This is a genomic window from Escherichia sp. MOD1-EC6300, assembly GCF_002965045.1.
Lineage (GTDB): Bacteria > Pseudomonadota > Gammaproteobacteria > Enterobacterales > Enterobacteriaceae > Escherichia > Escherichia coli_F.
In genome coordinates, this window is sequence record NZ_PTRH01000003.1 from 173,014 (window position 1) to 230,684 (window position 57,671).

A 57,671-nucleotide genomic window follows, 5' to 3' on the forward strand; every position below is an offset into this window, starting at 1 on the left:
GCTAACGGTGAAATCGCAACCCGTGCTATCTCGATGCTGGCGATTCTGACCGGTAACGTTGGTATTAACGGGGGCAACAGCGGCGCGCGTGAAGGTTCATACAGCTTACCTTTTGTCCGTATGCCGACCCTCGAAAACCCGATCCAGACCAGCATTTCGATGTTTATGTGGACCGATGCCATTGAACGTGGCCCGGAAATGACAGCGCTGCGTGATGGTGTGCGCGGGAAAGATAAGCTGGATGTGCCGATCAAAATGATCTGGAACTATGCCGGTAACTGCCTGATTAACCAGCATTCTGAAATCAACCGTACCCATGAAATCCTTCAGGATGATAAGAAGTGCGAGCTGATTGTGGTTATCGACTGCCACATGACTTCATCGGCGAAATATGCTGACATCCTGCTGCCTGACTGCACCGCTTCCGAACAGATGGACTTTGCACTGGATGCATCCTGCGGGAATATGTCTTACGTGATTTTCAACGATCAGGTGATTAAACCGCGCTTTGAATGTAAGACCATCTATGAAATGACCAGCGAACTGGCAAAACGTCTTGGCGTTGAGCAACAGTTTACTGAAGGCCGTACACAGGAAGAGTGGATGCGGCATCTGTATGCCCAGTCGCGGGAAGCGATTCCTGAACTGCCAACGTTTGAAGAGTTCCGCAAGCAGGGGATCTTTAAAAAGCGCGACCCACAAGGGCATCACGTTGCTTATAAAGCTTTCCGTTAAGATCCGCAGGCAAATCCGCTGACCACGCCATCGGGTAAAATTGAGATTTATTCGCAGGCGCTGGCTGACATTGCCGCGACCTGGGAATTGCCAGAAGGCGACGTGATCGATCCACTGCCGATCTACACGCCGGGCTTTGAAAGTTATCAGGATCCGCTGAACAAACAATATCCGCTGCAGCTTACGGGTTTCCACTACAAATCTCGCGTTCACTCAACTTACGGCAACGTTGATGTGCTGAAAGCAGCTTGCCGTCAGGAAATGTGGATCAACCCGTTTGATGCACAAAAACGCGGTATCAACAACGGCGATAAGGTCAGGATCTTTAACGACCGTGGTGAGGTTCATATTGAGGCGAAAGTGACGCCACGAATGATGCCGGGTGTGGTCGCACTGGGTGAAGGTGCCTGGTATGACCCGGATGCAAAACGTGTCGATAAGGGCGGTTGTATCAACGTACTGACCACTCAACGTCCGTCTCCTCTCGCTAAGGGGAATCCGTCACATACAAACCTTGTTCAGGTTGAAAAGGTGTAAGGAGTAACCGATGACAACCCAGTATGGATTTTTTATTGATTCCAGCCGTTGCACCGGTTGCAAAACCTGCGAGCTGGCTTGTAAAGACTACAAAGATTTGACGCCAGAAGTCAGTTTCCGCCGCATTTATGAATATGCTGGCGGCGACTGGCAGGAAGATAACGGTGTCTGGCACCAGAACGTGTTTGCCTACTATCTGTCGATTTCATGTAACCACTGCGAAGATCCGGCTTGTACTAAAGTCTGCCCGAGCGGTGCGATGCATAAACGTGAAGATGGTTTTGTTGTGGTCGATGAAGATGTATGCATTGGCTGCCGTTACTGCCATATGGCTTGCCCGTACGGCGCACCGCAATATAACGAAACGAAAGGCCATATGACCAAATGCGATGGTTGTTATGACCGTGTTGCGGAGGGGAAAAAACCGATCTGCGTAGAATCCTGCCCGCTGCGGGCGCTGGATTTCGGCCCTATCGACGAGCTGCGTAAAAAACATGGCGATTTGGCGGCTGTTGCGCCGTTGCCGCGAGCTCACTTTACCAAACCGAATATTGTGATCAAACCCAATGCCAACAGCCGCCCGACCGGGGATACCACTGGCTACCTGGCAAACCCGAAGGAGGTGTGAGATGGGAAGTGGATGGCATGAATGGCCGCTGATGATCTTCACGGTCTTCGGGCAATGTGTAGCGGGTGGTTTTATCGTTCTGGCTTTGGCGCTGCTCAAAGGCGACCTGCGAGCAGAAGCCCAGCAGCGTGTTATTGCCTGCATGTTTGGCTTATGGGTGCTGATGGGTATTGGCTTTATCGCCTCTATGCTTCATCTTGGTTCACCGATGCGCGCCTTTAACTCGCTCAACCGGGTAGGGGCTTCAGCACTCAGTAACGAAATCGCCAGCGGTTCGATCTTTTTTGCTGTTGGTGGCATCGGCTGGTTACTGGCAATGCTGAAAAAGCTGTCACCGGCATTGCGTACGCTGTGGCTGGTGGTGACGATGGTTCTTGGCGTAGTCTTTGTCTGGATGATGGTGCGTGTCTATAACAGCATCGATACCGTACCCACCTGGTACAGCATCTGGACACCGATGGGCTTCTTCCTGACGATGTTCATGGGCGGCCCGTTACTGGGTTACCTGTTGCTGAGTCTGGCTGGCGTCGATGGCTGGGCGATGCGTCTGCTGCCAGCTATTTCTGTACTGGCCCTGGTAGTGAGTGGCGTGGTGTCAGTGATGCAGGGCGCAGAGCTGGCGACTATTCATAGCTCTGTGCAGCAGGCCGCAGCGCTGGTGCCGGACTATGGTGCGCTGATGTCCTGGCGGATCGTGCTTTTGGCTGTTGCCCTGTGCTTGTGGATTGCACCACAGCTAAAAGGTTATCAGCCTGCGGTTCCGCTACTTTCCGTATCATTCATTCTGCTTCTGGCAGGGGAATTAATCGGTCGTGGCGTATTCTATGGTTTGCATATGACCGTGGGGATGGCCGTCGCAAGCTAATCATAACAACCGGGGTTTCGGCCCCGGTTCTCTTTTATTTCTGCTTCGTTAACGTGTCATAACTGGTCATCAAATTACGATAATCAGGAATATGGTTAGAGAACAACGTCGCCAGTCCTTCAATATCATTACGCCAGTCGCGATGCAGCTCGCACGCCACGCCGAACCATGTCATCAATTGCGCACCAGCTTGCGACATGCGATCCCATGCCGAATGCCGGGTAATTTCATTAAAGGTCCCTGACGCGTCAGTCACGACAAAGACGTCAAACCCTTCTTCAATGGCTGAAAGCGCCGGGAATGCCACGCAAACTTCGGTTACCACACCGGCAATAATTAACTGTTTTTTACCTGTCGCTTTGACAGCTTTTACAAAATCTTCGTTATCCCAGGCGTTAATATTTCCCGGGCGAGCAATGTAAGGTGCATCGGGAAACTGTGCTTTCAGTTCTGGAACTAATGGGCCGTTAGGACCGGTTTCAAAACTGGTGGTAAGAATAGTAGGTAAGTTGAAATACTTAGCTAGGTCGCCCAGCGCCAGCACGTTATTTTTAAACTTATCGGGTTCGATATCCCGTACAAGGGAAAGTAAACCAGCCTGGTGATCAACAAGCAAAACGGCAGCATCATTTTTATCAAGACGAACATACGGTTTGGTCATCCTCTTCTCCTTTCGAGAGTCAGCGGTACGTCTGAAATCGGTCAGACGCGATGCATTGCTCTGAAAGCATAGACGGGAAATATGAGTTTGCTGTGACCATGAAATTTTTCGACTGAACGAAGCGTATGAAATTTGTGTTAGATCAATAAAAACAATCAGATGAGATTAATCGTCTCTCCAGCATTAGCGTTATGAATGAGTAATATAAATCGATAATACCTCAGCTGCGATATGCGCGTATTTTCACCCATTGACAATGTTTTTGGCGGTGGCATGATGCGCATGAAATTTGAACTTCCTCACGGTTTTAATTCATGTCCACGTATACCCGGCCTGTCATGCTTTTGCTGTCTGGCCTGCTTTTGTTGACTTTGGCGATCGCAGTGTTAAATACACTCGTGCCGCTTTGGCTCGCCCAGGAACATATGTCCACATGGCAGGTAGGCGTTGTCAGCTCATCCTATTTTACCGGCAACCTGGTCGGTACATTGCTGACAGGGTATGTCATTAAGCGCATTGGCTTTAACCGCAGCTATTATCTGGCCTCCTTCATTTTTGCCGCTGGCTGTGCCGGCCTTGGCCTGATGATTGGATTCTGGAGCTGGTTGGCTTGGCGTTTTGTCGCCGGCGTCGGCTGTGCCATGATTTGGGTGGTTGTTGAGAGCGCGCTGATGTGCAGTGGGACGTCACGTAACCGTGGGCGTTTGCTTGCTGCGTATATGATGGTTTATTACGTGGGAACGTTTTTAGGCCAGTTACTGGTCAGCAAAGTTTCAACCGAGCTGATGTCCGTATTGCCGTGGGTTACAGGTTTGACGTTGGCAGGGATCTTACCGCTGTTGTTTACGCGTGTGCTGAATCAGCAGGCTGAAAACCATGATTCGACGTTAATTACGTCCATGCTAAAACTCCGTCAGGCGCGGCTTGGCGTGAATGGCTGCATTATCTCAGGAATCGTTCTGGGATCTCTATATGGCCTGATGCCGCTGTACCTCAATCACAAAGGGGTGAGCAATGCCAGCATTGGTTTCTGGATGGCGGTACTGGTCAGTGCGGGTATCCTTGGACAATGGCCGATTGGACGTCTGGCGGATAAGTTTGGTCGACTGCTGGTGTTGCGTGTTCAGGTCTTTGTCGTCATTCTCGGCAGTATCGCGATGCTTAGCCAGGCGGCGATGGCCCCAGCGTTATTCATCCTCGGTGCCGCTGGCTTTACGCTATATCCGGTGGCGATGGCATGGGCTTGCGAGAAAGTTGAACATCATCAACTGGTGGCGATGAACCAGGCCTTACTGTTGAGCTATACCGTAGGAAGTCTGCTTGGCCCGTCATTTACCGCTATGCTAATGCAGAATTTCTCCGATAATTTATTGTTTATCATGATCGCCAGCGTATCGTTTATCTATTTGCTGATGCTGCTTCGCAACGCCGGTCATACGCCGAAACCCGTTGCTCACGTGTAAATGAATTAACGCAGAGTGTGAACTTACTGTTTCACACTCTGCTTTTTTGTTTCTTCTCTCTGACTTGCTTTTTTCAAAATTTTATTCGTTTCAAAATAAAATGTGCAGCAGGTTATAATTTTGCATTTCGCTATTTCCGCACTTCTTATTTGCCGCGCATAATCCCTCGTTTTACAGATGCCCCTTTAATTTTGGCGAAGGATTTGTCTATGGCTGGGAATGTTCAGGAAAAACAGCTGCGATGGTACAACATTGCGCTGATGTCTTTTATCACTGTCTGGGGTTTTGGCAACGTTGTTAATAACTACGCCAACCAGGGGCTGGTGGTTGTTTTTTCATGGGTGTTTATATTTGCGCTCTATTTCACACCTTATGCGCTAATTGTTGGTCAGTTAGGCTCGACCTTCAAAGATGGGAAGGGCGGGGTCAGTACCTGGATTAAACACACGATGGGACCCGGACTGGCTTACCTCGCCGCGTGGACCTACTGGGTAGTGCATATTCCCTATCTGGCACAAAAACCCCAGGCAATACTGATTGCGCTCGGTTGGGCGATGAAAGGCGACGGTTCGTTAATCAAAGAATATTCCGTCGTAGCGTTACAGGGGTTAACGCTGGTGCTGTTTGTCTTCTTTATGTGGGTTGCTTCACGCGGTATGAAATCGCTGAAAATCGTCGGTTCTGTGGCAGGGATTGCGATGTTTGTTATGTCGCTCCTGTATGTGGCGATGGCGGTAACCGCGCCTGCGATTACTGAAGTGCATATTGCGACCACAAACATTACCTGGGAAACGTTCATTCCTCATATCGACTTTACCTACATTACCACTATTTCAATGCTGGTTTTCGCGGTTGGCGGAGCAGAGAAGATTTCTCCTTACGTTAATCAAACGCGCAACCCAGGAAAAGAATTTCCAAAAGGGATGTTATGCCTGGCGGTGATGGTTGCGGTTTGTGCCATTCTGGGCTCACTGGCGATGGGGATGATGTTTGACTCGCGTAATATCCCGGATGACTTAATGACTAACGGTCAGTATTACGCCTTTCAGAAGCTGGGCGAATATTACAACATGGGTAATACTTTAATGGTGATTTATGCCATTGCGAATACCCTAGGACAAGTAGCTGCGCTGGTATTCTCGATTGATGCGCCGCTTAAAGTGTTATTAGGCGATGCTGACAGCAAATATATTCCAGCCAGTTTATGTCGTACCAACGCTTCTGGTACGCCCGTTAATGGCTATTTTCTGACCCTGGTGCTGGTGGCGATCCTGATAATGCTGCCGACTCTCGGCATTGGTGATATGAACAATCTCTATAAATGGCTGTTGAATCTTAACTCGGTAGTGATGCCGCTGCGTTATTTATGGGTATTTGTTGCATTTATTGCAGTTGTTCGCCTGGCGCAGAAATATAAGCCGGAATATGTCTTTATTCGTAATAAGCCGCTGGCAATGACCGTCGGAATTTGGTGTTTTGCCTTTACCGCTTTTGCCTGCCTGACTGGTATTTTCCCGAAAATGGAAGCCTTCACCGCAGAGTGGACATTCCAGTTGGCGCTGAATGTTGCAACGCCGTTTGTGCTGGTGGGATTAGGGCTGATATTCCCGCTGCTGGCGCGTAAAGCGAATAGCAAATAATTATTGTGGTCGGTGACGCTGACTCTGGCAGATCTGACCCGTTTTTACATAATCGAGAAATGCGCGCAAGCCGCAGGACATATACTGGCGGTTTGGGTAATAGATCTGGAAGCCTGGACGCTCTGTGATCCAGTCTTCCAGTACACATTCTAAACGACCGGTATCAAGGTACTCCTTGATCTGTTCATAAAGCAGATACCCGATACCAGCACCCATCAAAACGGCATCCAGTTCAGCATCAACATCATCCAGAATGATATTTCCTGCGACAGCAATTTCCAGCTCTTTTGCAAATTGCCAGTGGAAAGGTTTGCCGCTGGGATAACGAAAAACAACACATTGATGATTAAGCAGATCATGAGGATGGCGGGGGTTGCCATATCTTGCAAAGTACTCTGGCGTTGCTGCTACACATAATTTCACTGGCGGGCCGATCGCCACGCTGATCATATCTTTTTCGACGATGCCACTAAGTCGAACGCCAGCGTCAAAGCCCTGCTGGACGATATCAACAAGAGAGTCGTCAGTTGTGAGCTCGACTTTAATATCAGGATATTCACGTGTGAAACCAACCAGTAAAGGTATTAAAAATATACGTGCAGCTACCCGGGCGGCATTGATTTTGAGCGTACCTGTCGGTGTCAGACGAAAATCATTCATCTCATCTAACATGATCTGAATTTCGTCGAAAGCTGGGCGCAATCGTTCATAGAGATTAGAACCCGCTTCCGTTAACGATACGCTTCGGGTTGTCCGATTGAATAAGCGAATTTTAAGACGTTGTTCCAGTGTTTTAATACTATGGCTAATGGCGGACGAAGATAAGCCTAACTCATCGCCTGCTGCACGAAAGCTTTGATTACGGGCCACGGCAAAGAAAGTGGCAAAGTCAGACATATTCATCCGCATTAGTGAAAATCCTTCATTAACTCATCCTGAATCATCACGTTTACAGGATGATGCCGCCTGCGTAAAGTGCGCTCCAGAACTTAACGTGGAGGTAAAATTATGCAGTCTGAACGTATTTATTTGGTATGGGCCCATCCTCGTCATGATTCATTGACCGCACATATTGCTGATGCGATCCATCAGCGGGCAATGGAGCGGAAAATACAGGTGACGGAACTCGATTTATATCGGCGTAATTTCAACCCGGTGATGACGCCGGAAGATGAACCAGACTGGAAGAATATGGATAAACGTTATTCTCCAGATGTTCATCAGCTTTATTCAGAGCTGCTTGAACATGACACGTTAGTGGTGGTTTTTCCTCTCTGGTGGTACAACTTCCCAGCAATGATAAAAGGATATATTGACAGAGTATGGAATAATGGGCTGGCTTATGGAGATGGGCACAAATTACCATTCAATAAAGTTCGTTGGGTGGCGCTGGTTGGAGGAGACAAAGAATCATTTGTCCAGATGGGCTGGGAAAAAAATATAAGCGATTATTTGATAAATATGTGCAGTTATCTTGGTATTGAAGATGCCGATGTCACTTTCTTGTGTAATACAGTGGTATTCGATGGAGAAGAACTTCACGCGAGCTATTATCAGTCGTTATTATCTCAGGTACGGGATATGGTAGATGCACTATAAGATGTGTTAAAAACGCTGTAGCAGAATGAAGCGCGGAATAACAAAGCGGCAACTCAATAAAGTTGCCGCTTTACGGGGAAATTAGAACATTACCTTATGACCGTACTGCTCAAGAATGCCTTTCACGCGTTCCATGGTCTCTTTCTTCGGTGGTTTAACACCATCAAGTTTGTATTCTTCACCCATCGCCACCCATTTGTGTTTGCCCAGCTCGTGGTAGGGGAGAAGCTCGATTTTCTCAACGTTGCCCATATCACGGGTAAATTCACCGAGGCGATGCGCTGAATCGTCATCGTCAGACCAGCCTGGGACAACAACGTAGCGGATCCACACCTTCACATTTTTATTCGCCAGATATTTAGCAAACTCCAGCGTGCGGTGGTTGGAAACTCCAACCAGATTTTGGTGGATCTCGTCGTTCATCTGTTTGAGATCGAGCATTACCAGGTCGGTTACTTCCAGCAGTTCATCAATCACCGGATCGTAACGACGAACAAAACCGTTGGTATCCAGACAGGTATGAATGCCTTCTTTTTTGCAGGCGCGGAACCAGTCACGAACAAACTCAGCTTGCAGGATTGCTTCACCGCCGGATGCGGTAACGCCGCCGCCGGAAGCGTTCATAAAGTGGCGATAGGTCACCACTTCCTTCATCAAATCTTCAACGGTAACTTCTTTACCGCCATGCGTGTCCCAGGTGTCGCGGTTATGACAATACAGGCAGCGCATCAGGCAGCCCTGGAAAAAGGTGATAAAGCGAATACCCGGGCCGTCTACGGTTCCACAGGATTCAAAGGAGTGAATGCGACCAATAACTGACATTGCGGTGTTTCTCCAGATGTGGCCCATCTGAGGCCGTGTTGGTGCGCAGCTCGAAGGCTACGTCGAGTCTGTTTTGGCAGTCACCTTAAAGTATAGATAGCTGACAAAAAAGGCTCTCGTGCTAAAAAAGGCCCCACTTTCGTGGAGCCTTTATTGTACGCTTTTTACTGTACGATTTCAGTCAAAACTAATTACATAGATTGAGTGAAGGTACGAGTAATAACGTCCTGCTGCTGTTCTTTAGTCAGCGAGTTGAAACGTACTGCGTAGCCAGATACACGGATGGTCAGCTGCGGATATTTTTCCGGGTTTTCCATCGCGTCGAGCAGCATTTCACGGTTCATCACGTTAACGTTCAGGTGCTGACCACCTTCGATGGATGCTTCGTGGTGGAAGTAACCATCCATCAGACCAGCCAGGTTGGTCTTACGAACTTCGTCGTCTTTACCCAGTGCGTTCGGAACGATAGAGAAGGTGTAGGAGATACCATCTTTAGCGTAAGCAAACGGCAGTTTAGCAACGGAAGTCAGAGATGCTACAGCACCTTTCTGGTCACGACCGTGCATCGGGTTAGCACCCGGTCCGAACGGCGCGCCAGCACGACGACCGTCTGGGGTGTTACCAGTTTTCTTACCATACACAACGTTAGAAGTGATGGTCAGAACAGACTGAGTCGGGATTGCGTCACGGTAGGTGTGCAGTTTCTGAATTTTCTTCATGAAACGTTCTACCAGGTCAACCGCCAGGTCATCTACACGCGGGTCGTTGTTACCAAACTGCGGGTATTCGCCTTCGATTTCGAAGTCGATAGCCAGACCGTCTTCGTCACGAATCGGTTTAACTTTCGCATATTTGATTGCAGACAGGGAGTCAGCAGCAACGGACAGACCAGCAATACCACATGCCATGGTGCGGATAACGTCACGGTCGTGCAGCGCCATCAGAGAGGCTTCGTAGCTGTACTTGTCGTGCATGTAGTGGATGATGTTCAGTGCGGTGATGTACTGTTTAGCCAGCCAGTCCATGAAGTGATCCATGCGCTCCATCACTTCATCGTAGTTCAGGACGTCGCCTTTGATCGGTTCAGATTTCGGACCAACCTGCATTTTCAGTTTTTCGTCAACGCCGCCGTTGATTGCGTACAGCATGGTTTTCGCCAGGTTTGCACGCGCACCGAAGAACTGCATTTGTTTACCAACGATCATCGGGCTTACGCAGCAAGCGATAGCGTAGTCATCGTTGTTGAAGTCCGGACGCATCAGGTCATCGTTCTCATACTGCAGAGAAGAGGTGTCAATGGACACTTTAGCGGCGAATTTCTTGAAGTTCAGCGGCAGTTTTTCAGACCACAGAATGGTCATGTTCGGTTCCGGAGACGGACCCATGGTGTACAGGGTGTTCAGGAAACGGAAGCTGTTTTTGGTAACCAGGGTACGACCGTCGAGGCCCATACCACCGATAGATTCGGTTGCCCAGATCGGGTCGCCAGAGAACAGTTCATCGTATTCCGGAGTACGCAGGAAGCGAACCATACGCAGTTTCATGACCAGGTGGTCAACCATTTCCTGCGCTTCTTGTTCGGTGATCTTGCCAGCTTTCAGGTCACGTTCGATGTACACATCCAGGAAGGTGGAGGTACGACCGAAGGACATTGCAGCACCGTTCTGAGACTTAACAGCAGCCAGGTAGCCGAAGTAAGTCCACTGGATAGCTTCCTGAGCGTTGGTAGCCGGACCAGAGATGTCGTAGCCGTATTTCGCAGCCATTTCTTTCATCTGACCCAGAGCGCGGTGCTGTTCAGCGATTTCTTCGCGCAGACGGATAGTCTGTTCCAGGTTTACGCCGTTTTCCAGATCAGCCTGCAGAGAGGTGAACTGAGCGTATTTGTCTTTCATCAGGTAGTCGATACCGTACAGCGCAACGCGACGGTAGTCACCGATGATACGACCACGGCCATAAGCATCTGGCAGACCGGTCAGAACACCGGATTTACGGCAACGCAGGATGTCCGGAGTGTAAACGTCGAACACGCCCTGGTTGTGAGTTTTACGGTATTCAGTGAAGATTTTTTTGATCATCGGGTCCAGTTCGCGGTTGTACGCTTTGCAGGAACCTTCGATCATTTTGATACCACCGAACGGGATAAGAGCACGTTTCAGCGGAGCTTCAGTCTGCAGACCAACAACTTTTTCCAACGCTTTGTTGATGTAGCCAGCGTCGTGAGAGGTGATGGTGGAAGCAACAGCGGTGTCAAAGTCAACTGGCGCGTGAGTGCGGTTTTCCAGTTTAACGCCTTCCATTACTTTGTCCCACAGGGTGGTGGTCGCTTCAGTAGCGCCAGCCAGGAAGGACTCGTCACCCTCGTACGGAGTGTAGTTTTTCTGAATGAAGTCACGGACGTTTACTTCATTCTGCCAGTCACCTTTGGTAAAACCTTCCCAGGCTGTGGCTAACTTTTCATTAAGCTCGGACATGTAACACCTACCTTCTTAAGTGGATTTTTTATTTACTGCGTACTTCGACAACCATTAATGGTGATCGTTTTCACGCAGGTAAATGACCCAGTATGTCAACCCAACCAACAAACCACCGCCGATAATATTACCGATCGTAACCGGAATCAGGTTATCAGTGATGAAGTTCATCACGGTCAGGTGAGAAAAATTTTCCGGTGCAGAACCGACAGCGGTCCAGAATTCCGGAGATGCGAAGTCGCGGATTACAATACCCATCGGGATCATAAACATGTTTGCGATACTGTGCTCAAAACCGCTGGCAACAAACATCGCGACCGGCAGCACCATAATGAACGCTTTATCCATCAGGCTGCGGCCAGAATAACTCATCCATACTGCCAGACATACCATCAGGTTTGCCAGGATACCAAGGCAGACGGCCTCAATAAAAGTATGGTGCACTTTGTGGTCGGCGGTTTGTAGGACGTTTAGTCCCCATTGACCATTCGCGGTCATATACTCGCCGGAAAGCCACATTAAAAGTACAAACAGCAGTGCGCCGACCAGGTTGCCAAAATAGACATTTAGCCAGTTTTTCGCCAACTGACCCCAGGTGATGCGCCCACTCGCCTTAGCAACAACAATCAACACTGTGGAAGTAAAGAGATCGGCTCCGCAGACAACACAAAGAATCAGCCCCAGAGAGAAGCAAATGCCGCCAACCAGTTTTGCCATGCCGAAGGGCATTGTTCCTGTGCCAGTGGTTGCTGTGATATAGAAGACGAATGCGATTGAGATGAAAACACCGGCGGTAATCGCCAGATAGAAAGTCTTAAGCGGATGTTTCGTTGCTTTATAGACACCTGCCTCTTCGGCCACTTTGGCCATTGCTGCAGGAAGTAAAAGATCAAAAGGGTTGTCAGCTTTCACACTAACTCTCTCTTTATTAAGTCGGCGACGAGATACTAACAAAGCATTATAGATGAGAAATTGATATAGATCATATCTCGCCTGGCTTATAGGCCCGTAACTCGCATGGTTTTTATGCAAATACGGAGTAAATATTTGATTATCCAAATAAAAATAAATTTTAAAAATTAACAAATGAGTTGAATTTTTTCCGCATCCTCCGCTAAAACAGTTAATTAAAAGGGAGCACCAAGCGAATAAAGTAACAATATCGATCGTATTTATTAAATACAAATTACCGATATTTAACTTTATAATTACAATTATTTTATTAATGCAAATATATGTAAAGCGGGGCATTAAAAAAACGCCCCGTAATATAACTCAGACGAATCATTAAGCCTACATTGCGTAGGCTATTTGATTTTATTTTGCCCAGAATGCTGCTTTGGCGCGCTGCAGCTTTTCGTAGGCCTTCAACAACGACTGATGTGCAGCAAACGCGTGCAGATCGCTATCTACGGGTTGCAAGCCATAAAACGCCGATTCACCGCTCATTGCCGCACTGGCGGCTTCTACGGCATCTGCGCCATACATACGAACGAAGGCATTCAGATATTGCAGTGGTTGGCGGTCTTCTTCCTGTGCCAGTAATAACAACGTTTGCAGACAGCGATAATAGTTGGCGCGTTCCGGACTGAACACTGATGAGTTAAATTCCATCGTCCATTCAGTCCAGACCAGAGCCTGTTCCAGATCGCCACCAGCCAGCGCCAACATAGCCTTTAATTCACCGATACGCAGAGTGTACCAGCCGTTATCCGGCCCGGTTGCCAGACCCAATAGCTCACGCACGCGGGTAAAGTCATCAAAACCTTCTTCATCCAGTTGCTCGATGAGGTTCAGGTAATCTTCTTTTTCCCACTCGCTGCCTGGGAGTGAAAGAATCGTTTCACGTAAATGGCTGCCCATGCTGTTATTCGCCAGCCACAGATCTTCTGCCGGATAAATATCGGACATGCCAGGCACGATAATGCGGCAAGCATAAACGCCCAGATGCTCGTAATCGGCAATATAAACTTCTTTATCTTCTTTGTTGAAGATAGCCATCAGCGTAGCAAACTCTTCTTCCGTGGTGCCTGAGAAGCTCCAGTCCACAAACGGATAATCAGCATCCTGCTTGAATAGGTCCCAGGAGATTAAACCGCTGGAATCGATAAAGTGCGTTTCGAGGTTAGTATGTTCAGCGACTTCTTCATCATCGAAGGTTGGCGGAGTAAACACATCCAAATCTTTCAGACCGCGGCCTTGCAGCAACTCGGTCACGGTACGTTCCAGTGCAACGCCAAAATCAGGATGTGCACCGAAGGATGCAAAGCAGGTACCGTTAGCTGGATTGAACAGTACCACGCAGATCACCGGATATTGACCGCCAAGCGAGGCATCATAAGCGAAGATCGGGAAACCTTCCGCTTCCAGTGTTTCGATCGCTTCAACCACCGCTGGATAACGCGCCAGCACGTCTGTCGGGATCTCTGGCAGGCTGATGCTTTCAGCAATAATGCGGTTTTTCACGTAGCGTTCGAAAACTTCAGATAATCCCTGAACGCGCGCTTCGTTGCGGGTATTGCCAGCGGACATACCGTTAGAAACGTACAGGTTACCAATGATATTCATCGGAATATAAACGATCTGATTGTCGGACTGGCGCGTAAACGGCAGACCGCAAATACCACGATCTTCGTTACCAGATTGTAGGTCAATCAGCATGCTGCCGGTCAGTTCATTCTCCGGATCGTAAAATGCGCGCAGACGGTCATCGAGCAGCCCTTCTGGTACATCGTCGTTTTCGGTCAGTGGGAACCATTTTTCGTTGGGATAATGCACGAATGGACCGTTGGCGATGGTTTCGCCCAGCCAGAAGTCAGCAAAAAAGTAGTTGGTAGACAGACGCTCGAAATATTCACCGAGTGCAGAAGCCAGCGCCGCTTTTTTGGTTGCGCCTTTACCGTTGGTAAAACACAGTGCGCACTCTTTGTCGCGAATATGCACAGACCAGACGTTAGGCACGGGATTCAGCCAGGAGGCCTCTTCAATCTGAAAACCGAGGTCTGAAAGTTTTTGTTGGAAGCGAGCGATGGAATCTTCCAGAGCGGCATCTTTGCCGGGGATAAATGTTTGCGTCATGAAAATCACTTTAGTCGTACGGAAAGCGCGCAATAATACGGGTTTTATCTCAAAGGCGCTATCACCGCCGCCAGGCAGATGAACTGTTGACTATGCTTTTAGCGGATAAACCACGATAAGAGCATAAAAATGAAGGCATTCGATCTCCACCGTATGGCATTTGATAAAGTGCCTTTTGATTTCCTTGGCGAAGTTGCACTACGTAGTCTTTATACCTTTGTACTGGTCTTTTTATTCCTCAAAATGACCGGCAGACGCGGTGTGCGGCAGATGTCGCTGTTTGAAGTGTTAATCATTCTGACGCTGGGGTCAGCGGCGGGGGATGTGGCGTTTTATGATGATGTGCCGATGGTTCCGGTGCTTATCGTCTTTATTACTCTGGCGTTGTTATACCGTCTGGTAATGTGGTTGATGGCGCACAGTGAAAAACTGGAGGATCTTCTGGAAGGCAAGCCGGTTGTCATTATTGAGGATGGTGAGCTGGCCTGGTCGAAACTTAATAACTCCAACATGACGGAATTTGAGTTCTTTATGGAGCTGCGACTGCGTGGAGTGGAGCAGTTGGGGCAGGTACGTCTGGCGATTCTCGAAACCAACGGGCAAATCAGTGTCTATTTCTTTGAAGATGACAAGGTGAAACCGGGATTACTTATTTTACCCAGTGACTGTACTCAGCGTTACAAAGTGGTGCCTGAGTCGGCGGACTATGCTTGCATCCGTTGCAGTGAGATCATTCATATGAACGCAGGGGAAAAACAATTATGTCCGCGCTGTGCAAATCCAGAATGGACGAAGGCAAGTCGGGCTAAACGGGTGACCTGACAGCAAAAAAATCGGTTTTTGGACAATAATCCGAGAGATTCTATTGTGTGACGCGTGCCGCATTTTTGCCCTCGACTGTTTTACCCATTGCGATGCGCGCCACTGAATGATAAAACCGATAGCCACAGGAATAATGTATTACCCGCGGTCGCAATCGATTGTCCGTGGGTTAATGGCAACGCAACGTGGTGAGGGGAAATGGCTCAAATCTTCAATTTTAGTTCTGGTCCGGCAATGCTACCGGCAGAGGTGCTTAAACAGGCTCAACAGGAACTGCGCGACTGGAACGGTCTTGGTACGTCGGTGATGGAAGTGAGCCACCGTGGTAAAGAGTTCATTCAGGTTGCAGAGGAAGCCGAGAAGGATTTTCGCGATCTTCTTAATATCCCCTCCAACTATAAAGTATTGTTCTGCCACGGCGGTGGTCGCGGTCAGTTTGCTGCTGTTCCGCTGAATATTCTTGGTGATAAAACCACTGCAGATTATGTTGATGCCGGTTACTGGGCGGCAAGTGCCATTAAAGAAGCGAAAAAATACTGCAAGCCAAATGTCTTTGACGCCAAAGTGACTGTTGATGGTCTTCGTGCGGTTAAGCCAATGCGTGAATGGCAGCTCTCTGATAATGCCGCTTATATGCATTACTGCCCAAATGAGACCATCGATGGTATCGCCATCGACGAAACGCCAGACTTTGGTAAAGAAGTGGTGGTTGCAGCCGACTTCTCTTCAACGATTCTTTCCCGTCCAATTGACGTCAGTCGTTACGGTGTGATTTATGCTGGCGCACAGAAAAATATCGGCCCGGCGGGCCTGACAATCGTCATCGTTCGTGAAGACTTACTGGGTAAAGCGAATATCGCTTGTCCGTCGATTCTGGATTATTCCATCCTTAACGATAACGACTCAATGTTTAACACGCCGCCGACATTTGCCTGGTATCTGTCTGGTCTGGTCTTTAAATGGCTGAAAGCGAACGGCGGTGTAGCTGCAATGGATAAAATCAATCAGCAAAAAGCAGAACTGCTGTATGGGGTGATTGATAACAGCGATTTCTACCGCAATGACGTGGCGAAAGCTAACCGTTCGCGGATGAACGTGCCGTTCCAGTTGGCGGACAGTGCGCTTGACAAATTGTTCCTTGAAGAGTCTTTTGCTGCGGGGCTGCATGCCCTGAAAGGGCATCGTGTGGTCGGCGGTATGCGTGCGTCAATTTATAACGCAATGCCTCTGGAAGGCGTTAAAGCGCTGACAGACTTCATGATTGAGTTCGAACGCCGTCACGGCTAATGCCGAAATTTTGCTTAATCCCCACAGCCAGCCTGTGGGGTTTTTATTTCTGTTGTAGAGAGTTGAGTTCATGGAATCCCTGACGTTACAACCCATCGCTCGTGTCGATGGCACCATTAATCTGCCCGGTTCCAAGAGCGTTTCTAACCGCGCTTTATTGCTGGCGGCATTAGCACACGGCAAAACAGTATTAACCAATCTGCTGGATAGCGATGACGTGCGCCATATGCTGAAAGCATTAACAGCGTTAGGGGTAAGCTATACGCTTTCAGCCGATCGTACGCGTTGCGAAATCATCGGTAACGGCGGTCCATTACACGCAAAAAGTGCCCTGGAGTTGTTCCTCGGTAACGCCGGAACGGCAATGCGTCCGCTGGCGGCAGCTCTTTGTCTGGGTAGCAATGATATTGTGCTGACCGGTGAACCGCGTATGAAAGAACGCCCCATTGGTCATCTGGTGGATGCGCTGCGCCTGGGCGGGGCGAAGATCACTTACCTGGAACAAGAAAATTATCCACCATTGCGTTTACAGGGCGGCTTTACTGGCGGCAACGTTGACGTTGATGGCTCCGTTTCCAGTCAGTTTCTCACCGCACTGTTAATGACTGCGCCTCTTGCGCCGGAAGATACGGTGATTCGTATTAAAGGTGATCTGGTTTCTAAACCTTACATTGACATCACACTCAATCTGATGAAGACGTTTGGTGTTGAAATTGAAAATCAGCACTATCAACAATTTGTCGTAAAAGGCGGGCAGTCTTATCAGTCTCCGGGTACTTATTTGGTCGAAGGCGATGCATCTTCGGCTTCTTACTTCCTGGCAGCAGCAGCAATCAAAGGCGGCACTGTAAAAGTGACCGGCATTGGACGCAACAGTATGCAGGGTGATATTCGCTTTGCTGATGTGCTGGAAAAAATGGGCGCGACCATTTGCTGGGGCGATGATTATATTTCCTGCACGCGGGGTGAACTGAACGCTATTGATATGGATATGAACCATATTCCTGATGCGGCGATGACCATTGCCACGTCGGCGTTATTTGCAAAAGGCACCACCACGCTGCGCAATATCTATAACTGGCGTGTTAAAGAGACCGATCGCCTGTTTGCGATGGCAACAGAACTGCGTAAAGTTGGTGCGGAAGTAGAAGAGGGGCACGATTACATTCGTATCACTCCACCGGAAAAACTGAACTTTGCCGAGATCGCAACATACAATGATCACCGGATGGCGATGTGTTTCTCGCTGGTGGCGTTGTCAGATACACCAGTGACGATTCTTGATCCCAAATGCACGGCCAAAACATTTCCGGATTATTTCGAGCAGCTGGCGCGGATTAGCCAGGCAGCCTGAATGAACAACGTGCAATAAATAGCCAAATCTTTCTTTATCAAAACGTCGGCACATTGCCGGCGTTTTTTTTCGGACCTTGTGAGTCATTTTGATTAATGGTAGCGTCGTTTGTCGATGTAAGTTATTGATACATAATATTTATATATGATTAATCAACGGATGATTCACATGAAGAATACTAAATTACTGCTGGCGATTGCGGCCTCTGCAGCTTTACTGACAGGGTGTCAGAATACCCACGGTATTGATACCAATATGGCTATCAGCTCAGGTTTAAATGCCTATAAAGCAGCAACGTTAAGCGATGCTGATGCAAAAGCGATTGCCAATCAGGGCTGTGCCGAAATGGACAGCGGCAATCAAGTCGCAAGTAAATCCAGCAAGTACGGTAAACGTCTGGCAAAAATCGCCAAAGCATTGGGTAACAATATTAATGGCACGCCGGTCAACTATAAGGTTTATATGACCAGCGACGTCAACGCATGGGCGATGGCGAACGGCTGTGTTCGTGTCTACAGTGGCCTGATGGACATGATGAACGACAACGAAATTGAAGGCGTTCTGGGTCATGAACTGGGCCACGTCGCGTTGGGTCACTCGCTGGCTGAAATGAAAGCTTCTTATGCGATCGTTGCCGCACGTGATGCGATTTCCGCTACCAGCGGTGTGGCTTCCCAGCTTTCTCGCTCACAATTAGGTGATATCGCAGAAGGCGCGATCAATGCTAAATACTCCCGCGATAAAGAGTCCGAAGCAGATGATTTCTCCTTTGATCTGTTGAAGAAACGTGGCATCAGCACCCAGGGGCTGGTTGGCAGCTTTGAAAAATTGGCCAGCCTGGATGGCGGCCGTACCCAGTCCATGTTTGACTCTCACCCACCATCAACAGAGCGTGCGCAACACATCCGTGATCGTATCGCCTCTGGTAAGTAAATCATTGTCATCTTTCGGGCTGGTCTTCTGCCAGCCCGCTATAATTGCGCAATAAATCCCCATCTGAATACAGACAAAACTGGTTTTTGCACACAACGTTAACGATTTGTGGCGTCGGCGCGTATAATGCGCGCGGTTATGTTAACGGTACGCCTGTTTTAAGGAGATAAAGATGACGGCAATTGCCCCGGTTATTACCATTGATGGCCCAAGCGGTGCAGGGAAAGGCACCTTGTGTAAGGCTATGGCGGAAGCGTTGCAATGGCATCTGCTGGACTCGGGTGCAATTTATCGCGTACTGGCACTGGCGGCATTACATCACCATGTTGATGTTGCATCGGAAGATGCGCTCGTGCCGCTGGCATCCCATCTGGATGTCCGTTTTGTGTCGACCAATGGCAATCTGGAAGTGATCCTCGAAGGGGAAGATGTCAGCGGCGAAATTCGTACTCAGGAAGTGGCGAATGCTGCTTCACAAGTCGCGGCATTCCCACGCGTTCGTGAAGCATTATTGCGTCGCCAACGCGCGTTTCGCGAATTACCAGGCTTGATTGCCGATGGCCGCGATATGGGAACGGTGGTATTCCCTGATGCGCCAGTGAAAATTTTCCTTGACGCCTCCTCGGAAGAACGTGCGCATCGCCGCATGCTACAGTTGCAGGAGAAGGGCTTTAGTGTTAACTTTGAGCGCCTTTTGGCCGAGATCAAAGAACGCGACGACCGCGATCGTAACCGAGCGGTAGCGCCACTGGTTCCGGCAGCCGATGCTTTAGTGTTGGATTCCACCACCTTAAGCATTGAGCAAGTGATTGAAAAAGCGCTACAATACGCGCGCCAGAAATTGGCTCTCGCATAAGCGACCGAATTTGCAGTACCCCCGTTGCAATGGAATGACAGCGGGTATGTTAAACAACCCCATCCGGCATGGAGCCAGGTGGACGTTAAATATAAACCTGAAGATTAAACATGACTGAATCTTTTGCTCAACTCTTTGAAGAGTCCTTAAAAGAAATCGAAACCCGCCCGGGTTCTATCGTTCGTGGCGTTGTTGTTGCTATCGACAAAGACGTAGTACTGGTTGACGCTGGTCTGAAATCTGAGTCCGCCATCCCGGCTGAGCAGTTCAAAAACGCCCAGGGCGAGCTGGAAATCCAGGTAGGTGACGAAGTTGACGTTGCTCTGGACGCAGTAGAAGACGGCTTCGGTGAAACTCTGCTGTCCCGTGAGAAAGCTAAACGTCACGAAGCCTGGATCACGCTGGAAAAAGCTTACGAAGATGCTGAAACTGTTACCGGTGTTATCAACGGCAAAGTTAAGGGCGGCTTCACTGTTGAGCTGAACGGTATTCGTGCGTTCCTGCCAGGTTCTCTGGTAGACGTTCGTCCGGTGCGTGACACTCTGCACCTGGAAGGCAAAGAGCTTGAATTCAAAGTAATCAAGCTGGATCAGAAGCGCAACAACGTTGTTGTTTCTCGTCGTGCCGTTATCGAATCCGAAAACAGCGCAGAGCGCGATCAGCTGCTGGAAAACCTGCAGGAAGGCATGGAAGTTAAAGGTATCGTTAAGAACCTCACTGACTACGGTGCATTCGTTGATCTGGGCGGCGTTGACGGCCTGCTGCACATCACTGATATGGCCTGGAAACGCGTTAAGCATCCAAGCGAAATCGTCAACGTGGGCGACGAAATCACTGTTAAAGTGCTGAAGTTCGACCGCGAACGTACCCGTGTATCCCTGGGCCTGAAACAGCTGGGCGAAGATCCGTGGGTAGCTATCGCTAAACGTTATCCGGAAGGTACCAAACTGACTGGTCGCGTGACCAACCTGACCGACTACGGCTGCTTCGTTGAAATCGAAGAAGGCGTTGAAGGCCTGGTACACGTTTCCGAAATGGATTGGACCAACAAAAACATCCACCCGTCCAAAGTTGTTAACGTTGGCGATGTAGTGGAAGTTATGGTTCTGGATATCGACGAAGAACGTCGTCGTATCTCCCTGGGTCTGAAACAGTGCAAAGCTAACCCGTGGCAGCAGTTCGCGGAAACCCACAACAAGGGTGACCGTGTTGAAGGTAAAATCAAGTCTATCACTGACTTCGGTATCTTCATCGGCCTGGACGGCGGCATCGACGGCCTGGTTCACCTGTCTGACATCTCCTGGAACGTTGCAGGCGAAGAAGCAGTTCGTGAATACAAAAAAGGCGACGAAATCGCTGCAGTTGTTCTGCAGGTTGACGCAGAACGTGAACGTATCTCCCTGGGCGTTAAACAGCTCGCAGAAGATCCGTTCAACAACTGGGTTGCTCTGAACAAGAAAGGCGCTATCGTAACCGGTAAAGTAACTGCAGTTGACGCTAAAGGCGCAACCGTAGAACTGGCTGACGGCGTTGAAGGTTACCTGCGTGCTTCTGAAGCATCCCGTGACCGCGTTGAAGACGCTACCCTGGTTCTGAGCGTTGGCGACGAAGTTGAAGCTAAATTCACCGGCGTTGATCGTAAAAACCGCGCAATCAGCCTGTCTGTTCGTGCGAAAGACGAAGCTGACGAGAAAGATGCAATCGCAACTGTTAACAAACAGGAAGATGCAAACTTCTCCAACAACGCAATGGCTGAAGCTTTCAAAGCAGCTAAAGGCGAGTAATTCTCTGACTCTTCGGGATTTTTATTCCGAAGTTTGTTGAGTTTACTTGACAGATTGCAGGTTTCGTCCTGTAATCAAGCACTAAGGGCGGCTACGGCCGCCCTTAATCAATGCAGCAACAGCAGCCGCTTAATTTGCCTTTAAGGAACCGGAGGAATCATGACCAAGTCAGAATTGATAGAAAGACTTGCCACCCAGCAATCGCACATTCCCGCCAAGACGGTTGAAGATGCAGTAAAAGAGATGCTGGAGCATATGGCCTCGACTCTTGCGCAGGGCGAGCGTATTGAAATCCGCGGTTTCGGCAGTTTCTCTTTGCACTACCGCGCACCACGTACCGGACGTAATCCGAAGACTGGCGATAAAGTAGAACTGGAAGGAAAATACGTTCCTCACTTTAAACCAGGTAAAGAACTGCGCGATCGCGCCAATATTTACGGTTAAGTTTTTACCCAAACTTGAACGCGAGAAAAGCACCTGTCGGGTGCTTTTTTCATTTCTCTAATCTGAAACTGGAAGCTGCCTCGCAGAGTTTTGAGCAGTTTTCACTTTCTCGTTAAATTCTTCTGAACGCACCTCGGGGAACATAAAACTACCACCAGACAGCCGTTCAAATAAGTTGCACACTTTCCATAAACAGGGAGAGGTGCATGAAAATAACGACAGTCGGCGTAAGCATAATTTGCGGAATTTTTCCGTTGTTGATTTTGCCCCAATTGCCTGGGACATTAACCCTTGCGTTTCTGACAGTCTTCGCCTGCGTACTGGCATTTATTCCTGTTAAAGCCGTCCGTTATATCGCGCTGACGCTGCTGTTTTTTCTTTGGGGCATATTAGCGGCAAAGCAAATTTTGTGGGCAGGAGAAACCTTAACTGGCGCGACGCAGGATGCAATAGTTGAGATCACTGCTACTGACGGCATGACCACTCATTACGGTCAAATTACTCATCTACAAGGTCGACGTATATTCCCTGCGCCAGGCCTCGTACTGTATGGCGAATATCTTCCGCAAGCGGTTTGTGCCGGACAAGTATGGTCAATGAAACTCAAAGTTCGTGCAGTTCATGGCCAACTTAATGATGGCGGCTTTGATAGCCAGCGTTATGCCATTGCCCAGCATCAACCGCTCACCGGCCGTTTTCTGCAGGCAAGTGTCATTGAACCGAATTGTAGCCTGCGTGCACAGTATCTGGCGTCACTACAAACAACGCTGCAACCCTATATGTGGAACGCGGTTATTCTTGGATTAGGTATGGGGGAACGGTTATCCGTCCCCAAAGAAATCAAAAATATCATGCGTGATACTGGAACGGCGCATTTAATGGCGATATCAGGATTGCACATCGCTTTTGCGGCGTTGCTGGCTGCAGGACTCATTCGCGGTGGGCAAGTTTTTCTGCCTGGGTGCTGGATCCACTGGCAAATGCCATTAATTGGTGGAATCTGCTGTGCTGCTTTTTACGCCTGGCTAACGGGAATGCAGCCTCCTGCATTGCGTACCGTGGTGGCGCTTGCCATTTGGGGAATGCTTAAGTTAAGTGGACGACAATGGAGTGGCTGGGATGTATGGATATGTTGTCTGGCGGCAATTTTGCTGATGGATCCTGTTGCCATTCTTTCGCAAAGTTTATGGCTCTCTGCCGCTGCGGTAGCGGCGCTGATTTTTTGGTATCAGTGGTTTCCCTGTCCGGAGTGGCAGCTGCCGCCAGCATTGCGCGCGGTTGTTTCCCTCATCCATCTGCAACTGGGAATCACCCTCCTGCTTATGCCCGTGCAAATTGTCATATTTCATGGCATTAGTCTGACCTCGTTTATTGCAAATCTTTTTGCAATTCCCCTGGTGACATTTATCACGGTTCCGTTGATTCTCGCCGCGATGGTTGTGCATTTAAGCGGGCCGTTTATTCTGGAACAAGGGTTATGGTTTCTTGCCGACCGGTCTTTGGCTTTACTTTTCTGGGGGTTAAAGAGTTTGCCGGAAGGGTGGATCAACATTGCTGAACGTTGGCAATGGCTAACATTTTCCCCATGGTTCTTACTGGTGGTATGGCGATTAAACGCCTGGCGAGCGTTGCCGGCAATGTGTGTGGCTGGAGGCTTGCTGATGTGCTGGCCGCTGTGGCAAAAACCTCGGCCTGACGCGTGGCAGGTGTACATGCTTGATGTCGGGCAAGGGCTGGCAATGGTGATAGCCAGAAACGGTAAAGCGATTCTCTATGACACCGGACTGGCCTGGCCGGAGGGGGATAGTGGGCAACAACTGATTATCCCCTGGCTACGCTGGCATAATCTTGAACCAGAAGGCGTCATTCTTAGTCATGAACATCTGGATCATCGGGGAGGGCTGGACTCGATATTACGAGCCTGGCCGACGTTATGGGTCAGAAGCCCTTTAAGCTGGGAACATCATCAGCCCTGTGTGCGTGGCGAAGCGTGGCAATGGCAAGGATTGCGTTTCAGCGTGCACTGGCCTTTACAAGGTAGCAACGATAAAGGAAATAACCATTCCTGTGTGGTTAAGGTTGATGACGGGACGAATAGCATTCTCCTAACCGGTGATATTGAAGCCCCCGCTGAACAAAAGATGCTAAGCCGTTACTGGTAGCAAATGCAGGCAACATTACTTCAGGTACCTCACCATGGCAGTAATACCTCATCATCGTTGCCATTAATTCAGCGAGTGAATGGAAAAGTGGCACTCGCATCGGCATCGCGCTATAACGCATGGCGACTGCCCTCAAGCAAAGTTAAACATCGCTATCAACAACAGGGTTATAAGTGGCTTGATACTCCACATCAGGGTCAAATAACGGTCAATTTTTCAGCGCAAGGCTGGCGGATTAGCAGCCTCAGAGAGCAAATTTTACCTCGTTGGTATCATCAGTGGTTTGGCGTGCCAGTGGATAACGGGTAGAATATGCGGCTATTTCAACAAATGCTGGTTTTTTGAATGCATAACGACAAAGATCTCTCTACGTGGCAGACGTTCCGCCGACTGTGGCCAACCATTGCGCCTTTTAAAGCGGGTCTGATCGTGGCGGGCGTAGCGTTAATCCTCAACGCAGCCAGCGATACCTTCATGTTATCGCTCCTTAAGCCACTTCTTGATGATGGCTTTGGTAAAACAGATCGCTCCGTGCTGGTGTGGATGCCGCTGGTGGTGATCGGGCTAATGATTTTACGTGGTATCACCAGCTATGTCTCCAGCTACTGTATCTCCTGGGTATCAGGAAAGGTGGTAATGACCATGCGTCGCCGCCTGTTTGGTCACATGATGGGAATGCCAGTTTCATTCTTTGACAAACAGTCAACGGGTACGCTGTTGTCACGTATCACCTACGATTCCGAACAGGTTGCTTCTTCTTCTTCCGGCGCACTGATTACTGTTGTGCGTGAAGGTGCGTCGATCATCGGCCTGTTCATCATGATGTTCTATTACAGCTGGCAACTGTCGATCATTTTAATTGTGCTGGCACCGATTGTTTCGATTGCGATTCGTGTCGTATCGAAGCGTTTTCGCAACATCAGTAAAAACATGCAGAACACCATGGGTCAGGTGACCACCAGCGCAGAACAAATGCTGAAGGGCCACAAAGAAGTATTGATTTTCGGTGGTCAGGAAGTGGAAACGAAACGCTTCGATAAAGTCAGTAACCGAATGCGTCTTCAGGGGATGAAAATGGTTTCAGCCTCTTCCATCTCTGATCCGATCATTCAGCTGATCGCCTCTTTGGCGCTGGCGTTTGTTCTGTATGCGGCGAGCTTCCCAAGTGTTATGGATAACCTGACTGCCGGTACGATTACCGTTGTTTTCTCTTCAATGATTGCACTGATGCGTCCGCTGAAATCGCTGACCAACGTTAACGCCCAGTTCCAGCGCGGTATGGCGGCTTGTCAGACGCTGTTTACCATTCTGGACAGTGAGCAGGAGAAAGACGAAGGTAAGCGTGTGCTCGAACGTGCGACTGGTGACGTAGAATTCCGCAATGTCACCTTTACTTATCCGGGACGTGATGTACCCGCATTGCGTAACATCAACCTGAAAATTCCGGCAGGAAAAACGGTCGCTCTGGTTGGACGCTCTGGTTCAGGTAAATCAACCATCGCCAGCCTAATCACACGTTTTTACGATATTGATGAAGGCGAAATCCTGATGGATGGTCACGATCTGCGCGAGTATACCCTGGCGTCTTTACGTAACCAGGTTGCTCTGGTGTCGCAGAATGTCCATCTGTTTAACGATACGGTTGCCAACAACATTGCTTACGCACGGACAGAACAGTACAGCCGTGAGCAAATTGAAGAAGCGGCGCGTATGGCCTACGCCATGGACTTCATCAATAAGATGGATAACGGTCTCGATACAGTGATTGGTGAAAACGGCGTGCTGCTCTCTGGCGGTCAGCGTCAGCGTATTGCCATCGCTCGAGCCTTGTTGCGTGATAGCCCGATTCTGATTCTGGACGAAGCTACCTCGGCGCTGGATACCGAATCTGAACGTGCGATTCAGGCGGCACTGGATGAGTTGCAGAAAAACCGTACCTCTCTGGTGATTGCCCACCGTTTGTCTACTATTGAAAAAGCAGACGAAATCGTGGTCGTCGAGGATGGTGTCATTGTGGAACGCGGTACGCATAACGATTTGCTTGAGCACCGTGGCGTTTACGCGCAACTTCACAAAATGCAGTTTGGCCAATGATCGAAAAAATCTGGTCTGGTGAATCCCCTTTGTGGCGGCTATTGCTGCCACTCTCCTGGTTGTATGGCCTGATAAGTGGCGCGATCCGTCTTTGCTATAAACTAAAATTGAAGCGCGCCTGGCGTGCCCCCGTACCGGTTGTCGTGGTTGGTAATCTCACCGCTGGCGGCAACGGAAAAACTCCGGTCGTTGTCTGGCTGGTGGAACAGTTGCAACAGCGCGGTATTCGCGTGGGAGTCGTGTCCCGGGGATATGGCGGTAAGGCTGAATCTTATCCGCTGTTATTGTCGGTAGATACCACCACAGCACAGGCGGGTGATGAACCAGTGTTGATTTATCAACGCACTGGCGCGCCTGTTGCGGTTTCTCCCGTGCGTTCTGATGCGGTAAAAGCCATTCTGGCGCAACACCCTGATGTGCAGATCATCGTAACCGACGACGGTTTACAGCATTATCGTCTGGCGCGTGATGTGGAAATCGTCGTTATTGATGGCGTGCGTCGCTTTGGCAATGGCTGGTGGTTGCCGGCGGGGCCAATGCGTGAGCGAGCGGGGCGCTTAAAGTCGGTTGATGCGGTAATCGTCAACGGCGGTGTCCCCCGCAGCGGTGAAATCCCCATGCATCTGCTGCCGGGGCAGGCGGTGAATTTACGTACCGGTACGCGTTGTGACGTTGCTCAACTTGAACATGTGGTGGCGATGGCGGGGATTGGGCATCCGCCGCGCTTTTTTGCCACGCTGAAGATGTGCGGCGTACAACCGGAAAAATGTGTACCACTGGCCGATCATCAGTCTTTGAATTATACGGATGTCAGCGCGTTGGTAAGCGACGGGCAAACGCTAGTAATGACTGAAAAAGATGCGGTGAAATGCCGGGCCTTTGCAGATGAAAATTGGTGGTATTTGCCTGTTGACGCACAGCTTTCAGGCGATGAACCAGCGAAACTGCTTGCGCAACTAACCTCGCTGGCTTCTGGCAACTAGTTACGCCGCGGCAGCGTTCGATTGATGGAGTCATGAATGTCGCTGCCGCACCTCTCCCTTGCTGATGCGCGTAATCTTCACCTTGCTGCGCAAGGCCTGTTAAACAAACCCCGCCGTCGAGCGTCGTTGGAAGATATTCTGGCAACGATTTCCCGCATGTCCTTGCTGCAAATTGATACCATCAATATTGTTGCCCGTAGCCCATATCTGGTGCTTTTCAGTCGTCTGGGAAATTATCCTGCGCAGTGGTTGGATGAGTCTCTGGCGCGTGGCGAATTAATGGAATACTGGGCGCATGAAGCCTGCTTTATGCCACGTAGCGATTTTCGTCTTATTCGCCACCGCATGCTGGCACCTGAAAAAATGGGCTGGAAATACAAAGACGCCTGGATGCAGGAACATGCGGCAGAAATTGCACAGTTAATTCAACATATTCATGATAAGGGGCCGGTACGTTCAGCCGATTTCGAGCATTCTCGTAAAGGTGCAAGCGGCTGGTGGGAATGGAAGCCGCATAAACGGCATCTGGAAGGTTTATTTACTGCTGGAAAGGTGATGGTGATTGAACGGCGCAACTTCCAGCGCGTTTATGATTTAACCCACCGTGTCATGCCTGACTGGGATGATGAGCGCGATCTCGTTTCGCAAACAGAAGCAGAAATCATCATGCTGGATAACAGTGCGCGTAGCCTGGGCATATTCCGCGAACAGTGGCTGGCAGATTACTATCGGCTGAAACGTCCGGCACTGGCGGCTTGGCGCGAAGCGAGGGCTGAACAGCAGCAAATCATTGCTGTGCATGTTGAAAAATTGGGCAATCTTTGGTTGCATGCTGATTTGCTGCCGCTACTCGAACGCGCGCTCGCCGGAAAGCTCACTGCAACGCACAGCGCGGTACTTTCGCCTTTTGATCCTGTTGTCTGGGATCGCAAACGCGCGGAGCAGCTTTTTGATTTTAGCTACCGGCTGGAGTGCTATACCCCAGCGCCGAAACGCCAGTATGGCTATTTTGTTCTGCCGTTATTACATCGTGGGCAATTAGTTGGGCGAATGGATGCCAAAATGCATCGCCAGACAGGCATCCTTGAAGTTATCTCTCTGTGGTTACAGGAAGGCATTAAACCAACGACAACGCTGCAAAAAGGGTTACGTCAGGCGATTACTGATTTCGCTAACTGGCAGCAGGCAACGCGGGTGACATTAGGACGCTGCCCGCAAGGCCTCTTTACTGATTGCCGCGCCGGCTGGGAAATAGACCCCGTCGCATAAATGATTATGATAAGATTTATGCATTCATAACCCGATCCATCTGGAGGAACTATGGATCATCGTCTGCTTGAAATCATTGCCTGCCCGGTTTGCAACGGAAAACTTTGGTATAACCAGGAAAAACAAGAGCTTATTTGCAAACTGGACAACCTGGCTTTCCCGCTGCGCGATGGCATTCCAGTGTTGCTGGAAACGGAAGCCCGTGTGCTGACTGCTGATGAGAGTAAATCATGAGTTTTGTGGTCATTATTCCCGCGCGCTACGCGTCCACGCGTCTGCCCGGTAAACCATTGGTTGATATTAACGGCAAACCCATGATTGTTCATGTTCTTGAACGCGCGCGCGAATCAGGTGCCGAGCGCATCATCGTGGCAACCGATCATGAGGATGTTGCCCGCGCTGTTGAAGCCGCTGGCGGCGAAGTATGTATGACGCGCGCCGATCATCAGTCAGGTACAGAACGTTTGGCGGAAGTTGTCGAAAAATGCGCATTCAGCGACGACACGGTGATCGTTAATGTGCAGGGTGATGAACCGATGATCCCTGCGACAATCATTCGTCAGGTTGCTGATAACCTCGCTCAGCGTCAGGTGGGTATGGCGACTCTGGCGGTGCCAATCCACAATGCGGAAGAAGCGTTTAACCCGAATGCGGTGAAAGTGGTTCTCGACGCCGAAGGGTACGCACTGTACTTCTCTCGCGCCACCATTCCGTGGGATCGTGATCGTTTTGCAAAAGACCTTGAAACCGTAGGCGATAACTTCCTGCGTCATCTTGGTATTTATGGCTACCGAGCAGGCTTTATCCGTCGTTATGTTACCTGGCAGCCAAGTCCGTTAGAACATATCGAAATGTTAGAGCAGCTTCGTGTTCTGTGGTACGGCGAAAAAATCCACGTTGCTGTTGCTCAGGAAGTTCCTGGTACAGGAGTGGATACCCCTGAAGATCTCGAGCGCGTTCGCGCTGAAATGCGCTAATTTCACTTCACGACACTCCAGCCAATTTTGGGAGGAGTGTCGTACCGTTACGATTTTCCTCAATTTTTCTTTTCAACAATTGATCTCATTCAGGTGACATCTTTTATATTGGCGCTCATTATGAAAGCAGTAGCTTTTATGAGGGTAATCTGAATGGAACAGCTGCGTGCCGAATTAAGCCATTTACTGGGCGAAAAACTCAGTCGTATTGAGTGCGTCAATGAAAAAGCGGATACGGCGTTGTGGGCTTTGTATGACAGCCAGGGAAACCCAATGCCGTTAATGGCAAGAAGCTTTAGTGCGCCCGGAAAAGCCCGACAACTGGCATGGAAAACCACCATGCTGGCAAGAAGTGGGACTGTCCGTATGCCGACTATTTATGGTGTGATGACGCATGAAGAACACCCCGGCCCCGATGTCCTGCTACTGGAGCGAATGCGTGGTGTTTCGGTGGAGGCACCAGCCCGAACACCAGAACGCTGGGAACAACTCAAAGACCAAATCGTTGAAGCCTTACTGGCCTGGCACCGTCAGGACAGTCGTGGTTGCGTCGGCGCGGTCGACAATACTCAGGAAAATTTCTGGCCCTCATGGTACCGGCAACATGTTGAAGTGCTATGGACTACGCTCAATCAGTTCAATAACACCGGTCTAACGATGCAGGATAAGCGGATCCTGTTTCGCACCCGTGAATGTCTCCCGGCATTATTTGAAGGCTTTAACGACAATTGTGTGCTGATTCACGGTAACTTCTGTTTACGCAGCATGCTGAAAGATTCGCGCAGCGATCAGTTACTGGCGATGGTCGGACCGGGACTAATGCTTTGGGCACCGCGAGAATACGAACTGTTCCGACTAATGGATAATTCTCTGGCGGAAGATTTGCTCTGGAGTTATCTGCAACGCGCGCCAGTGGCGGAGTCGTTCATCTGGCGGCGTTGGTTGTATGTGTTATGGGATGAAGTTGCGCAACTGGTCAACACCGGACGATTTAGTCGGCGCAACTTCGATCTGGCATCAAAATCACTCTTGCCGTGGCTCGCCTGACGAACCTTTCAGCCACTGCCAGATGCGGCCAAGCGTTTCATAGCCAACACGATCGCTATGCATTAACCAGACTGGAGAAGGGATTGCTCGTTCCCACGGATTAAGCGGCGAGTCGATGGCCAACTGGTTCGCCGGGGCTGGCAGCGGATTTAACCCTTCCTGCTGAAAAAAGATCATCGCCCGCGGCAGATGTGATGCGGAGGTTACCAGCAGGAAAGGGGCGTCACCAATCGCCTGTTTCACTGCCGCAGCTTCTTCTTCGGTATCTTTTGGCAAATCCAGGGTGATAATTTGCTCGCGAGGGACACCCAGCGATTGCGCAACTCTTGCACCTACTTCGGCTGTACTCACCGTATTGGTTTTTGCTACGCCTCCCGTGAAGATCAGTTTTGATCCCGGATTTTCGCGCCATAAGCGAATACCCTCATTCAGACGTGGCAGACTGTTATTGATTAAATTCGAGCTCGGTGCCCACTGCGGGTTCCAGGTATAACCACCTCCGAGCACCACGATATAGTCCACTTTTTGCGAATTATTCCATGTCGGATAGGTGCTTTCGATGGGACGCAGCAGGCGGTCGGCTATCGGTTGCAAACTCAATAACAAGAGCGCCAGCCACCCAAGGCTAATAAAAATCTTCCCGGTTTTTTGAAAACGGCTAAACCACAGCAGCGCCAGGCCAGCGCCAATAATCAACAACATCAGCGGAAGTGGCAGCAGCATACCGCCAATCACTTTTTTCAGTGTAAAAAGCATCCTTTCTGGTTCCTTTTTTGACCATATAGCAAGGGATCGCCAGCGATATTACACCAGACGGGTTCATTCTCGCCGTGGCTGTGACAAAATAGCGTCTTTATCAGAAAACGTCTTAGCCAACCGGTGGAGAAAGCAATGCAGGATCGCAATTTTGATGATATTGCGGAAAAGTTTTCCCGTAACATTTACGGCACCACCAAAGGGCAGCTTCGACAGGCTATTCTGTGGCAGGATCTCGATCGCGTGCTGGCGGAAATGGGCTCGCAAAAACTGCGTGTGCTGGATGCTGGCGGTGGAGAAGGGCAGACCGCAATCAAAATGGCCGAGCGTGGGCATCAGGTCATTTTATGCGATCTTTCAGCGCAGATGATCGACCGCGCAAAACAGGCGGCAGAAGCAAAAGGTGTGAGCGACAACATGCAATTTATACATTGCGCCGCTCAGGATGTTGCTTCGCATTTGGAAACGCCCGTTGATCTGATATTGTTCCATGCGGTGCTCGAGTGGGTGGCCGATCCCCGCAGCGTATTGCAGACCCTGTGGTCAGTGTTGCGTCCAGGCGGTGTGTTGTCGTTAATGTTCTACAATGCGCACGGCTTGCTGATGCATAACATGGTTGCAGGGAATTTTGATTACGTGCAGGCGGGAATGCCGAAAAAGAAAAAACGGACGCTTTCGCCAGATTATCCACGCGACCCGGCGCAGGTTTATCTGTGGCTGGAAGAAGCTGGTTGGCAAATTATGGGTAAGACCGGCGTTCGCGTGTTTCATGATTACCTGCGCGAGAAGCACCAGCAGCGCGACTGCTATGAAGCATTACTTGAATTAGAAACGCGTTATTGCCGTCAGGAACCGTATATTACCCTGGGGCGTTATATTCATGTCACCGCGCGCAAACCGCAGAGCAAGGATAAAGTATGAGTGAATTTTCCCAGACAGTCCCCGAACTGGTTGCCTGGGCCAGAAAAAATGACTTCTCCATCTCGCTGCCGGTAGACCGACTCTCTTTTCTGCTGGCGGTTGCCACGCTGAACGGCGAGCGTCTGGATGGTGAGATGAGTGAAGGCGAGCTGGTGGATGCATTCCGCCATGTGAGTGATGCGTTTGAGCAAACCAGCGAAACCATCGGCGTACGCGCCAACAACGCGATCAACGACATGGTTCGTCAACGTCTGCTGAACCGCTTTACCAGCGAGCAGGCTGAAGGGAACGCAATTTACCGTCTGACGCCGCTTGGCATCGGTATTACCGATTACTACATCCGTCAGCGCGAGTTTTCGACGCTGCGCCTTTCTATGCAGTTGTCGATTGTGGCGGGCGAACTGAAACGCGCGGCAGATGCCGCCGAAGAGGGCGGTGATGAGTTTCACTGGCACCGTAATGTCTATGCGCCACTGAAATATTCGGTAGCAGAAATTTTCGACAGTATCGACCTGACTCAACGTCTGATGGATGAACAGCAGCAGCAGGTGAAGGATGATATCGCCCAGTTGTTGAACAAAGACTGGCGGGCGGCGATTTCCAGCTGTGAATTGTTGCTTTCGGAAACTTCCGGAACGCTGCGTGAATTGCAGGATACGTTGGAAGCGGCAGGTGATAAATTGCAGGCTAATCTGTTACGCATTCAGGATGCGACGATGACTCATGATGATCTGCATTTCGTCGATCGTCTGGTGTTCGATCTGCAAAGCAAACTTGACCGTATTATCAGCTGGGGCCAGCAATCCATCGACTTATGGATTGGCTACGACCGCCACGTACACAAATTTATTCGTACCGCTATCGATATGGATAAAAACCGCGTCTTTGCTCAGCGGTTACGTCAGTCGGTACAAACCTATTTTGATGAACCGTGGGCGCTAACTTATGCCAATGCCGATCGTCTGCTGGATATGCGTGACGAAGAGATGGCACTGCGCGATGAAGAAGTGACTGGGGAACTTCCTGAGGATCTGGAGTACGAAGAGTTTAACGAGATCCGCGAACAGCTGGCGGCGATCATCGAAGAACAACTTGCCGTGTACAAAACCAGACAAGTGCCGTTGGATCTTGGTCTGGTGGTACGCGAATATCTGTCACAGTATCCGCGTGCACGTCACTTTGACGTTGCGCGCATTGTTATTGATCAGGCGGTACGTCTTGGCGTAGCGCAAGCAGATTTCACCGGACTGCCAGCGAAATGGCAGCCGATTAATGATTACGGAGCCAAGGTACAGGCGCATGTCATCGACAAATATTGAACAAGTGATGCCGGTTAAGCTGGCGCAGGCGCTGGCGAATCCGTTATTTCCGGCGCTGGATAGCGCCTTACGTTCAGGCCGCCATATTGGCCTTGACGAACTGGATAATCATGCATTCCTGATGGATTTTCAGGAATATCTGGAAGAATTTTACGCGCGTTATAACGTTGAGCTTATTCGCGCACCGGAGGGGTTCTTCTATTTACGCCCACGTTCCACCACTATTATCCCTCGTTCCGTCTTGTCGGAACTGGATATGATGGTCGGGAAAATCCTCTGTTATCTTTATCTCAGCCCGGAACGGCTGGCGAATGAGGGGATTTTCACCCAGCAGGAACTGTACGATGAACTGCTCACCCTGGCCGATGAAGCGAAACTGCTGAAACTGGTGAACAACCGTTCAACCGGTTCAGACGTTGACCGGCAGAAGTTGCAGGAGAAAGTACGTTCTTCGCTCAACCGTCTGCGTCGTTTAGGCATGGTGTGGTTTATGGGCCACGACAGCAGCAAGTTCCGCATTACCGAATCGGTGTTCCGCTTCGGAGCCGATGTGCGTGCTGGCGACGATCCCCGTGAAGCACAGCGTCGCCTGATTCGTGATGGCGAAGCAATGCCGATTGAAAATCATCTGCAACTCAACGATGAAACCGAAGAGAATCAGCCAGATAGCGGAGAGGAAGAATAATGATTGAACGCGGTAAATTTCGCTCACTGACGCTGATTAACTGGAACGGCTTTTTTGCCCGAACTTTTGACCTTGACGAGCTGGTCACGACGCTTTCTGGCGGTAACGGGGCGGGTAAATCCACCACCATGGCGGCGTTCGTTACGGCGCTTATCCCCGACCTGACCCTGCTGCATTTCCGTAACACTACGGAAGCCGGGGCCACCAGCGGTTCGCGCGATAAAGGTCTGCACGGTAAGCTGAAAGCGGGTGTCTGTTATTCGATGCTCGACACCATTAACTCGCGCCACCAGCGTGTAGTGGTCGGTGTGCGTCTGCAACAGGTTGCCGGGCGCGATCGTAAAGTTGATATCAAACCATTTGCCATTCAGGGCTTGCCGATGTCGGTGCAGCCGACACAACTGGTGACCGAAACTCTGAATGAACGTCAGGCGCGCGTGCTGCCGCTTAACGAGCTGAAAGACAAGCTCGAAGCGATGGAAGGCGTGCAGTTTAAGCAGTTCAACTCTATTACCGATTACCACTCGCTGATGTTCGATCTGGGCATCATCGCACGTCGTCTGCGCTCAGCGTCTGATCGTAGTAAATTCTATCGTCTGATTGAAGCTTCGCTGTACGGCGGGATTTCCAGCGCCATCACCCGTTCTCTGCGCGACTACCTGTTGCCAGAAAATAGCGGCGTGCGTAAAGCGTTTCAGGACATGGAAGCGGCGCTGCGTGAAAACCGTATGACGCTGGAAGCGATTCGTGTTACCCAGTCTGACCGTGACTTGTTCAAGCATCTGATCAGCGAAGCGACTAACTACGTGGCGGCGGACTACATGCGCCACGCCAACGAGCGCCGTGTTCACCTGGATAAAGCGCTGGAGTTTCGTCGTGAGCTTCACACTTCGCGTCAGCAACTGGCGGCAGAGCAGTACAAGCATGTCGATATGGCGCGTGAGCTGGCTGAGCACAATGGTGCCGAAGGCGATCTGGAAGCGGATTATCAGGCGGCCAGCGATCACCTGAACCTGGTGCAAACCGCACTACGTCAGCAGGAGAAGATCGAACGCTACGAAGCGGATCTCGATGAGCTGCAGATCCGTCTGGAAGAGCAAAACGAAGTGGTGGCAGAAGCCATCGAACGCCAGGAAGAGAACGAGGCTCGTGCGGAAGCTGCCGAGCTGGAAGTGGACGAGCTGAAAAGCCAGCTTGCTGACTACCAGCAGGCGCTGGACGTCCAGCAAACGCGCGCGATCCAGTACAACCAGGCGATTGCTGCGCTTAATCGTGCCAAAGAACTGTGCCATCTGCCGGACTTAACCGCCGACAGCGCCGCCGAATGGCTGGAAACCTTCCAGGCGAAAGAGCTGGAAGCGACCGAAAAAATGCTCTCTCTTGAGCAGAAAATGAGCATGGCGCAAACCGCGCACAGCCAGTTTGAGCAGGCTTATCAGCTGGTGGTGGCAATCAACGGCCCGCTGGCGCGTAACGAGGCGTGGGATGTCGCTCGCGAACTATTGCGCGAAGGGGTCGATCAGCGTCACCTGGCAGAGCAGGTTCAGCCGTTGCGGATGCGCTTAAGCGAACTGGAACAGCGTCTGCGTGAACAGCAAGAAGCTGAGCGTCTGCTGGCAGATTTCTGCAAACGTCAGGGCAAGAATTTTGATATTGATGAACTGGAAGCTCTGCATCAGGAGCTGGAAGCACGCATTGCCTCTCTTTCCGATAGCGTCTCTAACGCCCGAGAAGAGCGGATGGCACTGCGCCAGGAGCAGGAACAGCTGCAGTCTCGCATTCAGAGTTTGATGCAGCGTGCGCCGGTTTGGCTGGCAGCGCAAAACAGTCTCAACCAGTTGAGCGAACAGTGCGGCGAAGAATTCTCCTCAAGCCAGGACGTCACCGAATATCTGCAACAGTTGCTGGAGCGTGAGCGCGAAGCCATTGTTGAACGTGACGAAGTTGGCGCACGCAAAAACGCCGTCGATGAAGAGATCGAACGTTTAAGCCAGCCAGGCGGCTCTGAAGACCAGCGTCTGAATGCGCTGGCGGAGCGTTTTGGCGGCGTGTTGCTGTCAGAAATTTATGACGACGTTAGCCTGGAAGATGCGCCGTACTTCTCAGCACTGTATGGCCCGTCACGCCACGCCATCGTGGTGTCAGATCTGTCACAGGTAACCGAACACCTGGAAGGCTTGACCGATTGCCCGGAAGATCTCTATCTGATCGAAGGGGATCCGCAGTCATTCGATGACAGCGTGTTCAGCGTTGATGAGCTGGAAAAAGCGGTAGTGGTGAAAATCGCCGATCGTCAGTGGCGTTATTCACGTTTCCCGGAAGTGCCGCTGTTTGGTCGTGCTGCTCGCGAAAGCCGCATCGAAAGCCTCCATGCCGAACGTGAAGTGCTTTCCGAACGCTTCGCCACACTCTCTTTTGATGTACAGAAAACCCAGCGTCTGCATCAGGCGTTCAGCCGCTTTATAGGTAGTCATCTGGCGGTGGCGTTTGAGTCTGACCCGGAAGCAGAAATCCGTCAACTGAACAGCCGTCGCGTCGAACTGGAGCGGGCGTTGAGTAATCATGAAAATGATAACCAGCAGCAGCGTATTCAGTTTGAGCAGGCGAAAGAGGGCGTTACGGCCCTGAACCGCATTCTGCCGCGTCTTAACCTGCTGGCTGATGACAGCCTGGCAGATCGCGTCGATGAAATCCGCGAACGTCTGGATGAAGCCCAGGAAGCCGCGCGTTTTGTTCAGCAGTTTGGCAATCAACTGGCGAAACTGGAACCGATCGTTTCGGTATTGCAGAGCGACCCGGAACAGTTCGAACAGTTAAAAGAAGATTACGCGTACTCTCAGCAGATGCAGCGCGATGCCCGTCAGCAGGCGTTTGCCCTGACGGAAGTGGTGCAGCGTCGTGCGCACTTTAGCTACTCTGACTCGGCAGAAATGCTTAGCGGTAACAGCGATCTCAACGAAAAACTGCGTGAACGTCTGGAACAGGCGGAAGCGGAGCGTACCCGCGCTCGTGAAGCGTTGCGCGGACACGCAGCGCAGTTGAGTCAGTACAACCAGGTGCTGGCTTCGCTGAAAAGTTCTTACGACACCAAAAAAGAGCTACTCAACGATCTGCAACGTGAATTGCAGGATATCGGCGTGCGTGCTGATAGCGGGGCAGAAGAGCGGGCGCGTATTCGCCGTGACGAGTTGCACGCGCAACTGAGCAATAACCGTTCACGCCGCAACCAACTGGAAAAAGCGCTTACCTTCTGCGAAGCGGAGATGGACAACCTGACCCGCAAACTGCGCAAGCTGGAGCGTGATTACTTTGAGATGCGCGAGCAGGTAGTGACCGCGAAAGCGGGCTGGTGTGCAGTGATGCGCATGGTGAAAGATAACGGTGTTGAGCGCCGCTTACACCGTCGTGAGCTGGCTTATCTCTCCGCTGATGATTTGCGTTCCATGTCGGATAAGGCGTTGGGTGCGTTGCGTCTCGCGGTAGCGGATAACGAACATCTGCGCGACGTGCTGCGTATGTCGGAAGATCCAAAACGTCCGGAACGTAAAATTCAGTTCTTCGTGGCGGTTTATCAGCATCTGCGCGAGCGTATTCGTCAGGATATTATTCGTACCGATGATCCGGTTGAAGCTATCGAGCAGATGGAGATCGAACTTAGCCGTCTGACTGAAGAGTTAACCTCCCGCGAACAGAAACTGGCGATCAGTTCCCGCAGCGTGGCGAACATTATTCGCAAAACCATTCAGCGCGAGCAGAACCGTATCCGTATGCTCAACCAGGGCTTGCAGAGCGTATCGTTTGGCCAGGTGAACAGCGTGCGCCTCAACGTGAACGTGCGTGAAACGCACGCCATGCTGCTGGATGTGCTCTCTGAACAGCACGAACAACATCAGGATCTGTTTAACAGCAACCGTCTGACCTTCTCGGAAGCGCTGGCGAAACTGTATCAGCGCCTTAATCCGCAGATTGATATGGGGCAGCGCACGCCGCAGACCATCGGTGAAGAACTGCTGGATTACCGTAACTATCTTGAAATGGAAGTTGAGGTTAACCGTGGTTCCGATGGCTGGTTGCGCGCGGAATCTGGTGCATTGTCGACCGGTGAGGCTATTGGTACCGGTATGTCGATTCTGGTGATGGTGGTACAGAGTTGGGAAGATGAATCTCGCCGCTTGCGCGGTAAAGATATCTCTCCTTGCCGTCTGCTGTTCCTTGATGAAGCAGCGCGACTGGATGCCCGTTCCATCGCCACGCTGTTTGAATTGTGTGAGCGTTTGCAAATGCAGCTCATCATCGCAGCGCCGGAAAATATCAGCCCGGAAAAAGGCACCACCTATAAACTGGTGCGTAAAGTCTTCCAGAATACCGAACACGTTCACGTAGTCGGTCTGCGTGGTTTTGCACCGCAACTCCCTGAAACGCTTCCAGGAACTGACGAAGCGCCTTCCCAGGCGAGTTAAGATTGAGGCGGCAGCGATGCCGCCTTTCCTGTTTCTGAAAACTCCGTTTCTGCACTAAAAAAGTGCCACATTCTGGCGCGCTTTTCTTTAAACTTCTTTACATTAGGTTATGTAAAAACGTATCGGCGTTTATATACTGAAGATAAGCCTGATGAGTAACAGGCTTGCTCGTCATACTTTCGTGAGTATTGGCGTTGTACAGGCAAGTCGTAAAATAACAGCCTGGCTATTCAGAGTATGATAAAAACAGGGGGCAAGGGATGTTGCTTAATATGATGTGTGGTCGTCGGCTGTCGGCAATCAGTTTGTGCGTGGCCGTAACATTCGCTCCACTGTTCAATGCTCAGGCCGATGAGCCTGAAGTAATCCCTGGCGACAGCCCGGTGGCTGTCAGCGAACAGGGCGAGGCACTGCCGCAGGCGCAGGTCACGGCAATAATGGCGGGGATCCAGCCATTGCCTGAAGGTGCGGCAGAAAAAGCCCGCACGCAAATCGAATCTCAATTACCTGCAGGCTATAAGCCGGTTTATCTTAACCAGCTTCAACTGTTGTATGCCGCACGCGATATGCAACCCATGTGGGAAAACCGTGATGCTGTTAAAGCCTTCCAGCAACAGCTGGCAGAGGTGGCGATTGCCGGTTTCCAGCCGCAGTTTAATAAATGGGTAGAGTTGCTGACCGATCCTGGTATTAACGGGATGGCACGCGATGTGGTGCTCTCTGATGCGATGATGGGCTATCTCCATTTCATTGCAAATATTCCGGTCAAAGGCACTCGCTGGCTATACAGCAGTAAACCTTATGCGCTTTCCACGCCGCCGCTCTCGGTGATTAACCAATGGCAGCTGGCGCTGGATAAAGGTCAATTGCCGACGTTTGTTGCAGGACTGGCACCGCAGCATCCGCAATATGCGGCGATGCATGAATCGTTACTGGCCTTACTCAGTGACACCAAACCGTGGCCCCAACTGACCGGCAAAGCAACGTTGCGCCCAGGGCAGTGGAGTAACGACGTACCGGCGTTGCGCGAAATATTGCAGCGTACAGGCATGCTGGACGGGGGGCCGAAAATTACTCTACCTGGCGATGACACGCCAACTGACGCGGTAGTCAGCCCATCCGCTGTTACTGTTGAAACAGCAGAAACTAAGCCGATGGACCAGCAAACTACGTCTCGTAGTAAACCTGCGCCTGTCGTTCGTGCCGCCTACGATAATGAACTGGTGGAAGCCGTTAAACGTTTTCAGGCATGGCAAGGATTGGGGGCAGATGGTGCTATTGGCCCGGCAACGCGTGACTGGTTAAACGTAACGCCCGCCCAGCGTGCTGGCGTGTTGGCACTCAACATCCAGCGATTGCGCTTGCTGCCAACAGAGCTTTCTACCGGGATCATGGTTAACATTCCGGCCTATTCGCTGGTCTACTATCAGAACGGCAATCAGGTGCTGGATTCGCGAGTCATTGTCGGTCGCCCCGATCGCAAAACGCCGATGATGAGTAGTGCCCTTAACAACGTGGTGGTAAACCCGCCGTGGAACGTACCACCAACTCTGGCACGCAAAGATATTCTGCCGAAAGTGCGCAATGATCCTGGGTATCTCGAAAGCCATGGCTATACGGTGATGCGCGGCTGGAACAGCAGAGAAGCGATTGACCCATGGCAGGTTGACTGGTCTACAATCACGGCCTCGAATTTACCGTTCCGCTTCCAGCAGGCTCCAGGCCCACGGAACTCGCTGGGGCGCTATAAATTCAATATGCCGAGTTCAGAGGCCATTTATTTGCATGACACGCCGAACCATAATCTGTTCAAGCGTGATACACGCGCATTGAGCTCAGGCTGTGTACGAGTGAATAAAGCTTCCGATCTGGCGAATATGCTGTTGCAGGATGCAGGCTGGAATGACAAACGTATTTCTGATGCGCTGAAGCAGGGCGATACGCGTTACGTCAATATTCGGCAGTCGATTCCGGTGAATCTCTTCTATCTGACGGCCTTTGTTGGTGCAGATGGTCGTACCCAGTATCGTACAGATATTTACAATTATGATCTGCCTGCGCGATCCAGCTCGCAAATCGTATCGAAAGCGGAACAATTAATCAGGTAAATGAAGCAGTTCGGGGAAATCAGTTGTCGTAATAATTAGCATGATCGGGGGCGCTTCTCTGCAGCCCCCGTCACTGCTGGGGTTGAGTCATCTTGACGTCTGCTTTACGGGCGGTTAAGGTGCCTCTTGTGCGCCAGAAGTGCATATAAACGATAACATTGACCTGTAGACTTGATTATCATGGACAAATTCGACGCTAATCGCCGCAAACTGCTGGCGCTTGGTGGCGTTGCACTCGGTGCCGCCATCCTGCCGACCCCGGCGTTTGCAACACTCTCTACCCCACGCCCGCGTATTTTGACACTCAATAATCTCCATACCGGAGAGTCAATCAAAGCGGAGTTTTTCGATGGCAGAGGCTATATTCAGGAAGAATTGGCAAAACTTAACCATTTTTTCCGCGATTACCGCGCGAACAAAATAAAGTCCATCGACCCAGGATTATTCGATCAGTTGTATCGCCTGCAAGGGTTGTTAGGCACCCGCAAACCGGTGCAACTCATTTCCGGTTATCGCTCCATTGATACCAACAATGAACTACGTGCCCGCAGCCGTGGAGTAGCGAAGAAAAGCTATCACACGAAAGGGCAGGCGATGGATTTCCATATTGAAGGTATCGCGTTAAGCAATATTCGCAAAGCCGCGTTATCTATGCGCGCAGGTGGTGTAGGATATTACCCACGTAGTAACTTTGTGCATATTGATACCGGGCCAGCACGGCACTGGTAGCAATCGCTTAACGAAACAGGGGCAGTATGAACTATCGTATTATTCCGGTCACCGCATTCTCCCAGAACTGTTCATTGATCTGGTGTGAACAAACCCGTCTGGCCGCACTGGTCGATCCTGGCGGCGATGCGGAAAAAATCAAACAGGAAGTTGATGCCAGCGGCCTGACACTGATGCAGATCCTGCTGACTCATGGTCATCTGGACCACGTTGGCGCAGCGGCGGAACTGGCGCAACATTACGGCGTGCCGGTTTTTGGCCCGGAAAAAGAAGATGAGTTCTGGCTACAAGGCTTGCCTGCGCAAAGTCGTATGTTTGGTCTGGAAGAGTGCCAGCCGCTGACGCCAGATCGTTGGCTGAACGAAGGAGACACCATCAGCATAGGGAATGTGACTTTACAGGTGTTGCATTGCCCTGGTCATACGCCGGGTCATGTGGTGTTTTTTGATGATCGGGCAAAACTGCTGATTTCTGGCGATGTTATTTTCAAAGGCGGAGTAGGGCGCAGTGACTTCCCGCGTGGCGATCATAATCAACTGATTTCTTCAATCAAAGATAAATTGCTGCCCCTGGGGGATGACGTGACATTTATTCCGGGTCACGGACCATTATCTACTCTTGGTTACGAACGCCTGCATAATCCCTTCCTGCAAGACGAAATGCCCGTCTGGTAAAGACGTATAAAAAAGCCCGCTTTTCAGCGGGCTTCATTGTTTTTAACGCTTACAGCACTGCCACAATCGCTTCGCACAGCGGAGCCATATTATCTGGTGTCATCCCGGCCACGTTTACGCGACCAGAAGCAACAGCATACACGCCAAACTCTTCGCGCAGACGCAGCACTTGTTCTTTTGTCAGGCCACTGAAGGAGAACATGCCGTTCTGTTTGATGATAAAGCTGAAGTCGCGGTTTGCGCCTTTTTCCTGCAGCGTATTGACGAACAACTGACGCATACGCTGAATACGCTGGCGCATATCAGTCAGCTCTTGTTCCCAAATCGCACGTAACGCATCGTTGCTCAGGATGGTGGCAACAACAGAAGCGCCGTGTGCTGGTGGGTTAGAGTAGTTAGCGCGAATCGCCGCTTTCATTTGGCTGAATGCGCGATCAACGGTTTCACTGTCAGCAGCAACCAGAGTACAAGCGCCAACACGCTCGTTGTACAGGCCAAAGTTTTTAGAGTAGGAACTGGCAACAATCAGCTCTTTATGCATAGCCGCGAAAGCGCGCAGTCCTTCAGCATCTTCTTCCAGACCACGGGCAAACCCCTGGTAAGCGAAGTCAAACAGCGGTAACCAGCCTTTCTCAACGGAAAGTTGTGCCAGTGTCTGCCATTGTTCCAGCGTAGGGTCGATACCGGTTGGGTTATGGCAGCAGCCATGGAACAGCACTACGTCGCCAGCCTGAGCTTCGTTCAGGCTGTTAATCAGTGCATCGAAGTCAAGGGTGTGATTTTCCGCATCATAATAAGCGTATTCACGAACTTCCAGACCTGCAGAGTTAAAGACGCTCTTATGGTTCGGCCAGCTTGGGTTGCTCACCCACACACGCTTAACGCTGGTATTTTTTGCCAGGAAATCGGCAGCCACGCGTAGTGCGCCAGTGCCACCCGGAGTCTGTGCCGTGCGAGCACGTTTGTCATTGATCAGGGCGCTACCTTTACCAAACAGCAGTTCCTGAGTGCAGCGACCAAATTCAGGGATGCCGTCAATGCCGAGGTAATTTTTGGTGGTTTCATTTTCGAGCAGATACTGTTCAGCCTTTTTCACGCTGGTCAGTACCGGGGTTTTGCCCGTCTCATCTTTATAGACACCAATCCCGAGGTTAATTTTGCCGGGACGTTCATCGGCACGAAACAGATCGGCCAGGCCCAGAATCGGGTCGGCAGGAGCGGCGGTAATGTTCTCAAACATGACGAGGTTCCATTATGGTTACAGAAGGGAAGTCCGCTATCAGGGTAACGGGAGATTTACAAAATTCCAACTATTACTGATGAAAACGCAGGCTGTTTTTGCAAGACGTGAGATTGCTCTGGAAGGCATAAAAAAAACAGGACCAAAGTCCTGTTTTTTCGGCATTTAACAAAGAGGTGTGCTATTAGAACTGGTAAACGATACCCACAGCAACGGTGTCGTCTGAACCTACGCCCAGTTTGTTGTCAGAATCGATCTGGTTGATGATGTAGTCAACATAGGTGGACATGTTTTTGTTGAAGTAGTAGGTTGCGCCCACTTCAAAGTAGTTCACCAGATCAACATCACCGATACCTTCTACGTCTTTCGCTTTAGATTTGGTGTAAGCGATGGACGGACGCAGACCGAAATCGAACTGGTATTGCGCAACTAACAGAACATCTTGCGTTTTGTTGGCGAAGCCGCTGATGTTTGTAAATTTATTAGTGATCGGCGTAGCGTTACGGGTTTCACCGTAGTTCGCTGCCAGGTAGATGTTGTTCGCGTCATACTTCAGACCAGTAGCCCACTGTTCAGCTTTTTTACCGTTGCCAAGAGGTTGAGCTTCTTGCAGGTTGGTACGGTCAGCGGCGCCATAAGCACCAACGATACCAAAGCCTTCGTATTCGTAGCTGATAGAACCGCCAACACCGTCGCCGTTAGAGCGGCGTGCAGTGTCACGCTCGTTTTTACCCAGGTACTGAACAGCGAAGTTCAGGCCATCAACCAGACCAAAGAAGTTGGAGTTACGATAGGTAGCAACGCCGCCAACACGACCAACGAAGAAGTCATCGCTGTATGCAGTATCACCACCAAATTCTGGCAGCATATCGGTGTAACCCAGTGCATCATAAACCACACCGTAGTTACGGCCGTAATCGAAAGAACCAACGTCAGCGTATTTAAGACCCGCGAATGCCAGACGGGTTTTGTTACCAGTTTGAGCGTCAGTGCCTTCAGAGTTGTTACCCTGGAAGTTATATTCCCACTGACCATAACCGGTCAGATCGGAATTGATTTGAGTTTCCCCTTTAAAACCAAGACGGGCATAGGTCATGTCGCCATTGCCACCGTAACTGTTTTCACCGTTACCCTTGGAGAAATAATGCAGACCGACAGCTTTACCGTACAGATCTACTTTGTTGCCATCTTTGTTATAAATTTCTGCAGCGTTTGCAGTACCTGCTACTAACAGAGCAGGGACGATCACTGCCAGAATATTGCGCTTCATCATTATTTATTACCCTCATGGTTTTTTTATGACACCTGCCACTGCCGTCAATAAGTTCTGTCAAAAAAAATTTACGGAACTATTGATGAGAGTTTGGTGTCTTTATGTGTCTGCAGGCATCTTTCCATTCAAACTAACGTTTCGCTACCGTGAAAGTGCTACAAAGATAAAGATTTGGTTTCAAAAAGAAAAAATATGTAACTAAAAGTAAAATTTAAGGAACTTTGTGAACACCGTCATATTTCCATAGAAGCGTGATGATATTTACAGCAATTTTTATCTATTTATATGATTTCCTTATATTTAAATTAACTAAAAGGAAATTTTGTTTCTGATGGAAACTTTATCGACCTGGCATTAAATCCTCGTTCAGACATCCAGAACGCCAAAAAATAGTATGAAAATTGTGCTATCAGCTAAGAAAAAACTAATCCGCAATAAGAATGCGGATTATTTTTTGTGCGCAAATGTTGCAGTGTAATATTCCGTAACAGGATGATCGTTATGGCGGGGTTGCAAATAGATTGCTTGACTTAACAAACAGATAACTTGACAGAAAGGATAAAAAAAGAGCCAGCGGGTGCTGGCTCTTGAAGACGCTAAATTAGAAGCTGGCGTTACGCGGAGTACGTGGGAACGGAATCACATCACGCACGTTTTGCACGCCAGTTACGTAAGCAATCAGGCGTTCAAAACCAAGACCGAAACCGGAATGCGGAACAGTACCGTAGCGACGCAGATCGCGATACCACCAGTAATCTTCTTTATTCAGGCCCATTTCCAGCATACGCTCGTCCAGCACGTCCAGACGCTCTTCACGCTGAGAACCACCAATGATTTCACCGATGCCCGGAGCCAGAACATCCATAGCCGCAACGGTTTTACCGTCTTCGTTAAGGCGCATATAGAACGCTTTAATATCTTTCGGATAGTTTTTAACCACTACCGGTGCTTTAAAGTGTTCTTCTGCCAGATAACGCTCATGCTCAGAAGAGAGATCGACGCCCCAGTAAACCGGGTTTTCAAACTTCCTGCCGCAGTTTTCGAGAATGGTCACTGCGTCGGTGTAATCCACCTGCGCGAAATCGGCCTCAATAAAGCGTTCCAGACGTGAAACGGCATCTTTATCTACGCGTTCAGCGAAGAATTTCATGTCGTCAGCGCGTTCTTCGAGAACCGCTTTGAAGACATATTTCAGCATGGCTTCAGCCAGACCCGCGATATCGTTCAGGTTAGCAAACGCCACTTCCGGCTCCAGCATCCAGAATTCCGCCAGGTGACGGCTGGTGTTGGAGTTTTCAGCACGGAAAGTCGGGCCGAAGGTATAAATTTTGGACAATGCGCAAGCGTAGGTTTCGCCATTCAACTGGCCAGATACGGTCAGGAAAGACTCTTTACCAAAGAAGTCTTTGTCGAAATCCACTTTGCCCTGATCGTTACGCGGCAGGTTTTCCAGATCCAGCGTAGAAACGCGGAACATTTCGCCAGCCCCTTCGGTATCAGACGCAGTAATCAGTGGCGTTGAAACCCAGAAGAATCCCTGCTCGTTAAAGAAGCGATGCAGCGCCTGCGCCAGCGTATGGCGAACGCGCGCGACGGCACCAATCAGGTTTGTGCGCGGACGCAGGTGAGCGACTTCACGCAGATACTCAATGCTGTGGCGTTTTGCCGCCATCGGGTAAGTGTCTGGATCTTCAACCCAACCAGCAACTTCAACCTTGCTGGCCTGAATTTCAAATTGTTGCCCCTGTCCTGGCGACGCCACGACTTTACCCGTCACAATGACCGAGCAACCGGTGGTCAGACGCAGAACGTCTTCATTGTAATTGGGCAGAGAATTATTGATGACAGCCTGTACAGGATCAAAGCAGGAACCGTCATAAACGGCGAGGAAGGAGATGCCAGCTTTTGAATCTCGGCGGGTACGTACCCATCCGCGCACGGTGACTTCGCTGTCAACGGCTACGCGGCCCTGGAGTACGTCGGCTACAGGCACAACGCTCATAATATTCTCTCTGTTAATAGTCGGAAAAAATAAACACTTGTCCACCCGTAAATGGGGGGATACCTATGTTACCTGGCATCTGCAATCAGACAAGCAGAATTCGCAAATGCAGCGAAAGATTTCGGAATTAAAGGTAAAAAAAGGGAGCCGATTAGCTCCCTGATGATATTAACTGGCTTTTTTAATATGCGGAAGGTCGAACGCTTTGCGCAGCGCCCGAACAAACGCTTTATCGTGGCAGATAGTTTTGCCAGGGCTGTCAGAAAGTTTCGCCACCGGTTTACCGTTACACTCAACCAACTTAATGACAATATTCAGGGGTTTTACCTGGGGGATATCGCAGGTCAGGCGAGTCCCAATACCAAAACTTAATTGCACGCGGGAAGAGAAATGGCGGTATAGCTCAACCGCTTTGCGTAAATCCAGATTGTCAGAGAAAACCAGCGTTTTACTCTGTGGATCAATTCCCAGCTTCTCATAATGTGCAATGGCTTTTTCACCCCATTCAACCGGGTCGCCGGAGTCATGACGCAAGCCCTGATAGCGGCTGGCAAATTCTACGCCGAAATCTCGCAGGAAAGCATCCATGGTAATACAGTCGGTTAACGCAATGCCAAGTTGGTCGGGATATTCTTCCAGCCAGGCAGCGAGTGCAGCTCGCTGGCTGTTGGCAAGATCCGGACTGATTTGCTGATGCGCCTGGAACCATTCGTGTGCTTGTGTTCCCATTGGCGTAAGGGAAAGCCGACGCGCCAGATCGTAGTTGCTGGTGCCTACGAACCAGGATTCCTGTTGCAGACGTTTCACGATGGTTTCTTGTACTTCACGAGAAAAACGTCGGCGGGTGCCAAAATCCATCAGATGGAAGCGCGACATATCAAGACCGGCGGTTAATGCCGAGAAGTCGGCTAATTTGCTTTCCAGCGTGTCGAGGGCTTGCGCAACGTCGGCCTGCGGTGAGCGATAGCGATGCACCATTTCACTGATAACCGCCAGCAAAGGAACTTCCCAGAGGATGACTTCACGCCACGGGCCGCTTAAACGAATATCCAGCTTGCCATTATCGTTGGACACGGTGACTTGTTCCGGGTTAAAGCGGAACTCGCGTAGCCAGTTAAGATAGTCGGCTTTAAAGAAAGGCAGGGCTGAGAGCCATTGATATTCATCATCCTGCAGGCGCAGGTGCTGCATCGCCTGAACCTGTTCACGAATAGCATCGGCATAAATACCCAGCAGATCGTCACCTCGGCAACGAAACTCCGCCGCGACATGCACATCGTAATAGTGATGAAACACGGCTTGCTGCATATGCAACTTATAAGCATCTGTATCCAGCAACGAGTGCAGAACAGGAGAAGCGAATTGTGTCATAGGTGCGCAGTAGCGTCCTCGTACAGGAGCGTTTAGTACAATAAACATCTTCAGGAACTGCTGGAGTATACCTTGTTTCGCAATTTATTGAACCCCGATCACACCATATGCCACCTTTCTGGTCGATGGCATTACGCGGTGTATGTTATAAAAATGTAGCAATAAAGGCGTTTGTACCTGAAAAGATGAAGATTCTGCATAGCGCGATTTACGCAACAGGAATAGACTGAACACCAGACTCTATAAAAGATGCTAAAGGTTATTTATGACTCAACAGCCACAAGCCAAATACCGTCACGATTATCGTGCGCCGGATTACCAGATTACTGATATTGACTTGACCTTTGACCTGGACGCGCAAAAGACGGTCGTTACCGCGGTCAGCCAGGCTGTCCGTCATGGTGCATCAGATGCTCCGCTTCGTCTTGATGGCGAAGATCTTAAACTGGTTTCTGTTCATATTAATGATGAGCCGTGGACCGCCTGGAAAGAAGAAGAGGGCGCACTGGTCATCAGTAATTTGCCGGAGCGTTTTACGCTCAAGATCGTTAATGAAATTAGCCCAGCGGCGAATACTGCGCTGGAAGGGCTTTATCAGTCAGGCGATGCGCTTTGCACCCAGTGTGAAGCCGAAGGTTTCCGCCATATTACGTATTATCTCGACCGCCCGGACGTGCTGGCGCGTTTTACCACCAAAATTATTGCCGATAAAACCAAATACCCGTTCCTGCTTTCCAACGGTAACCGCGTTGCGCAAGGCGAACTGGAAAATGGACGCCACTGGGTACAATGGCAGGACCCGTTCCCGAAACCGTGCTACCTGTTTGCGCTGGTGGCAGGTGACTTTGATGTACTGCGCGACACCTTCACCACGCGTTCTGGTCGCGAAGTAGCGCTGGAGCTGTACGTCGATCGCGGCAATCTTGATCGTGCGCCATGGGCGATGACCTCGCTGAAAAACTCCATGAAATGGGATGAAGAACGCTTCGGCCTGGAGTATGACCTCGACATCTATATGATCGTCGCGGTGGATTTCTTCAATATGGGCGCAATGGAGAATAAAGGTCTTAACATCTTTAACTCTAAGTATGTACTGGCGCGCACCGATACCGCGACCGATAAAGATTATCTCGATATTGAGCGCGTTATTGGTCATGAATATTTCCATAACTGGACCGGTAACCGTGTGACCTGCCGCGACTGGTTCCAGCTCAGCCTGAAAGAAGGCTTAACCGTGTTCCGCGATCAGGAGTTCAGCTCTGATCTTGGTTCCCGCGCAGTAAACCGTATCAACAACGTGCGCACCATGCGCGGGTTGCAGTTTGCGGAAGATGCCAGCCCGATGGCGCACCCGATCCGCCCGGATATGGTTATTGAAATGAACAACTTCTACACCCTGACCGTTTATGAGAAGGGCGCGGAAGTGATTCGCATGATCCACACTCTGCTGGGCGAAGAAAACTTCCAGAAAGGGATGCAGCTCTATTTCGAGCGCCATGATGGCAGTGCGGCAACCTGCGACGACTTTGTTCAGGCGATGGAAGATGCGTCAAATGTCGATCTCTCCCATTTCCGCCGTTGGTACAGCCAGTCCGGTACGCCGGTTGTGACCGTCAAAGACGACTATAATCCGGAAACCGAGCAGTACACCCTGACCATCAGCCAGCGCACGCCTGCTACGCCGGATCAGGCAGAAAAACAGCCGCTGCATATTCCGTTTGCCATCGAACTGTATGACAACGAAGGCAAAGTGATCCCGTTGCAGAAAGGCGGTCACCCGGTGAATTCGGTGCTGAACGTCACCCAGGCGGAACAGACCTTTGTCTTTGATAATGTCTACTTCCAGCCGGTGCCCGCACTGCTGTGCGAATTCTCTGCGCCAGTGAAACTGGAATATAAGTGGAGCGATCAGCAACTGACCTTCCTGATGCGTCATGCGCGTAATGATTTCTCCCGCTGGGATGCGGCGCAAAGCCTGCTGGCAACCTACATCAAGCTCAACGTCGCCCGTCATCAGCAAGGGCAGCCGCTGTCTCTGCCGGTGCATGTGGCTGACGCTTTCCGCGCGGTGCTGCTCGATGAGAGGATTGATCCGGCGCTGGCGGCAGAAATTCTGACGCTGCCTTCCGTCAATGAAATGGCAGAACTGTTCGATATCATCGATCCGATTGCTATTGCCGAAGTGCGTGAAGCACTCACCCGTACTCTGGCGACTGAACTGGCGGATGAGCTGCTGGCTATTTACAACGCGAATTACCAGAGCGAGTATCGCGTTGAGCATGAAGATATTGCAAAACGCACTCTGCGAAATGCCTGCCTGCGCTTCCTCGCTTTTGGTGAAACGCATCTGGCTGACGTGCTGGTAAGCAAGCAGTTCCATGAAGCAAACAATATGACCGATGCGCTGGCCGCGCTTTCTGCGGCGGTTGCTGCACAGCTGCCATGCCGTGACGCGCTGATGCAGGAGTACGACGACAAGTGGCATCAGGATGGTCTGGTGATGGATAAATGGTTTATCCTGCAAGCCACCAGCCCGGCGGCGAATGTGCTGGAGACGGTGCGTGGTCTGTTGCAGCATCGCTCATTTACCATGAGCAACCCGAACCGCATTCGTTCGTTGATTGGCGCGTTTGCGGGCAGCAACCCGGCAGCGTTCCATGCCGAAGATGGCAGCGGTTACCAGTTCCTGGTGGAAATGCTTACCGACCTCAACAGCCGTAACCCGCAGGTGGCTTCACGTCTGATTGAACCGCTGATTCGCCTGAAGCGTTACGATGCCAAACGTCAGGAGAAAATGCGCGCGGCGCTGGAGCAGTTGAAAGGGCTGGAAAATCTCTCTGGCGATCTGTACGAGAAGATAACTAAAGCACTGGCTTGATACTTTTGAGCCCAAATGCCGGATGCGACGCTTGACGCGTCTTATCAGGCCTACAAGTCCGTTGAAAATGCTGGTTTTGTAGGCTGGATAAGGCGTTCACGCCGCATCCGGCAGCCGTGCCCAAATGCCTGATGCGACGCTTGACGCGTCTTATCAGGCCTACAATCCGTTGAAACCGCTGTTTTTGTGCGCCACATCCGGCATATTAACCATGACGCCGAATCGGTTGTTCAGAGTGCCCACGCTGCATCACCCGTTGCAACACTTCCGCTTCCAGCTCTGCTAATCTCACCGACCCTAACCGGCGCGGACGGGGGATATCCACCGTCAAATCCAGACCAATTTTTCCCTCTTCAATTAACAACACCCGGTCCGCCATTGCTACCGCTTCGCTCACATCATGCGTCACCAACAGTACGGTAAAGCCGTGCTCCTGCCAAAGTGACACAATCAAATCCTGCATCTCGAGCCGAGTCAGGGCGTCCAGCGCCCCGAGCGGTTCATCAAGCAATAATAAACCCGGTCGATGAATCAACGCTCTTGCCAGCGCCACACGCTGTTTCTGCCCGCCAGAAAGTGCGGCAGGCCATTCCCGCGCGCGATTCTCCAGCCCTACCGCAGCCAGCGCCCGACGCGCGGCATCGCGCCACTGGCCTTTAAGGCCCAGCCCAACGTTATCAATCACCGATTTCCACGGTAGCAGACGCGCATCCTGAAACATCATTCGCGTGTCTTCCTGAATCTCAGCTAGCGGCGTGGTACCCGCTAACACATCGCCTGCGGTTGGCGTTTCCAGACCTGCCAGCAGGCGCAGCAGGGTACTTTTGCCACCACCGCTGCGGCCCACCACCGCCACAAACTGACCTGCCGGAATATGTAAATCCAGTTGGTTCAGAACGATATTTTCTGCGTAATGTTTGCTTACTGCATTGAGTAACAAGGGTGTGCCCTGGTTCAGACGAGCAGTATTCATACCGTGGCCTCCTTCAAATGATAAGCCGGATTCCAGCGCAGCCAGAGGTGCTCTAACAGCTGCGCGCTGACGTCAGCAAGTTTGCCGAGCAGGGCGTAGAGAATAATGGCGACTACCACCACATCCGTTTGCAAAAACTCCCGCGCATTCATCGCCAGATAACCAATGCCGGAATTGGCAGAAATGGTTTCGGCAACAATCAGCGTCAGCCACATCAGGCCCAACGCAAAACGTACGCCGACCATAATTGAGGGCAGGGCACCAGGCAGGATCACATGGATAAACAGCGGTATGCCGGATAATCCATAGCTACGCGCCATTTCCACCAGACCGCGATCGATATTACGGATGCCGTGCCAGGTGTTGATATAAATGGGGAATAGCGTGCCGAGCGCCACCAGAAAGATTTTTGCGGATTCATCAATACCAAACCACAAAATCACCAGCGGGATCAGCGCCAGATGCGGCACGTTGCGCAACATCTGAATTGAGGTATCCAGCAGCCTTTCTCCCCAGCGCGACAGTCCGCTTATCAGTCCCAGAATCAACCCCAGCGATCCGCCAATTGAAAAACCAATCAACGCCCGCCAGGAGCTGATCGCCAGATGCTGCCACAATTCGCCGCTGGCTGAGAGCGACCAGAACGCCATTACCACCCCTTCCGGAGAGGGCAAAATACGCGTCGACAGCCAGCCAACCGAGGAGGCCAGTTGCCACACCGCCACGATGCCCACCGGTAAAAACCAGGGGGCAACGCGCAATAACCACTTCTTCACTGGCGTTGCCATTATTTCTTCCTTAGCTTTGCGCGACGTTACGGGGGATAAAATCATTCGCCACCGCTTCGCCTTGCGGATTCAGCGGTTGTGGCTGGGGAATTTCCGGAATGGCAATATCCAGATGTGGGAACAACAACTCGCCGACCCGATACGCTTCTTCCAGATGCGGATAACCAGAAAGCACAAAGCTGTCGATGCCAAGCGCAGCGTATTCGTTGATTCGCGCGGCGACCGTCGGACCATCGCCCACCAACGCCGTCCCGGCACCGCCGCGCACTAAGCCAACGCCCGCCCATAAATTGGGGCTGATTTCCAGATTGTCGCGCTTGCCGTTATGTAGCGCCGCCATTCGCTGTTGCCCCACGGAATCGGTGCGGGCAAACGCGGCTTGTGCTTTGGCGATGGTCTCATCATCAAGATGCGAGATTAACCGCTCGGCGGCCTGCCACGCTTCGTCGTTAGTTTCACGAACAATCACATGCAGACGAATACCGAAACGAATTTTGCGTCCATGCGCGGCAGCTTTCGCCCGCACTTGCGCGATCTTCTCTTTTACCAGCTCCGGTGGTTCGCCCCAGGTGAGGTAGAGATCAACCTGTTCAGCGGCCAGATCCTGGGCGACGTCTGACGAGCCGCCAAAGTAAAGCGGAGGATAGGGCTGTTGAATTGGCGGGAAGAGCAGTTTTGCTCCGCGTACATGTATATGTTTACCGTTAAAATCGACGGTTTCGCCCTGCAATAAGCGCCGCCAGACCTGTGTAAATTCAGACGAGGCTTCGTAACGCTCGCAATGATCGAGGAATACGCCGTCGCCTGCCAGCTCTTGCGGATCGCTGCCTGTGACCAGATTAAACAACGCGCGTCCGTTAGAGAGACGATCCAGCGTGGCGGCCTGGCGGGCAGCAACGGTAGGTGAGGTTACGCTGGGGCGCAGGGCAACAAGAAACTTCAACCGTTGCGTCACAGGGATCATCGACGCTGCCACCAGCCACGCATCTTCACACGAGCGCCCTGTGGGAATTAGCACACCGGTATAGCCCAGACGATCCGCCGCTTGCGCAATTTGTTGCAGATAACCGTGATCAACCGGGCGTGAACCTTCTTCCGTTCCCAGGTAATGTCCGTCTCCGTGGGTCGGTAAAAACCAGAACATATACAGACTCATAATTGTTTTCCTTCCAGTTGAGTGGGCTGCCAGATGCGCTGGCGGATATCGACTTTTTTCGGTACCAGACGGTTTTCATAAAACAGATCTGCCGTTTGCTGCTGTAAGGCGGCAACCTCGGCGTTAACCGGTTTGATGGTGGTAGGGGGGCGATGATCTAAATAAGAGGCAATCACCGGCGTTGGTAAGCCCATCGTTTTTGCCAGTAAAGCGATGCTTTGCTCGCGCTGGCTGCGGGTTAACGCATCGGCCTCACTAAAGGTTGCCAGTACACCCTGAATAAATGCGCCGTTTTTTTCTGCATAGGGACGAGCTGCCAGGTAAAACGAGCCGGTTTGATTAAGATCGGTGCCGTCTTTCAGCACCCGCACGCCGCCCTGTAATAACGCAGCGGAGTAGTAGGGATCCCAGATAGCCCATGCGTCGACGTTACCTTGCTGGAACGCGGCGCGGGCATCGGCAGGCGTCAGGTAAGTGGGCTGGATATCCGTGAATTTAAGCCCGGCCTGGCGTAGTGCGCGTAGTAAAAGATTGTGCGAGCTGGAACCTTTCTGAAAGGCAACTTTGTGACCTTTAAGATCGGCTACGGTTTTGATCGGACTGTTATCTGCCACCAGAATCACTTCGGCTTTGGGCTTCGGCGGCTCGACGCCCACGTACACCAAATCAGCCCCGGCAGCCTGGGCAAAGATTGGTGGAATATCCCCGGTACTGCCGAGATCGATACTGCCAACGTTTAACGCCTCCAGCATCTGTGGGCCAGCGGGGAACTCCACCCACGAGATTTTTGTTTGCGGATAGCGTTTTTCCAATAATTGGTGGCTTTTTGCCAGCACCATACCAATACTGCCTTTCTGATAGCCAATACGTAACGCATCTGGAGACGACTCTGCGGCAATCGCGAGTGTAGAGACGCTAAGCAATCCCGCCAGCGCCAGTTTAATGATCTTACGCATGGGCATTACCTCGCAGAGACAGAAGGTCAGGAACCTGAACATCACGGCGGTGAAGTGCCTGCCAGAAAGTTTCTAGCGCGGTATCAAGACGGGTTTGCAGATTTGGCGTGAATTGGGGTTTGTGGTGGTAATCAATCACCTGTGAGTCATCGGCATACACGCCGTGCAGGATCTCCTGGGCTTTCAGTGCGCTTAAAACCGGTTTAAGGGCGTAATCGACCGCCAAAAGGTGAGCCACCGTGCCGCCCGTCGCCAGCGGCAGCACCACTTTGCCTTGCAAAGCGCGCTCTGGCAGCAGGTCGAGCAGGGTTTTCAGCGCACCGGAATAGGCGGCTTTATACACAGGTGTAGCGACTATCAGTCCATCAGCCTGTTGCAGCTGTTCGGTGAAGGTCTTGAGTGCCGGACTATCGAAACGAGCATAAAGCAGATCTTCCGGGGCGAAGTTTTGCAGATTCCAGTGATAAACCTCTACATCCAGGCCATTCAGTTTTTCCCGCGCATATTCCAGCAAGGAGCTGGAGCGAGAAGGAAAGCGAGGACTCCCCGCCAGGGTGATGACACGCATACTCTCTCCTTATAACCAATTGTTCTTGTTTTGTTAAAATTGATAACAATTTGGTCAGTCTGACAGAGGGCGTCCGCGAGTCGAAATGATTTATCTGACGAAGCAAAGCCAAAAAAAGCATAAAAAAAGCGCAATAAGAAAACGTTTGCTATTTATTGCCGTAGGTCAATTCCCTTTTGGTCCGAACTCGCACATAATACGCCCCCGGTTTGCACACCGGGAATCCAGGAGAGTTCATGTACTACCCCTTCGTTCGTAAAGCCCTTTTCCAGCTCGATCCAGAGCGCGCTCATGAGTTTACTTTTCAGCAATTACGCCGTATTACAGGAACACCGTTTGAAGCACTGGTGCGGCAGAAAGTGCCTGCGAAACCTGTTAACTGCATGGGCCTGACGTTTAAAAATCCGCTTGGTCTGGCAGCCGGTCTTGATAAAGACGGGGAGTGCATTGACGCGTTAGGCGCGATGGGGTTTGGATCTATCGAGATCGGTACCGTCACGCCACGTCCACAGCCAGGTAATGACAAGCCGCGTCTCTTTCGTCTGGTAGATGCCGAAGGTTTGATCAACCGTATGGGCTTTAATAATCTCGGCGTTGATAACCTCGTTGAGAACGTAAAAAAAGCTCATTACGATGGTGTTCTGGGGATTAATATCGGCAAAAATAAAGATACGCCGGTGGAGCAGGGTAAAGATGACTATCTGATTTGTATGGAAAAAATCTATGCCTATGCGGGATATATCGCCATCAATATTTCATCGCCGAATACCCCAGGATTACGCACACTGCAATATGGCGAAGCGCTGGATGATCTCTTAACCGCGATTAAAAATAAGCAAAATGATTTGCAAGCGATGCACCATAAATATGTGCCGATCGCCGTGAAGATCGCGCCGGATCTTTCTGAAGAAGAATTGATCCAGGTTGCCGATAGTTTAGTTCGCCATAATATTGATGGCGTTATTGCAACCAATACCACGCTCGATCGTTCTCTGGTTCAGGGAATGAAAAATTGTGATCAAACCGGTGGCTTAAGTGGTCGTCCGCTACAGTTAAAAAGCACCGAAATTATTCGCCGTTTGTCTCAGGAATTAAACGGTCGCTTACCGATCATCGGTGTTGGCGGCATTGACTCGGTTATCGCTGCGCGTGAAAAGATTGCTGCGGGGGCCTCACTGGTGCAAATTTATTCTGGTTTTATTTTTAAAGGACCGCCGCTGATTAAAGAAATCGTTACCCATATCTAATTATTTCTTCGAATTCCTCTTTATAAGATAATCAGGGCTTTATTTTAAGCCCTGGTTGTTTTATATTCATCGCTGTTGCTTATTTAGACATTTTGTACTTTTATTGTTGAGGTTATTAAGCGAAGCGACAATGGATTGTGTTGCTGCGGTTTTATAGGGTAGGGGAGAGGCAAATGCGAATTAAACCAGACGATAACTGGCGTTGGTATTACGATGAAGAGCACGATCGAATGATGCTCGATTTAGCCAATGGTATGCTATTTCGCTCACGTTTTGCGCGCAAAATGTTGACTCCAGATGCCTTTTCTCCCGCAGGCTTTTGCGTTGACGACGCCGCGCTCTATTTCTCATTTGAAGAAAAATGCCGCGATTTTAATTTATCTAAAGAACAAAAAGCCGAACTGGTGCTTAATGCGCTGGTAGCAATTCGTTATCTCAAACCGCAAATGCCGAAAAGCTGGCATTTTGTTTCCCATGGTGAAATGTGGGTGCCCATGCCGGGCGATGCGGCCTGCGTTTGGTTGAGCGACACTTACGAGCAGGTCAATTTGCTGGTCGTTGAATCTGGCGAAAATGCCGCACTGTGCCTGCTGGCACAACCCTGCGTTGTTATTGCGGGTCGCGCGATGCAGTTGGGGGACGCCATCAAAATCATGAATGACAGGCTGAAACCGCAGGTTAATGTTGACAGTTTCAGCCTCGAACAGGCAGTTTAACGCGCTAGTTTAAGCGCAGTCTTCGGCACACAACTACAGCAAAGAATGGTGCCATCATTGCTGATTGCTGATTTTTTGAGCGGGGTGACTTCGCCTTCTAAAAGCTGAACACGGCAGCTTCCACAAATGCCCGCGCGGCAAGAATAAGGGATACGAATTCCCCGATTTTCTAATTGCTCCAGCAGAACCTGTTGGTTATTTCCACGAAATGCCTGCCCTTGCCAGTCAATATCTACATTTGCGTCCGGTTGCTGCGCGGCGTCGACGGTATCGTCCACGGCAGCTGCGCCGTAAACTTTCGCCGGAGCCGTTGCAAGAATTTCCACCTCGTCGCCAA

The 57,671-nt window shown here is 50.7% G+C and carries 45 protein-coding genes and 2 pseudogenes (2 of these 47 only partly in view); 30 read left to right on the forward strand and 17 right to left on the reverse strand.

What is annotated here, in order from left to right:
• The 3 genes and pseudogenes from dmsA to dmsC form a co-directional block, all read left to right on the forward strand.
• Positions 1–1,272: pseudogene (gene dmsA / locus BGE37_RS05850) on the forward strand (dimethylsulfoxide reductase subunit A); it begins 1,173 nt to the left of the window's first position.
• A gap of 10 nt (positions 1,273–1,282) precedes the next feature.
• A complete protein-coding gene (gene dmsB / locus BGE37_RS05855; protein WP_000213098.1) occupies positions 1,283–1,900 on the forward strand; it encodes a dimethylsulfoxide reductase iron-sulfur subunit DmsB in 618 nt (205 codons plus the stop codon).
• Between the two features lies 1 nt (position 1,901).
• Complete coding sequence (gene dmsC, locus BGE37_RS05860; protein WP_000534649.1) at positions 1,902–2,765, forward strand: dimethyl sulfoxide reductase anchor subunit DmsC; 864 nt, start codon at positions 1,902–1,904, stop codon at positions 2,763–2,765.
• A 34-nt stretch (positions 2,766–2,799) separates the two neighbouring features.
• Here the strand turns inward: dmsC and ycaC are convergent, their stop codons facing one another.
• The gene (gene ycaC / locus BGE37_RS05865) at positions 2,800–3,426 is read right to left on the reverse strand and encodes an isochorismate family cysteine hydrolase YcaC (protein WP_000165876.1); all 627 of its coding nucleotides are present in this window, start codon (positions 3,424–3,426) and stop codon (positions 2,800–2,802) included.
• A 314-nt stretch (positions 3,427–3,740) separates the two neighbouring features.
• Here ycaC and BGE37_RS05870 point away from each other — a divergent pair, with 314 nt between their 5' ends.
• Both BGE37_RS05870 and BGE37_RS05875 read left to right on the forward strand, forming a co-directional pair.
• Positions 3,741–4,889, forward strand: coding sequence for an MFS transporter (locus BGE37_RS05870; protein ID WP_105287856.1), 1,149 nt, complete (start codon positions 3,741–3,743; stop codon positions 4,887–4,889).
• Positions 4,890–5,098: 209 nt separating this feature from the next.
• Entirely contained in the window at positions 5,099–6,529 is a 1,431-nt protein-coding gene (locus BGE37_RS05875) for an APC family permease (RefSeq protein ID WP_032183852.1), read from the forward strand.
• On the opposite strand, the gene BGE37_RS05880 is transcribed toward BGE37_RS05875, so the two are convergent.
• Positions 6,530–7,438 (reverse strand): LysR family transcriptional regulator, encoded by a 909-nt coding sequence (locus BGE37_RS05880; RefSeq protein WP_032183853.1) that lies wholly within the window; start codon positions 7,436–7,438, stop codon positions 6,530–6,532.
• A gap of 99 nt (positions 7,439–7,537) precedes the next feature.
• On the opposite strand from BGE37_RS05880, the gene BGE37_RS05885 reads away from it, so the two are divergent.
• The gene (locus BGE37_RS05885; protein ID WP_105287857.1) at positions 7,538–8,128 is read left to right on the forward strand and encodes an NAD(P)H oxidoreductase; all 591 of its coding nucleotides are present in this window, start codon (positions 7,538–7,540) and stop codon (positions 8,126–8,128) included.
• 81 nt (positions 8,129–8,209) lie between these two features.
• Here BGE37_RS05885 and pflA read toward each other — a convergent pair whose 3' ends face one another.
• The 4 genes from pflA to ycaO all read right to left on the reverse strand — a co-directional run bounded on the left by pflA (position 8,210) and on the right by ycaO (position 14,502).
• Positions 8,210–8,950 (reverse strand): pyruvate formate lyase 1-activating protein, encoded by a 741-nt coding sequence (gene pflA / locus BGE37_RS05890; RefSeq protein ID WP_000111043.1) that lies wholly within the window; start codon positions 8,948–8,950, stop codon positions 8,210–8,212.
• Positions 8,951–9,141: 191 nt separating this feature from the next.
• Complete coding sequence (gene pflB, locus BGE37_RS05895; RefSeq protein WP_001292814.1) at positions 9,142–11,424, reverse strand: formate C-acetyltransferase; 2,283 nt, start codon at positions 11,422–11,424, stop codon at positions 9,142–9,144.
• Positions 11,425–11,478: 54 nt separating this feature from the next.
• Positions 11,479–12,336 carry a formate transporter FocA gene (gene focA / locus BGE37_RS05900; protein WP_000642546.1) on the reverse strand — a complete coding sequence of 286 codons (858 nt, stop codon included), beginning with the start codon at positions 12,334–12,336 and terminating at the stop codon, positions 11,479–11,481.
• A 405-nt stretch (positions 12,337–12,741) separates the two neighbouring features.
• Complete coding sequence (ycaO, locus tag BGE37_RS05905) at positions 12,742–14,502, reverse strand: 30S ribosomal protein S12 methylthiotransferase accessory factor YcaO (RefSeq protein WP_105287858.1); 1,761 nt, start codon at positions 14,500–14,502, stop codon at positions 12,742–12,744.
• A 129-nt stretch (positions 14,503–14,631) separates the two neighbouring features.
• Here ycaO and BGE37_RS05910 point away from each other — a divergent pair, with 129 nt between their 5' ends.
• The 14 genes and pseudogenes from BGE37_RS05910 (at position 14,632) to BGE37_RS05975 (ending at position 30,514) form a co-directional block, all read left to right on the forward strand.
• On the forward strand, positions 14,632–15,324 hold the full coding sequence (locus BGE37_RS05910; RefSeq protein WP_000642852.1) for a DUF421 domain-containing protein: 693 nt from the start codon (positions 14,632–14,634) through the stop codon (positions 15,322–15,324).
• Between the two features lie 198 nt (positions 15,325–15,522).
• A complete protein-coding gene (gene serC, locus BGE37_RS05915) occupies positions 15,523–16,611 on the forward strand; it encodes a 3-phosphoserine/phosphohydroxythreonine transaminase (RefSeq protein WP_000057129.1) in 1,089 nt (362 codons plus the stop codon).
• A 70-nt stretch (positions 16,612–16,681) separates the two neighbouring features.
• Positions 16,682–17,965 carry a 3-phosphoshikimate 1-carboxyvinyltransferase gene (aroA, locus tag BGE37_RS05920; RefSeq protein ID WP_105287859.1) on the forward strand — a complete coding sequence of 428 codons (1,284 nt, stop codon included), beginning with the start codon at positions 16,682–16,684 and terminating at the stop codon, positions 17,963–17,965.
• 168 nt (positions 17,966–18,133) lie between these two features.
• A complete protein-coding gene (gene ycaL / locus BGE37_RS05925; protein ID WP_001353317.1) occupies positions 18,134–18,898 on the forward strand; it encodes a metallopeptidase YcaL in 765 nt (254 codons plus the stop codon).
• Between the two features lie 172 nt (positions 18,899–19,070).
• Positions 19,071–19,754, forward strand: a complete 684-nt coding sequence (cmk, locus tag BGE37_RS05930) for a (d)CMP kinase (protein WP_000125016.1) — start codon at positions 19,071–19,073, stop codon at positions 19,752–19,754.
• Between the two features lie 110 nt (positions 19,755–19,864).
• Complete coding sequence (gene rpsA / locus BGE37_RS05935; RefSeq protein WP_000140327.1) at positions 19,865–21,538, forward strand: 30S ribosomal protein S1; 1,674 nt, start codon at positions 19,865–19,867, stop codon at positions 21,536–21,538.
• A 159-nt stretch (positions 21,539–21,697) separates the two neighbouring features.
• Positions 21,698–21,982 (forward strand): integration host factor subunit beta, encoded by a 285-nt coding sequence (gene ihfB / locus BGE37_RS05940; RefSeq protein ID WP_000167336.1) that lies wholly within the window; start codon positions 21,698–21,700, stop codon positions 21,980–21,982.
• Between the two features lie 206 nt (positions 21,983–22,188).
• A pseudogene (locus BGE37_RS05945) lies at positions 22,189–24,453 on the forward strand (ComEC family protein).
• Between the two features lie 36 nt (positions 24,454–24,489).
• Positions 24,490–26,238, forward strand: coding sequence for a lipid A ABC transporter ATP-binding protein/permease MsbA (gene msbA, locus BGE37_RS05950; RefSeq protein WP_032183861.1), 1,749 nt, complete (start codon positions 24,490–24,492; stop codon positions 26,236–26,238).
• Entirely contained in the window at positions 26,235–27,221 is a 987-nt protein-coding gene (gene lpxK, locus BGE37_RS05955) for a tetraacyldisaccharide 4'-kinase (protein WP_032183862.1), read from the forward strand. The genes msbA and lpxK overlap by 4 nt, the downstream gene beginning before the upstream one ends.
• 36 nt (positions 27,222–27,257) lie before the next feature.
• Positions 27,258–28,490 carry a crosslink repair DNA glycosylase YcaQ gene (gene ycaQ, locus BGE37_RS05960; RefSeq protein ID WP_000056506.1) on the forward strand — a complete coding sequence of 411 codons (1,233 nt, stop codon included), beginning with the start codon at positions 27,258–27,260 and terminating at the stop codon, positions 28,488–28,490.
• 51 nt (positions 28,491–28,541) lie between these two features.
• Positions 28,542–28,724 carry a protein YcaR gene (ycaR, locus tag BGE37_RS05965; protein WP_000350058.1) on the forward strand — a complete coding sequence of 61 codons (183 nt, stop codon included), beginning with the start codon at positions 28,542–28,544 and terminating at the stop codon, positions 28,722–28,724.
• The gene (kdsB, locus tag BGE37_RS05970) at positions 28,721–29,467 is read left to right on the forward strand and encodes a 3-deoxy-manno-octulosonate cytidylyltransferase (RefSeq protein WP_000011610.1); all 747 of its coding nucleotides are present in this window, start codon (positions 28,721–28,723) and stop codon (positions 29,465–29,467) included. Before ycaR ends, kdsB begins: the two co-directional genes overlap by 4 nt.
• A gap of 153 nt (positions 29,468–29,620) precedes the next feature.
• Complete coding sequence (locus BGE37_RS05975) at positions 29,621–30,514, forward strand: YcbJ family phosphotransferase (RefSeq protein WP_000436900.1); 894 nt, start codon at positions 29,621–29,623, stop codon at positions 30,512–30,514.
• Here the strand turns inward: BGE37_RS05975 and elyC are convergent.
• Positions 30,491–31,270, reverse strand: a complete 780-nt coding sequence (gene elyC, locus BGE37_RS05980; protein ID WP_032183863.1) for an envelope biogenesis factor ElyC — start codon at positions 31,268–31,270, stop codon at positions 30,491–30,493. The two genes, BGE37_RS05975 and elyC, sit on opposite strands and share 24 nt — an antisense overlap.
• 135 nt (positions 31,271–31,405) lie before the next feature.
• Here elyC and cmoM point away from each other — a divergent pair, with 135 nt between their 5' ends.
• The 7 genes from cmoM (at position 31,406) to gloC (ending at position 42,166) form a co-directional block, all read left to right on the forward strand.
• Positions 31,406–32,191: a tRNA uridine 5-oxyacetic acid(34) methyltransferase CmoM gene (gene cmoM, locus BGE37_RS05985; RefSeq protein ID WP_001360537.1), complete on the forward strand. Its 786-nt coding sequence runs from the start codon at positions 31,406–31,408 to the stop codon at positions 32,189–32,191.
• The gene (gene mukF / locus BGE37_RS05990) at positions 32,188–33,510 is read left to right on the forward strand and encodes a chromosome partition protein MukF (RefSeq protein ID WP_001288850.1); all 1,323 of its coding nucleotides are present in this window, start codon (positions 32,188–32,190) and stop codon (positions 33,508–33,510) included. Before cmoM ends, mukF begins: the two co-directional genes overlap by 4 nt.
• On the forward strand, positions 33,491–34,195 hold the full coding sequence (mukE, locus tag BGE37_RS05995; protein ID WP_010360875.1) for a chromosome partition protein MukE: 705 nt from the start codon (positions 33,491–33,493) through the stop codon (positions 34,193–34,195). The genes mukF and mukE overlap by 20 nt, the downstream gene beginning before the upstream one ends.
• Positions 34,195–38,655: a chromosome partition protein MukB gene (mukB, locus tag BGE37_RS06000; RefSeq protein ID WP_105278089.1), complete on the forward strand. Its 4,461-nt coding sequence runs from the start codon at positions 34,195–34,197 to the stop codon at positions 38,653–38,655. The genes mukE and mukB overlap by 1 nt, the downstream gene beginning before the upstream one ends.
• A 260-nt stretch (positions 38,656–38,915) precedes the next feature.
• Positions 38,916–40,763, forward strand: coding sequence for a L,D-transpeptidase (gene ldtD, locus BGE37_RS06005; RefSeq protein WP_105278088.1), 1,848 nt, complete (start codon positions 38,916–38,918; stop codon positions 40,761–40,763).
• Between the two features lie 180 nt (positions 40,764–40,943).
• Positions 40,944–41,492 (forward strand): YcbK family protein, encoded by a 549-nt coding sequence (locus BGE37_RS06015; RefSeq protein ID WP_001295932.1) that lies wholly within the window; start codon positions 40,944–40,946, stop codon positions 41,490–41,492.
• A gap of 26 nt (positions 41,493–41,518) precedes the next feature.
• Positions 41,519–42,166: a hydroxyacylglutathione hydrolase GloC gene (gloC, locus tag BGE37_RS06020; protein ID WP_001109453.1), complete on the forward strand. Its 648-nt coding sequence runs from the start codon at positions 41,519–41,521 to the stop codon at positions 42,164–42,166.
• Positions 42,167–42,215: 49 nt separating this feature from the next.
• Here gloC and aspC read toward each other — a convergent pair whose 3' ends face one another.
• The 4 genes from aspC to pncB all read right to left on the reverse strand — a co-directional run bounded on the left by aspC (position 42,216) and on the right by pncB (position 48,052).
• Entirely contained in the window at positions 42,216–43,406 is a 1,191-nt protein-coding gene (gene aspC, locus BGE37_RS06025; protein WP_000462687.1) for an aspartate transaminase, read from the reverse strand.
• Between the two features lie 184 nt (positions 43,407–43,590).
• Positions 43,591–44,679: a porin OmpF gene (gene ompF / locus BGE37_RS06030; protein ID WP_089559266.1), complete on the reverse strand. Its 1,089-nt coding sequence runs from the start codon at positions 44,677–44,679 to the stop codon at positions 43,591–43,593.
• Between the two features lie 601 nt (positions 44,680–45,280).
• Complete coding sequence (asnS, locus tag BGE37_RS06035; protein ID WP_000117881.1) at positions 45,281–46,681, reverse strand: asparagine--tRNA ligase; 1,401 nt, start codon at positions 46,679–46,681, stop codon at positions 45,281–45,283.
• A gap of 168 nt (positions 46,682–46,849) precedes the next feature.
• Positions 46,850–48,052: a nicotinate phosphoribosyltransferase gene (gene pncB, locus BGE37_RS06040; protein ID WP_001305916.1), complete on the reverse strand. Its 1,203-nt coding sequence runs from the start codon at positions 48,050–48,052 to the stop codon at positions 46,850–46,852.
• Positions 48,053–48,317: 265 nt separating this feature from the next.
• Between pncB and pepN the strand changes: the two genes are divergently transcribed.
• On the forward strand, positions 48,318–50,930 hold the full coding sequence (gene pepN / locus BGE37_RS06045; RefSeq protein WP_105287860.1) for an aminopeptidase N: 2,613 nt from the start codon (positions 48,318–48,320) through the stop codon (positions 50,928–50,930).
• Between the two features lie 205 nt (positions 50,931–51,135).
• Here the strand turns inward: pepN and ssuB are convergent, their stop codons facing one another.
• Genes ssuB through ssuE form a run of 5 tightly spaced genes read right to left on the reverse strand, consistent with a single transcriptional unit; the run spans position 51,136 to position 55,371 of the window.
• Positions 51,136–51,903 carry an aliphatic sulfonates ABC transporter ATP-binding protein gene (gene ssuB, locus BGE37_RS06050; protein WP_032302800.1) on the reverse strand — a complete coding sequence of 256 codons (768 nt, stop codon included), beginning with the start codon at positions 51,901–51,903 and terminating at the stop codon, positions 51,136–51,138.
• Positions 51,900–52,691, reverse strand: coding sequence for an aliphatic sulfonate ABC transporter permease SsuC (gene ssuC / locus BGE37_RS06055; protein ID WP_105287861.1), 792 nt, complete (start codon positions 52,689–52,691; stop codon positions 51,900–51,902). The genes ssuB and ssuC overlap by 4 nt, the downstream gene beginning before the upstream one ends.
• Before the next feature lie 10 nt (positions 52,692–52,701).
• Positions 52,702–53,847 carry an FMNH2-dependent alkanesulfonate monooxygenase gene (ssuD, locus tag BGE37_RS06060; RefSeq protein ID WP_105287862.1) on the reverse strand — a complete coding sequence of 382 codons (1,146 nt, stop codon included), beginning with the start codon at positions 53,845–53,847 and terminating at the stop codon, positions 52,702–52,704.
• Entirely contained in the window at positions 53,844–54,803 is a 960-nt protein-coding gene (ssuA, locus tag BGE37_RS06065) for an aliphatic sulfonate ABC transporter substrate-binding protein SsuA (protein WP_105287863.1), read from the reverse strand. Before ssuA ends, ssuD begins: the two co-directional genes overlap by 4 nt.
• The gene (gene ssuE / locus BGE37_RS06070) at positions 54,796–55,371 is read right to left on the reverse strand and encodes an NADPH-dependent FMN reductase (protein WP_105278081.1); all 576 of its coding nucleotides are present in this window, start codon (positions 55,369–55,371) and stop codon (positions 54,796–54,798) included. The genes ssuA and ssuE overlap by 8 nt, the downstream gene beginning before the upstream one ends.
• 236 nt (positions 55,372–55,607) lie before the next feature.
• On the opposite strand from ssuE, the gene pyrD reads away from it, so the two are divergent.
• Both pyrD and zapC read left to right on the forward strand, forming a co-directional pair.
• A complete protein-coding gene (gene pyrD / locus BGE37_RS06080) occupies positions 55,608–56,618 on the forward strand; it encodes a quinone-dependent dihydroorotate dehydrogenase (RefSeq protein ID WP_001305914.1) in 1,011 nt (336 codons plus the stop codon).
• 173 nt (positions 56,619–56,791) lie between these two features.
• On the forward strand, positions 56,792–57,334 hold the full coding sequence (zapC, locus tag BGE37_RS06085; RefSeq protein ID WP_032302806.1) for a cell division protein ZapC: 543 nt from the start codon (positions 56,792–56,794) through the stop codon (positions 57,332–57,334).
• On the opposite strand, the gene ycbX is transcribed toward zapC, so the two are convergent.
• Positions 57,331–57,671: the end of a 6-N-hydroxylaminopurine resistance protein YcbX gene (gene ycbX / locus BGE37_RS06090; protein ID WP_105277078.1), read on the reverse strand. 769 nt of this gene lie beyond the right edge of the window; the window shows 341 of its 1,110 coding nt (coding positions 770–1,110); its start codon lies beyond the right edge, outside the window; it ends in the stop codon at positions 57,331–57,333. The genes zapC and ycbX overlap by 4 nt on opposite strands.

Coding starts and splice junctions, on each gene's coding strand:
- ihfB (WP_000167336.1), top strand. CDS start 21,698: ATGACCAAGTCAGAATTGATAGAAAGACTTGCCACCCAGCAATCGCAC.
- ycaQ (WP_000056506.1), top strand. CDS start 27,258: ATGTCGCTGCCGCACCTCTCCCTTGCTGATGCGCGTAATCTTCACCTT.
- aroA (WP_105287859.1), top strand. CDS start 16,682: ATGGAATCCCTGACGTTACAACCCATCGCTCGTGTCGATGGCACCATT.
- ssuE (WP_105278081.1), bottom strand. CDS start 55,371: ATGCGTGTCATCACCCTGGCGGGGAGTCCTCGCTTTCCTTCTCGCTCC.
- BGE37_RS05885 (WP_105287857.1), top strand. CDS start 7,538: ATGCAGTCTGAACGTATTTATTTGGTATGGGCCCATCCTCGTCATGAT.
- dmsC (WP_000534649.1), top strand. CDS start 1,902: ATGGGAAGTGGATGGCATGAATGGCCGCTGATGATCTTCACGGTCTTC.
- BGE37_RS05875 (WP_032183852.1), top strand. CDS start 5,099: ATGGCTGGGAATGTTCAGGAAAAACAGCTGCGATGGTACAACATTGCG.
- dmsB (WP_000213098.1), top strand. CDS start 1,283: ATGACAACCCAGTATGGATTTTTTATTGATTCCAGCCGTTGCACCGGT.
- ssuB (WP_032302800.1), bottom strand. CDS start 51,903: ATGAATACTGCTCGTCTGAACCAGGGCACACCCTTGTTACTCAATGCA.
- gloC (WP_001109453.1), top strand. CDS start 41,519: ATGAACTATCGTATTATTCCGGTCACCGCATTCTCCCAGAACTGTTCA.
- ssuA (WP_105287863.1), bottom strand. CDS start 54,803: ATGCGTAAGATCATTAAACTGGCGCTGGCGGGATTGCTTAGCGTCTCT.
- cmk (WP_000125016.1), top strand. CDS start 19,071: ATGACGGCAATTGCCCCGGTTATTACCATTGATGGCCCAAGCGGTGCA.
- aspC (WP_000462687.1), bottom strand. CDS start 43,406: ATGTTTGAGAACATTACCGCCGCTCCTGCCGACCCGATTCTGGGCCTG.
- zapC (WP_032302806.1), top strand. CDS start 56,792: ATGCGAATTAAACCAGACGATAACTGGCGTTGGTATTACGATGAAGAG.
- pflA (WP_000111043.1), bottom strand. CDS start 8,950: ATGTCAGTTATTGGTCGCATTCACTCCTTTGAATCCTGTGGAACCGTA.
- pepN (WP_105287860.1), top strand. CDS start 48,318: ATGACTCAACAGCCACAAGCCAAATACCGTCACGATTATCGTGCGCCG.
- ssuD (WP_105287862.1), bottom strand. CDS start 53,847: ATGAGTCTGTATATGTTCTGGTTTTTACCGACCCACGGAGACGGACAT.
- mukE (WP_010360875.1), top strand. CDS start 33,491: ATGTCATCGACAAATATTGAACAAGTGATGCCGGTTAAGCTGGCGCAG.
- ompF (WP_089559266.1), bottom strand. CDS start 44,679: ATGATGAAGCGCAATATTCTGGCAGTGATCGTCCCTGCTCTGTTAGTA.
- lpxK (WP_032183862.1), top strand. CDS start 26,235: ATGATCGAAAAAATCTGGTCTGGTGAATCCCCTTTGTGGCGGCTATTG.
- BGE37_RS05870 (WP_105287856.1), top strand. CDS start 3,741: ATGTCCACGTATACCCGGCCTGTCATGCTTTTGCTGTCTGGCCTGCTT.
- kdsB (WP_000011610.1), top strand. CDS start 28,721: ATGAGTTTTGTGGTCATTATTCCCGCGCGCTACGCGTCCACGCGTCTG.
- cmoM (WP_001360537.1), top strand. CDS start 31,406: ATGCAGGATCGCAATTTTGATGATATTGCGGAAAAGTTTTCCCGTAAC.
- rpsA (WP_000140327.1), top strand. CDS start 19,865: ATGACTGAATCTTTTGCTCAACTCTTTGAAGAGTCCTTAAAAGAAATC.
- ssuC (WP_105287861.1), bottom strand. CDS start 52,691: ATGGCAACGCCAGTGAAGAAGTGGTTATTGCGCGTTGCCCCCTGGTTT.
- serC (WP_000057129.1), top strand. CDS start 15,523: ATGGCTCAAATCTTCAATTTTAGTTCTGGTCCGGCAATGCTACCGGCA.
- BGE37_RS06015 (WP_001295932.1), top strand. CDS start 40,944: ATGGACAAATTCGACGCTAATCGCCGCAAACTGCTGGCGCTTGGTGGC.
- msbA (WP_032183861.1), top strand. CDS start 24,490: ATGCATAACGACAAAGATCTCTCTACGTGGCAGACGTTCCGCCGACTG.
- mukB (WP_105278089.1), top strand. CDS start 34,195: ATGATTGAACGCGGTAAATTTCGCTCACTGACGCTGATTAACTGGAAC.
- elyC (WP_032183863.1), bottom strand. CDS start 31,270: ATGCTTTTTACACTGAAAAAAGTGATTGGCGGTATGCTGCTGCCACTT.
- asnS (WP_000117881.1), bottom strand. CDS start 46,681: ATGAGCGTTGTGCCTGTAGCCGACGTACTCCAGGGCCGCGTAGCCGTT.
- BGE37_RS05975 (WP_000436900.1), top strand. CDS start 29,621: ATGGAACAGCTGCGTGCCGAATTAAGCCATTTACTGGGCGAAAAACTC.
- ycaO (WP_105287858.1), bottom strand. CDS start 14,502: ATGACGCAAACATTTATCCCCGGCAAAGATGCCGCTCTGGAAGATTCC.
- BGE37_RS05910 (WP_000642852.1), top strand. CDS start 14,632: ATGAAGGCATTCGATCTCCACCGTATGGCATTTGATAAAGTGCCTTTT.
- ycaL (WP_001353317.1), top strand. CDS start 18,134: ATGAAGAATACTAAATTACTGCTGGCGATTGCGGCCTCTGCAGCTTTA.
- pflB (WP_001292814.1), bottom strand. CDS start 11,424: ATGTCCGAGCTTAATGAAAAGTTAGCCACAGCCTGGGAAGGTTTTACC.
- ycaC (WP_000165876.1), bottom strand. CDS start 3,426: ATGACCAAACCGTATGTTCGTCTTGATAAAAATGATGCTGCCGTTTTG.
- BGE37_RS05880 (WP_032183853.1), bottom strand. CDS start 7,438: ATGCGGATGAATATGTCTGACTTTGCCACTTTCTTTGCCGTGGCCCGT.
- pncB (WP_001305916.1), bottom strand. CDS start 48,052: ATGACACAATTCGCTTCTCCTGTTCTGCACTCGTTGCTGGATACAGAT.
- mukF (WP_001288850.1), top strand. CDS start 32,188: ATGAGTGAATTTTCCCAGACAGTCCCCGAACTGGTTGCCTGGGCCAGA.
- ycaR (WP_000350058.1), top strand. CDS start 28,542: ATGGATCATCGTCTGCTTGAAATCATTGCCTGCCCGGTTTGCAACGGA.
- ldtD (WP_105278088.1), top strand. CDS start 38,916: ATGTTGCTTAATATGATGTGTGGTCGTCGGCTGTCGGCAATCAGTTTG.
- pyrD (WP_001305914.1), top strand. CDS start 55,608: ATGTACTACCCCTTCGTTCGTAAAGCCCTTTTCCAGCTCGATCCAGAG.